At 73.5% G+C, this 41703-nt stretch carries 46 protein-coding genes; 23 read left to right on the top strand and 23 right to left on the bottom strand.

Going from position 1 to position 41703, the window contains the following annotated elements; genetic code table 11:
* Positions 1–27: 27 nt before the first annotated feature.
* From NOD94_RS22735 to NOD94_RS22715, 5 genes are all read right to left on the bottom strand, one after another.
* Positions 28–381 carry a PRC-barrel domain-containing protein gene (locus NOD94_RS22735; RefSeq protein WP_281207894.1) on the bottom strand — a complete coding sequence of 118 codons (354 nt, stop codon included), beginning with the start codon at positions 379–381 and terminating at the stop codon, positions 28–30.
* 257 nt (positions 382–638) lie between these two features.
* Positions 639–800, bottom strand: coding sequence for a hypothetical protein (locus tag NOD94_RS22730; protein ID WP_053676175.1), 162 nt, complete (start codon positions 798–800; stop codon positions 639–641).
* A gap of 111 nt (positions 801–911) precedes the next feature.
* Positions 912–1604 (bottom strand): nucleotidyl transferase AbiEii/AbiGii toxin family protein, encoded by a 693-nt coding sequence (locus NOD94_RS22725; protein WP_281207893.1) that lies wholly within the window; start codon positions 1602–1604, stop codon positions 912–914.
* Positions 1605–1614: 10 nt separating this feature from the next.
* Positions 1615–1986 carry a hypothetical protein gene (locus NOD94_RS22720; RefSeq protein ID WP_281207892.1) on the bottom strand — a complete coding sequence of 124 codons (372 nt, stop codon included), beginning with the start codon at positions 1984–1986 and terminating at the stop codon, positions 1615–1617.
* Between the two features lie 293 nt (positions 1987–2279).
* The gene (locus NOD94_RS22715; RefSeq protein WP_281207891.1) at positions 2280–2519 is read right to left on the bottom strand and encodes a chaplin; all 240 of its coding nucleotides are present in this window, start codon (positions 2517–2519) and stop codon (positions 2280–2282) included.
* A gap of 277 nt (positions 2520–2796) precedes the next feature.
* Between NOD94_RS22715 and NOD94_RS22710 the strand changes: the two genes are divergently transcribed.
* The 4 genes from NOD94_RS22710 to NOD94_RS22695 all read left to right on the top strand — a co-directional run bounded on the left by NOD94_RS22710 (position 2797) and on the right by NOD94_RS22695 (position 6077).
* Complete coding sequence (locus NOD94_RS22710; RefSeq protein WP_281207890.1) at positions 2797–3282, top strand: hypothetical protein; 486 nt, start codon at positions 2797–2799, stop codon at positions 3280–3282.
* Positions 3283–3477: 195 nt separating this feature from the next.
* On the top strand, positions 3478–3753 hold the full coding sequence (locus NOD94_RS22705) for a polyprenyl synthetase (protein WP_281207896.1): 276 nt from the start codon (positions 3478–3480) through the stop codon (positions 3751–3753).
* Positions 3743–4816 carry a polyprenyl synthetase family protein gene (locus tag NOD94_RS22700; RefSeq protein WP_281207889.1) on the top strand — a complete coding sequence of 358 codons (1074 nt, stop codon included), beginning with the start codon at positions 3743–3745 and terminating at the stop codon, positions 4814–4816. The genes NOD94_RS22705 and NOD94_RS22700 overlap by 11 nt, the downstream gene beginning before the upstream one ends.
* 100 nt (positions 4817–4916) lie before the next feature.
* Positions 4917–6077, top strand: a complete 1161-nt coding sequence (locus tag NOD94_RS22695) for an oxygenase MpaB family protein (protein ID WP_281207888.1) — start codon at positions 4917–4919, stop codon at positions 6075–6077.
* A 44-nt stretch (positions 6078–6121) separates the two neighbouring features.
* Here the strand turns inward: NOD94_RS22695 and NOD94_RS22690 are convergent, their stop codons facing one another.
* From NOD94_RS22690 to NOD94_RS22680, 3 genes are all read right to left on the bottom strand, one after another.
* Positions 6122–6862, bottom strand: coding sequence for a class I SAM-dependent methyltransferase (locus tag NOD94_RS22690; RefSeq protein WP_281207887.1), 741 nt, complete (start codon positions 6860–6862; stop codon positions 6122–6124).
* 199 nt (positions 6863–7061) lie between these two features.
* Entirely contained in the window at positions 7062–7334 is a 273-nt protein-coding gene (locus NOD94_RS22685; protein ID WP_281207886.1) for a hypothetical protein, read from the bottom strand.
* Between the two features lie 196 nt (positions 7335–7530).
* Positions 7531–8517, bottom strand: coding sequence for an alpha/beta hydrolase (locus tag NOD94_RS22680; protein ID WP_281207885.1), 987 nt, complete (start codon positions 8515–8517; stop codon positions 7531–7533).
* A 151-nt stretch (positions 8518–8668) separates the two neighbouring features.
* On the opposite strand from NOD94_RS22680, the gene NOD94_RS22675 reads away from it, so the two are divergent.
* A complete protein-coding gene (locus NOD94_RS22675) occupies positions 8669–9244 on the top strand; it encodes a GNAT family N-acetyltransferase (protein WP_281207884.1) in 576 nt (191 codons plus the stop codon).
* A 66-nt stretch (positions 9245–9310) separates the two neighbouring features.
* On the opposite strand, the gene NOD94_RS22670 is transcribed toward NOD94_RS22675, so the two are convergent.
* Positions 9311–10246: a LysR family transcriptional regulator gene (locus tag NOD94_RS22670; protein WP_281207883.1), complete on the bottom strand. Its 936-nt coding sequence runs from the start codon at positions 10244–10246 to the stop codon at positions 9311–9313.
* 124 nt (positions 10247–10370) lie between these two features.
* Between NOD94_RS22670 and NOD94_RS22665 the strand changes: the two genes are divergently transcribed.
* Entirely contained in the window at positions 10371–11648 is a 1278-nt protein-coding gene (locus NOD94_RS22665) for an MFS transporter (protein WP_281207882.1), read from the top strand.
* Here the strand turns inward: NOD94_RS22665 and NOD94_RS22660 are convergent.
* The gene (locus NOD94_RS22660; protein ID WP_281207881.1) at positions 11639–12127 is read right to left on the bottom strand and encodes an isochorismatase family protein; all 489 of its coding nucleotides are present in this window, start codon (positions 12125–12127) and stop codon (positions 11639–11641) included. The genes NOD94_RS22665 and NOD94_RS22660 overlap by 10 nt on opposite strands.
* 75 nt (positions 12128–12202) lie before the next feature.
* Between NOD94_RS22660 and NOD94_RS22655 the strand changes: the two genes are divergently transcribed.
* From NOD94_RS22655 to NOD94_RS22620, 8 genes are all read left to right on the top strand, one after another.
* Positions 12203–13264, top strand: a complete 1062-nt coding sequence (locus NOD94_RS22655) for a hypothetical protein (protein ID WP_281207880.1) — start codon at positions 12203–12205, stop codon at positions 13262–13264.
* A 91-nt stretch (positions 13265–13355) separates the two neighbouring features.
* Positions 13356–13895, top strand: coding sequence for a DoxX family protein (locus NOD94_RS22650; RefSeq protein ID WP_281207879.1), 540 nt, complete (start codon positions 13356–13358; stop codon positions 13893–13895).
* 126 nt (positions 13896–14021) lie between these two features.
* Positions 14022–14381 (top strand): hypothetical protein, encoded by a 360-nt coding sequence (locus NOD94_RS22645; RefSeq protein ID WP_281207878.1) that lies wholly within the window; start codon positions 14022–14024, stop codon positions 14379–14381.
* A 228-nt stretch (positions 14382–14609) separates the two neighbouring features.
* Positions 14610–16100, top strand: a complete 1491-nt coding sequence (gene zwf, locus NOD94_RS22640; protein ID WP_281207877.1) for a glucose-6-phosphate dehydrogenase — start codon at positions 14610–14612, stop codon at positions 16098–16100.
* A 43-nt stretch (positions 16101–16143) separates the two neighbouring features.
* Positions 16144–16431, top strand: coding sequence for a hypothetical protein (locus tag NOD94_RS22635; RefSeq protein ID WP_281207876.1), 288 nt, complete (start codon positions 16144–16146; stop codon positions 16429–16431).
* Positions 16432–16649: 218 nt separating this feature from the next.
* On the top strand, positions 16650–17216 hold the full coding sequence (locus NOD94_RS22630) for a 2Fe-2S iron-sulfur cluster-binding protein (RefSeq protein ID WP_281207895.1): 567 nt from the start codon (positions 16650–16652) through the stop codon (positions 17214–17216).
* Positions 17213–18238, top strand: coding sequence for a xanthine dehydrogenase family protein subunit M (locus NOD94_RS22625; protein ID WP_281207875.1), 1026 nt, complete (start codon positions 17213–17215; stop codon positions 18236–18238). Before NOD94_RS22630 ends, NOD94_RS22625 begins: the two co-directional genes overlap by 4 nt.
* Before the next feature lie 74 nt (positions 18239–18312).
* A complete protein-coding gene (locus NOD94_RS22620) occupies positions 18313–20412 on the top strand; it encodes a xanthine dehydrogenase family protein molybdopterin-binding subunit (protein WP_281207874.1) in 2100 nt (699 codons plus the stop codon).
* 76 nt (positions 20413–20488) lie between these two features.
* On the opposite strand, the gene NOD94_RS22615 is transcribed toward NOD94_RS22620, so the two are convergent.
* Positions 20489–21367, bottom strand: a complete 879-nt coding sequence (locus NOD94_RS22615; RefSeq protein WP_281207873.1) for a DUF4394 domain-containing protein — start codon at positions 21365–21367, stop codon at positions 20489–20491.
* 237 nt (positions 21368–21604) lie between these two features.
* Between NOD94_RS22615 and NOD94_RS22610 the strand changes: the two genes are divergently transcribed.
* A complete protein-coding gene (locus NOD94_RS22610; RefSeq protein ID WP_281207872.1) occupies positions 21605–22249 on the top strand; it encodes a PASTA domain-containing protein in 645 nt (214 codons plus the stop codon).
* Between the two features lie 42 nt (positions 22250–22291).
* On the opposite strand, the gene NOD94_RS22605 is transcribed toward NOD94_RS22610, so the two are convergent.
* Complete coding sequence (locus tag NOD94_RS22605) at positions 22292–24961, bottom strand: YfhO family protein (protein WP_281207871.1); 2670 nt, start codon at positions 24959–24961, stop codon at positions 22292–22294.
* Between the two features lie 158 nt (positions 24962–25119).
* Positions 25120–25551 carry a carboxymuconolactone decarboxylase family protein gene (locus NOD94_RS22600; RefSeq protein ID WP_281207870.1) on the bottom strand — a complete coding sequence of 144 codons (432 nt, stop codon included), beginning with the start codon at positions 25549–25551 and terminating at the stop codon, positions 25120–25122.
* 81 nt (positions 25552–25632) lie between these two features.
* Between NOD94_RS22600 and NOD94_RS22595 the strand changes: the two genes are divergently transcribed.
* Both NOD94_RS22595 and NOD94_RS22590 read left to right on the top strand, forming a co-directional pair.
* A complete protein-coding gene (locus tag NOD94_RS22595) occupies positions 25633–26187 on the top strand; it encodes a MarR family winged helix-turn-helix transcriptional regulator (protein ID WP_281207869.1) in 555 nt (184 codons plus the stop codon).
* A gap of 133 nt (positions 26188–26320) precedes the next feature.
* The gene (locus tag NOD94_RS22590) at positions 26321–26446 is read left to right on the top strand and encodes a DUF5958 family protein (protein ID WP_281207868.1); all 126 of its coding nucleotides are present in this window, start codon (positions 26321–26323) and stop codon (positions 26444–26446) included.
* Between the two features lie 71 nt (positions 26447–26517).
* Here NOD94_RS22590 and NOD94_RS22585 read toward each other — a convergent pair whose 3' ends face one another.
* From NOD94_RS22585 to NOD94_RS22565, 5 genes are all read right to left on the bottom strand, one after another.
* Positions 26518–26796, bottom strand: coding sequence for a DUF3253 domain-containing protein (locus NOD94_RS22585; protein ID WP_281207867.1), 279 nt, complete (start codon positions 26794–26796; stop codon positions 26518–26520).
* A gap of 28 nt (positions 26797–26824) precedes the next feature.
* Positions 26825–27427: a TIGR03086 family metal-binding protein gene (locus NOD94_RS22580; protein WP_281207866.1), complete on the bottom strand. Its 603-nt coding sequence runs from the start codon at positions 27425–27427 to the stop codon at positions 26825–26827.
* A 91-nt stretch (positions 27428–27518) separates the two neighbouring features.
* Complete coding sequence (locus NOD94_RS22575; protein WP_281207865.1) at positions 27519–27917, bottom strand: hypothetical protein; 399 nt, start codon at positions 27915–27917, stop codon at positions 27519–27521.
* The gene (locus tag NOD94_RS22570; protein ID WP_281207864.1) at positions 27910–28773 is read right to left on the bottom strand and encodes a heavy metal-binding domain-containing protein; all 864 of its coding nucleotides are present in this window, start codon (positions 28771–28773) and stop codon (positions 27910–27912) included. The genes NOD94_RS22575 and NOD94_RS22570 overlap by 8 nt, the downstream gene beginning before the upstream one ends.
* A gap of 1 nt (position 28774) precedes the next feature.
* Entirely contained in the window at positions 28775–29647 is an 873-nt protein-coding gene (locus tag NOD94_RS22565) for a heavy metal-binding domain-containing protein (protein WP_281207863.1), read from the bottom strand.
* 349 nt (positions 29648–29996) lie between these two features.
* On the opposite strand from NOD94_RS22565, the gene NOD94_RS22560 reads away from it, so the two are divergent.
* The 3 genes from NOD94_RS22560 to NOD94_RS22550 all read left to right on the top strand — a co-directional run bounded on the left by NOD94_RS22560 (position 29997) and on the right by NOD94_RS22550 (position 32315).
* Positions 29997–30185, top strand: a complete 189-nt coding sequence (locus NOD94_RS22560) for a DUF6381 family protein (protein WP_281207862.1) — start codon at positions 29997–29999, stop codon at positions 30183–30185.
* Positions 30186–30384: 199 nt separating this feature from the next.
* Complete coding sequence (locus NOD94_RS22555) at positions 30385–31629, top strand: 2-isopropylmalate synthase (protein WP_281207861.1); 1245 nt, start codon at positions 30385–30387, stop codon at positions 31627–31629.
* Positions 31626–32315, top strand: a complete 690-nt coding sequence (locus tag NOD94_RS22550; RefSeq protein ID WP_281207860.1) for a hypothetical protein — start codon at positions 31626–31628, stop codon at positions 32313–32315. The genes NOD94_RS22555 and NOD94_RS22550 overlap by 4 nt, the downstream gene beginning before the upstream one ends.
* A gap of 21 nt (positions 32316–32336) precedes the next feature.
* Here NOD94_RS22550 and NOD94_RS22545 read toward each other — a convergent pair whose 3' ends face one another.
* On the bottom strand, positions 32337–33008 hold the full coding sequence (locus tag NOD94_RS22545) for a TetR/AcrR family transcriptional regulator (RefSeq protein ID WP_281207859.1): 672 nt from the start codon (positions 33006–33008) through the stop codon (positions 32337–32339).
* A 75-nt stretch (positions 33009–33083) separates the two neighbouring features.
* On the opposite strand from NOD94_RS22545, the gene NOD94_RS22540 reads away from it, so the two are divergent.
* A complete protein-coding gene (locus tag NOD94_RS22540) occupies positions 33084–33776 on the top strand; it encodes an NAD(P)H-binding protein (RefSeq protein WP_281207858.1) in 693 nt (230 codons plus the stop codon).
* Positions 33773–34213, top strand: a complete 441-nt coding sequence (locus tag NOD94_RS22535) for a pyridoxamine 5'-phosphate oxidase family protein (RefSeq protein WP_281207857.1) — start codon at positions 33773–33775, stop codon at positions 34211–34213. Before NOD94_RS22540 ends, NOD94_RS22535 begins: the two co-directional genes overlap by 4 nt.
* 58 nt (positions 34214–34271) lie before the next feature.
* On the opposite strand, the gene NOD94_RS22530 is transcribed toward NOD94_RS22535, so the two are convergent.
* From NOD94_RS22530 to NOD94_RS22520, 3 genes are all read right to left on the bottom strand, one after another.
* Positions 34272–36185 (bottom strand): HEAT repeat domain-containing protein, encoded by a 1914-nt coding sequence (locus NOD94_RS22530; RefSeq protein WP_281207856.1) that lies wholly within the window; start codon positions 36183–36185, stop codon positions 34272–34274.
* Between the two features lie 205 nt (positions 36186–36390).
* A complete protein-coding gene (locus NOD94_RS22525; protein ID WP_281207855.1) occupies positions 36391–38685 on the bottom strand; it encodes a CehA/McbA family metallohydrolase in 2295 nt (764 codons plus the stop codon).
* A 303-nt stretch (positions 38686–38988) separates the two neighbouring features.
* The gene (locus tag NOD94_RS22520; protein WP_281207854.1) at positions 38989–39780 is read right to left on the bottom strand and encodes an SDR family NAD(P)-dependent oxidoreductase; all 792 of its coding nucleotides are present in this window, start codon (positions 39778–39780) and stop codon (positions 38989–38991) included.
* Positions 39781–39921: 141 nt separating this feature from the next.
* Between NOD94_RS22520 and NOD94_RS22515 the strand changes: the two genes are divergently transcribed.
* Positions 39922–40494 (top strand): TetR/AcrR family transcriptional regulator, encoded by a 573-nt coding sequence (locus NOD94_RS22515; protein WP_281207853.1) that lies wholly within the window; start codon positions 39922–39924, stop codon positions 40492–40494.
* On the opposite strand, the gene ppk2 is transcribed toward NOD94_RS22515, so the two are convergent.
* Positions 40472–41491 carry a polyphosphate kinase 2 gene (ppk2, locus tag NOD94_RS22510; RefSeq protein WP_281207852.1) on the bottom strand — a complete coding sequence of 340 codons (1020 nt, stop codon included), beginning with the start codon at positions 41489–41491 and terminating at the stop codon, positions 40472–40474. The two genes, NOD94_RS22515 and ppk2, sit on opposite strands and share 23 nt — an antisense overlap.
* Between the last annotated feature and the right edge of the window lie 212 nt (positions 41492–41703).

The following is a 41703-nucleotide window of genomic DNA, read 5'->3' as shown; positions in this document are numbered from 1 at the left end:
GGCCCCGGACGCTCGGGTGGTGCCCCGTCAGATGCGGTGGGGGCCGCCGTAGTAGCCGCCCACCTGGCGGTGGTAGTCCTCGTTGCCGAGGTGCTTGTCCTTGTCGAACTCGGGAGCGTCCTTGATCTGCTCCTTGGTCCGGTCGACGTAGATCTTCTGCTCGTCCGGGTCGACACGGCTGACCGTGCCGGCGGGAAGGAGCACTTCCTTGCCGAAGATCCACGGGCCGGTGTCGACGACGAGGTACGCCGACCCGACGTCGTCGGAGTGCTTGTCGACCTTGCCGATGGAGCCGTCCGTGGCCTCGACCTTGTAACCGGTCAGGTCCGTACCGGCCAGGTGGCCGGACGTGTCGCGGTAACCCCATACGTTTTCAGTCATACGAACAACCCCTTCATTGATTTCGGTGGCTGCTTTCCCGGCCCCTTTTGGAGGCCCGGGGTGCAGTACCGTCAGGAATTCGCCTGCCCCGGAAATGTCGTCCGACACTCTCAGGACGGATCGTTCCGAATGTGCGGCGGGGACGGTCGCCGATCTTTGGAGGCAACCGTTCCCGAATGCGTCACGGCAACCGCCCCTCCTGGGCGCGGCTACCCGAAAACCTCGGCCGTACTACCGAGCCGTACTACCGGGCCGTGCTACCAGCGGTACCAGCGGCCACTGCCGCCCTTCGGGCGGGCGACGAACCCGACCAGCCACAGCACCAGTACGGCGATGGCGACCCACCAGAGGATCTTCACCGCGAAACCGGCACCGAAAAGGATCAGGGCGAGCAGAAGAACAAGAAGCAGGGGAACCATAGTTATTACCTCCGAGGCTCCTTCTGTCCGCCGGCCGCCCGAGCATGCGCGGGAAATTTACTTGTTTCTTATCGGTGCAGGCGGGAAGCCGAGAGGCGCGCCCGCACGCGGCTACGCGTAGGGCGAGTCCGAGTCCGAGTCGTCCTGGGCGGTGGACAACCGGGGCTCGATGTCGCCGGCCCAGGAACGGGCCCAGGCGCGGAGCGTGGTAATGGCGTCGTCGTCGAGGCCGTAGGCGGCGAATTCCTCGTCGTCGTACCAGTCGGCGCCGTTGAGGCGGGCGTGGAGGTCCTCGAGGCGGAACTCGTCTCGGCCGTGCCGGGCGCCGAGGCGTTCCAGGCCCGCGAAGGAGTGGTGGCGGCGTGCGGCGTGGACGTCGATGAGGTCGCGTGCGGCTCCGCGGTCGGCCAGGGCTCGGACCTTGGTGCCGATCACGTCGTCGAGGGCGAGGACCGGCCCGTACTCGGTGTCCTGCGGGGCGAACCAGAGGTTCTCCTTGAGGACGTCGACCTCGCAGCGCCCACCGCCACCGCCCCGGAGGTCGGTGACCATCAGGCGGGCGGACAGCGGGTCCACGCCGATGACGTCGACGCCCCAGCCGCGCTTGGTGAGCTCGTGGACCAGGTCGGCGGCGATGTCGTCCATCGGGGCCGGGTTCTCGGTGGCGACGTCGAGGTCCTGGCTGAGACGGTCGACGAGGCCGTGGGCCTGGACGGCGTAGCCGCCGGTGATCACGAGGGGGTAGGGGCTGCCGATTGCGATCACGTCGGCGAGCAGCCGGCGGTGGAGTGCGGTGAGGTTCACGCGGCCGGATTCACGCGGCCGGGGACGACGTCCGGGTGGTGAGGCGCGGGAAGGCGTCCTCCCACACCTGTCGGACGTGGCGGCTGATGAGGGTGCGCAGGACGGGCCACTGCGTGAGCAGCAGGTGCTGGTCGAGGAGGTCCCTCAGGTCGTCGCGCAGGCCTTCGGCGAGGACGGTGCGGTAGAGGCTCATGCGCTGGCGCGGCCGGTCCAGGTCGTACGTGCGCAGCCCCGACCAGGCGATGTGCGGGGGCAGCGTGACGAGGCCGGAGGTGGGGCCGGTCAGCTCGCCGAGGGAGGCGGGCAGCCGGTCGGCGTACCGGGTGCGCAGGACCTCGCCGGCCTTGGCCGGGGGGACGGGAGAGGACAGCTGCTGCGCCATGGGGCCAGTATCGCGCGTCCCACCCGTCCCCGGCACCGCGGACGTGACGTCCCGCCCCGGGACGGCGGGCCGCCGGGGCCCCTCCCGGGGTTGCCCCCGGGAGGGGTGGGTGGGGTGGGTGGGGCCCGTACGCGCCCGGGTGGCCGGCTGCCCCGGCGTCCCGACGGGCACGGGGAGCTGGCGCGCCCGTCCTGGTCGACGCTCCCGTACCGGCCTTCCGGCCCGCCGCCCGCGGTGGGCCGGAAAGGGGGTTCGGCAAGGGTGATCAGGCGAGCTTGATCAGGCGAGCTTGATCAGGCGTTGACGCAGGTGTTGCCGAAGGCCGGGTTCAGCAGGCCGATGACGCTGACCGAGTTGCCGCAGGCGTTGATCGGGATGTGGATGGGGACCTGGATCAGGTTCCCGGACAGCACTCCGGGCGAGCCGATGGCGGCACCCTGCGCGCCGGCGTCCGCGGAGGCCATGGAGGCTCCGCCGAACACGACGGCTCCGGCGGCGAGGACGAGACCGGCGCTCTTCAGAACACGCGACATGAGGGTTCTCCTTCACGAACGTGGGACCGGCCCGCCCCCGGGGGAGCGCGCCGCACCGGCCCGCCCGGGCCGGCAGCTGCGATTCGTCGTCCGCACGGGTCCGGCTTGGTGGTCGCCGGGTTCTTCCCCCGCACGGGTGACGCCCGCGTCCCGCTTCGCCGGCCGGGATCCCGAAAGATCACCAAAGGATCGAGGGTGCTTCAATGCTCGTGTCGCGACCACCACTTGCGGCTTTCCCGGCGACGAGAGAGACGTTCCTTTGGGCCGGATATTGGACGTGTACGAGACCGTGGTCAATCCGAGTTATCGGTTGTTGGGTCTGGTGGATACGGCTGTGGATCCGTGCGCACCGGACGCGAGCGATTCGAATTGGCTGCTGCCCGCCCCCGGCATGGTCTATCTACAGGTACCGTCCCAGGTCGTCCGGATGGCCCTGCGGCTGGAGAGCTGGTCCACCCGCCCTCCGGAACCGGGTGGGGATTGGTTCGGCCGGGAAGAGGTGGAGGTGGAACTTCCAGGGTGTGACCTCGGCCTGGCCACCATCGACTGCGGGCGGACGGACATCCCCCTGATCCTGCCCTCGCCCGGCTCGTACGGAATGCGATGGCAGTGGATGTTCAACAGCGAGGAAGGCCCCTTCGTGTCTCCGCTGTCATGGCAGACGCTGGAGATTCCGCCGGTGCGGGAAGTGGAATTCGACGGCGCCGATCAGTACTGCCTGGTGCAGATCTGGCGGACGGCCACCGCTCCCCGAGCCGGGTGACGAGGCTGTTCGAACCTGTCGGAACGGCTCGACCGCCCTGCCGCTCCGAAGGCGCCGGCTGCCGAGATCCGTACGGTCGAGCGATCGGGTCACCCGATCGCGAGTTCCGCCACGGCCGGGGCCGCCGTGACGCGATGCTCGCAAGGGCGGCGCATGACCGGCGTCGCCGGGGCGCGGGGCGAGCGGGGGAACGTGATGGCGCGGGACGCGGGGCCGGAAGGCCGGGCGGTGCTGCTGGTGGCCGGGCTGGCCGATCTGGCTGTGACGACGGCGGGTTCGGCGTTGGGCGCGGTGATGGGCACGGTGGGCGGACTGCTGCGCCGTTCGGACGCCGCGGAGTTGGCGGCGGAGGCCGAGCACGACCTCATGGCGCGCGGCCGCCTGGTGCTGGACCGGTACGCGGCCGTACCCCCGGCCCACTTGGAACTCCTCGCCCGGCACGTGCTGGCCCGTGGGAACCATGGCGAATGACCGGTGGGCGCCGGCCGCCTTCAAGGCCCGTGTCGACGAGGTACTGACCCGGGTCGTCGCCGAGGAGGCGGACCGGTTCGCGGCGATCGACGCGAGCCTGGCCGCGGTGGCCGAGCGGTTGGAGGCTTCCGTCGCGCACGGCAAACGGTTGCGGGCGGCGTTCTGCTACTGGGGCTGGCGGGCGGTGGGGCAGCCGGACAGCGACGCCCTGGTGCGGGCGGCGGCTTCCATGGAGCTGGTGCACGCCGCCGCGGTCGTGCACGACGACCTCATCGACGACAGCCCGCTGCGGCACGGGCGGCCCACCGCGCACGTCGCCCTGCGTCGCGCCGTGAGCGGTCGACGGGGGACCTCCGACGCCGTGGACGAGGTTGCTGCCGCCAGGTCACTGGCGATGCTGGTCGGGGACCTGCTGATGTCGCTGGCCGGGCAGCTGTTCGCCACCTGCGGCCTGCCCTCCGCGTACGTGGCCCGGGCGCGCCCGCTGTGGTCGGTGATGGCGCGGGAGCTGATCGCCGGCGAGTGCCTGGAGATCCTGCGTACCGGGACCGGTCCGGACACCGCGACGGCGCTGAAGGTGGTCCGGTACAAGACCGCCAAGTACACCGTCGAGCACCCCCTGCTCATCGGCGGGGCCCTGGCCGGTGCCGGGGCGCGGTTGCGCGAGGGCTATTCCGCGTACGGGCTTCCGCTGGGGGAGGCGTTCCAACTGCGGGACGACCTGCTCGGCCTGTTCGGGGACCCGGAGCACACCGGCAAGGCCAACGCCGACGACGTGCACGGCCACCGGCCCACGACCCTGCTGGCCGAGACCTGGCGGCTGGCCGACGACGAGGCGCGGGAACTGCTGCGGACCCTGCTGGGGCGACCCGACCTGAACGGGGAGGACCTGGACGTGGTCCGCTCGACGATGCGCCGGCTCAAGGCCCCCGACCGGATCGAGGACATGATCGCCGCGCGGGTCGAGGAAGCCCTCGCCGCCCTCCACGAGCTGGCCGTACCCGAGCGGGCCGCCGGCGCCCTGACGGCCCTGGCGCATTCGGTGTCGGTCCGGTCGTCCTGACCCACCCGGCCGGGACACGGCCCCCCTGACCCGAGCGCCTTCCCCGCCTTCTCCGCCTTCCCCCTCCTCCTCCGCTTCTCCGCCTTCAAGGAGCACCGCCATGACCCGGACCGAGGCGTCGATGGACGCCCTGCGGCAGACCGGTGACCAACTCGCCGACGCCACCGTCGCCACGCTCTTCGAACGCGGGGAGGTGGGCAAGTTCAACACCCTGATGCGCTACGTCTCCACCGCCGGGTCTCCCCTGCCGGACGGTCTGCCCGACGTCGCCAGGGAGTACCTCGAAGCCACGAGCTTCCCGCCGTCCTGGGTGGACTGGGGCGAGATGGAGAAGGCCAGGCTCTTCTTCATCGACAACAACGTGCACATCTCCACGGCCCTCTCCTTCGCCTCCATGCCCGCCTGCTACCTCGTTCCGCACGTGGCGAAGCTGCTGTCGACCACCCACGGGTTGAAGTACCCCTCGAAGCGGATGGCGGAGACGGGCCAGTTCACCGTCCTCCTGATGCAGCCCGACGCCTTCGAGGCCGGCAGCCGCTTCGTCCCGGCCGTCCAGAAGGTCCGCCTCCTGCACGCGGCCATCCGCCACCACCTCGTGCGCGAGAACCGGTGGGACACCGCGACGCTCGGGACGCCGATCTGTCAGGAGGACATGATCGGCGGGCAGATGTTCTTCTCGCTGCTCGTGCTGGACAGCCTGCACCGGCTGAACATCCACATGTCCACGGAGGGCGCGGAGGCCTACTACTACGCCTGGCGCGTGGTCGGGGCCATGCTCGGCGTCGACCAGGAGGCCGTCCCCGAGTCCCTCGACGACGCACGCCGTTTCCTCGACCTGTACATGATCCGGCACATGGGGCCGTCCGAGGAGGGCGCGCTGCTGACCCGGCAGCTCATCGACCTGTACGAGGAGATCGTGCCCGGGACGTTCTTCGACCCGGTCGTCTCGGCCCTCATCCGCCATCTCGTCGGCGACACCTGCGCCGATTGGCTCCGGGTGCCGCGCACCCCGTGGGACACCGTCGTCAAGGCCGCGCCCCATCTGCTCGGCATCCTGGAGACCATCGAGGACCGCTCCCCGCTCGGCGCCTGGGCCCTGGACCGACTCGGCCATCTCACGACGGTCCTGGAGCTTTCCTCCCTCACCCGGGGGCGCGTCATGCACTACGCCATCCCGGAACAGCTCAAGAAGGACTACGGGATCACCGGCACGGTGCCCCGATCGCACCGCTGGAGTCCCCCGGCCACCTCGGTCCCGTAACGCCCCCGGGGCCGAGGGCCGAGGGGCCGAGGCGGCCGGAGGGGTCAGGCGCGGCAGCGCAGCATGGTCAGCGGGACGTTGCCGTCGAGGTCGTCCCAGAACTCCTTGCCGTACTCGCGCACGCCGGCGGCGGAGATTTCCAGGGGCACCCAGGTGATGTCCTTGAAGCCGGCCGCCTCCAGGCTCTTCTCCCAGACCTCGCGGCTGGGCGGGTTCGCGACGAAGGAGATCGGCGGGTCGAGGAGCGCGGTGATCCGCACGCGCGGCCCGATCTCGGTTTCCTCACCGAGGGATTCGCACAGGAATCCGTACTTGGCCAGGGACGGCCCGTCGAACCGGTAGTCCGGGTTCTGCCCGAAGGCGAAGAAATCGGCCCCCTCCGCGACGCTGCGGTGGATGTTGCGACACATCCGCTCGATGGTGGCGACGTCCTCGGCGTAGTTGAACAGTTGGACCGCGACCGCGATGTCGAAGGGCTGGTCGAAGGAGCGCAGTTCGGCGACGTCTCCCACCTCGTAGTCCACTCCGAGTGGGTCGCGGTCCTCCAGGGCCCGGGCCGCGTCGATCATCGCGGAGGAGATATCCACGCCCAGGACGTGGGAGGCGCCGCGGCGCTTGAACTCCCGGCTGTAGAAGCCGGTCCCCGAGGCAAGGTCGAGGATCGACCTGCCGGTCACGTCCCCGACGAGGGCGAGGAAGCCGGGGACCTCCCCGTAGCGCGCGAGAGGGAGGGTCTTGAAGCCCTCGAACGCCTCGCCGATCTCGTCGTACAGCTGACTGCTCATGGTGCTGATCCCCCTGTTGTCCCCGGCTTCGGCCTTCTTTCGGACCGATGCCCATGACCGGAAGTCTTGCTCTCGTCACCCGGGACGTCGTACTGGCGGATCACACGAATGTGGCATGCCTGTTTGGTGTGCGGATCGCATGAGCGGCACGGGGGTTGATCGGACGTCGCGCGGCGGACGGGAGTTTTGACGACAGGCCCTAGCGGGGTTCGTGGGCTGCCACGCGGCAGGCGCCGTTCGCGGCGCCGCCCGGCACCCCGGCTTCGGTCAGCCCGTTCACGCAGCCCTGGAGGTCGCTGCTGACGCCCCGTTGGCACGCGGTCGTGACGGCCTCGGTGACGGCGACTCCCGTCTGGGCGGCCGTGCGGGTGCAGGCGGGGATGTCCGCCACGGCGGTGGGAGCGGCGAGGGCCGTGCCGCCGAGGGTGAGGCCGGTGAGGACACCGGCTGCGATGCGGGTCGACGTGCGCATGGGACGCACCTGCTTTCCGAGCCGTCACGCGGCCCGCCCGCGGCGGGGGCTCGGGGCGGGCACACGGGAAGGGCCGCTCGACGGTGATCCGTGAGCCGCCCGGCGAGGCGGCTCACCACCGCAGGGTGCTGTGGGGACGCCCCTCGTCGTACTTCCACCGTACGACCGGCCGCGCCCGCACACGAGCGCAGGGGCCTCAGGCGGGCAGGGAGGCGAGCCAGTCCGTCAGGAGGCGGTTGACCTCGGTGGGGTGCTCCTGCTGGATCCAGTGGCCGCAGTCGTCGAGGATCCGGGAGGAGAGCAGGCCGGGGAGGGTGGTGGGGAAGGCGCGGATCGCGTCGGTCAACCACGTGGTGGAGGCGTCCAGGTCGCCGCCGATGAACAGGGACGGCTGGGTGATGGGGGCACCGTCGAAGTCGGCGAGGTCCTTCCAGTCCCGGTCCATGTTCCGGTAGCGGTTGAGCCCCCCGCTCATGCCGGTCCGCTCGAACTCCCCGCTGTAGACGTCCAGGTCGTCCTCGCCGAGCCAGGCGGGCAGCCGGTCGGAGGGGAAGCGGTCGCGCAGCCTTTCGCCCTGCCCCCGGCTGACGAAGTGCGGGGAGGGGGCGTCGGGCGCCGGCTGGGTGCCGGCGGACATGGCGGCGTAGAAGCCCGCGAGCCAGCCGCGCACGTCGGGTTCGATCTCCGCCTCGGCCCGGCCGGGCTCCTGGAAGTAGGAGATGTAGAACTCCTCGTCCCCGCCCATGCCCGCGAAGACCTCGCTGGGCCTCGGACCGCCGCGCGGGGCGTACGGGACGCTGAGCATCCCCACCGCCCGGAATACGTCCGGCCTGGTCAGGGCGGAGTTGGCGGCGATGGCCGACCCCCAGTCGTGGCCGATGATCACCGCGGACCGTTCGCCCAGGGCGTGCACCACCGCGACGTTGTCCTCGACCAGTTCCAGCATCCGGTAGGCCTCGCGGTCGCCGGGCTTGGAGGAACGGCCGTAGCCGCGGACGTCGATCGCGGCCACGCGGTACCCGGCCGCGGCCAGGACCGGCATCTGGTGGCGCCAGGAATACCAGGATTCGGGGAAGCCGTGCACGAGCAGCACCAGCGGCCCGGCGCCCCGCTCCACCACGTGGATCCGGCCCGCGGGCGAGGGGACCAGTCGGTGGGTGACTTCCGTGGCCTGCTGCGACATGAATCCTCCGGGGTGTCCGACCTGCCGTGCGCCAAGATCGCTACCCGATCATGCCTCCGATGGTGCGGGCGTGGCGAGCGTTGTTGCCGGTTCGGCAAAACGCCCTCCGGGACGTCCGGGCGGGCGGGCGCGACGATGGACCATGGACCACATGAACGCCTTGCCCATGCTGACCGCCGTCGAGATCGCCACGGAACGTCTCCGGTTGCGAAGGGCGCGGGACGCCGACATCGGCGGCCTCGTCGAGCTCCGGACCGATCCGCGGGTCCGCGCCCACCTCGGCGGCCCGCGGCCCCGGAGCGTCGTCGAGCGGTACTTCCGCACGCACGGCGTCGGCGCGCTTGCCGACAGGCCCGGAACCTACGTGATCGCCGACAAGGAATCCGACCGTCTCATCGGCACGCTCGTGCTCGACCGCCGCTCCGCAGACCTCCCCGGACACGTCAATGAGGAGGGCGAGGAGTTGGAGCTGTCGTACCTGGTCCGGCGCAGCGGTTGGGGTGCGGGGTTGGCGTTCGAGGCCACCGCGGCCGCGTTGCGCGCGGCGGCCGACGAACTGCCCGACCAGCCGGTCCTGGTGGTGACCCAAACGGCCAACGAGCGTTCGCTCAGGCTCGCCACCCGCCTCGGCTTCCGGCCCGTGGGCACCTTCGAGGCGTACGACGCGGAGCAGGCCCTTTGCGTGGCCGACCTGCACTCGTTCAAGCCCGTGGCCCCCGGCCCCTGAGCGGCGCCGCCCGTGAAGGGGCGGGTCCCGGTGCGGGGCGGCCCGTGCGCGGCGGCCGGCGGGTGTTCAGTGCGGGAGCACCCAGTTCGGTGACCAGGTGCCCGGGGTGTCGTGGCCGGTCGGGGTGGTGGCGAGGTGGGCGCGGAGGGTGGCCAGTGCCGGGTGGGGGTTGTCCCTGTGCCACAGGAGAGAGTGCGGGTAGACGGGCGTCGGGTCGGTCACCGGGATGCGTCGCAGGCCGTGGCCGGCGGGCCAGACGAGGCGGGTCTGCTCGCCCATGAAGGTGGCCAGGGCCGGGGTGTCGGCGACGGTGTCGAGGAGTGCGTCGGAGCCGAAGTTGGGGCCGGTCGCCTCGATGGTGAGGCCGAACTCGGCGACGAGGTCGTCGTAGTAGGCGGCCCACTCGGTGCCGGGGACGATGCCCGGCATCCAGATCCGGTGCCCGACGAGCCGTGCCATGGTCACCGACCGGGCCGCGGCCAGCGCGTGGCCGGGGCCGGTGAGGAGTTGGAGCGGCTCGTCGAGCACCCGGACGGACTCGATGTCCTCGGGCAGGGGCCGGCCGGGCGCGGCGACGGCGCGGAAGGAGGCGTCGATCGCGCCGGAGCGGAGGGCGGCGACGGCCGTCCCGATGTCGAAGAGCATCACCACGTCGAGGTCGATCTCGGGGTGCGCGCTGTGGAATCCGCGCATCAGGCCCGACCCGGCGACGCGCGAGGCGATGACGTCGACGCGCAGCGGCCGGCGGCCGGTGCGCACGGACGCGACGGCGCGGTCGGCCACGCGCAGCAGCTCGCGCGCGTGGGGCAGGAAGGCCTGGCCGTCGATGGTGAGTTCGGCGCCGCGCGGTGTGCGGGTGAACAGCCGCACGCCGAGGGCGCGTTCCAGGGCCGCGATGCGTTTGGAGACGGCCTGCTGGGTGACCCCGAGCTCGGCGGCGGCCTCCTGGAACTGGCCCGCGTCGGCGGCGGCGACGAACGTGCGGACGGTGTCGAGGTCCATCCGGACACCCTAGGGTCACAACCATTGGTTGTGGTGGAAGCCCTCCCGGTTGTTTGATCCCTGGTCGCCCCGCTCGCTTTGATGGTTCCGATCGCGGATCGGTTGTGGGCGAGGAGCTTCGTACGTGAAGAGCGGGCACCGGCTCGGGCGGCGGTTCGGGTGGTTGTGGGCGGCGTACGGGTCGAGCGCGCTCGGCACGTGGCTCGCCTTCGGCGCGTTCCCGCTGATCGCCATCGAGGTGCTGCGCGCCGGACCTGCGGAGGTCGCGCTGCTCGCCTCCGTCGGGGCCGCGGTGGGTGCGGCGGTGGCGGTTCCGCTCGGCCCGTGGGTCGAGTTCCGCCGCAAGCGGCCGGTGCTGATCGCGATGGACCTGGTGCGGTGCGCGGCGCTGCTGACGATCCCCGCCGCGTTCGCGCTCGGCGTGCTCGGCTTCGTTCAGTTGCTGCTGGTCTCGGTCGTCGTCGCGGCGGCCGACATCACGTTCCGCGCCGCCTCGGGCGCGTACCTGAAGACGCTGCTACCGGCCGAGGACCTGCTCGTCGCCAACGCCCGGTTGGAGTCGACCGCCTGGGCGACCACGATCGTCGGACCGCCGCTGGGCGGAGCGGCGATCGGGCTCCTCGGTCCGGTGGCGACGGTGGTGGCCGACGCGGTCAGCTACCTGCTCTCGGCCCTGGGCCTGCGCGCGATGGGCGGGCGCGAGCCCCGCCCCGAGCGTCCCGAGCCTCCCGAGCGCCCCGGGACCGCGGCCGGGCGGGGCGCGGGCATGCGGGCCGGGGACCTGCTCGACGGCTGGCGGTACGTCCTCGCCGATCCGACGCTGCGCCCGCTGTTCTTCAACACCGTCCTGTTCAACGGCCTGGTGATGGCCGCTTCCCCGCTGCTGGCCCTCCTGATGCTCGGTCCGCTCGGGTTCGCGCCGTGGCAGTACGGCCTCGCCTTCGCGGTGCCCTCGATCGGCGGGTTGCTGGGCTCACGGCTGGCCCCGCCGCTCGTCAGTCGGTTCGGGCGGCACCGGGTCCTGGTCGTGGCCGGTGTGCTGCGCGCGATCTGGCCCGTCGGCCTGGCCTTCCTGGGCCCGGGGACGGCGGGGCTGCTGCTGGTGATGGGCATCGAACTCGGGCTCATCCTCTGCTGCGGGGTCTTCAACCCCGTCCAGGCCACCTACCGGCTGGAGCGCACCGCGGCCGACCGGGTGGCCCGGACGCTGTCCGCCTGGGCGGTGACGGCCAAGGCCTCGACCGCGCTCCTGACTGCCGTCTGGGGCGTACTGGGCGTCCTGCTCGGCCCGCGCACGGCCATCGGCCTGGCGGGCGTACTCGTGCTGGCGACCCCGTTCCTGCTGCCCCGCCGCGCGGCGGCTCCTCCTCTCGAGCCGAGTACGGCGCAGGCTCAGGTGTAGGCCGCCGTGTCACGTACCTCGCCGAACCGGGGGAAGGTCCGTGCCACCGTCAAGTGGTGTTCGTCCGCGGCGAAGCCGGACATCGCGTCGGCGACGAACTCCAGCTCGTAGCCGTGGTCGCTCGCGGCGCGCGCGGTGGACTCGACCCCCATCGTGGTCACCAGTCCGGCGAGCACCAGTGTGTCCACGCCCAGGTCGCGCAGCCGCTCGTGCAGGTCGGTGCCGTGGAACGCCCCGACGGTGCGCTTGACGACCAGGGTGTCGCCGGGCCGGACCAGGTCGTCGGCGAAGCCGCTGCCCGGCGGCTGCTCGCCGACGTTCGGCCGCTCCACCCGGACCAGCACCACCGGGCGGCCGTTCGCCCTGAACGCCCGCGCCAACCGGCGGCAGCGTGCCAACACCTCGTCACCGGTGTGCGGGGCGAGGGGCAACGCGATGATGCGGGGCATCAGGTCGATGAGGAGCAGCGCGGAGGTCACGCGGACGATGGTAGGTCGGACCGGGAACCCGATGCCCCCGGAATCGGTCGGTCCGGGGTGCGGCAGGATGGGCGGGTGAACGCACAACGGGGAAGCATCGAAGAACGATCCGTCGCGGATCTCGCGCGGGAACTCGTCGCGGCGGACGCCGGCGGCTGGACGCCGGACGGGGTGAAGGCCCTGGCGGAGCGGCTCGGATGGGCCTGGGGCGGTACGTCGGACCAGCCCGTCCTGGTCACCGGCCTCGCGTCGGGCAACGCCCGTCTGCGGCCGGTCGGCACGTACGAGGAACGCTACGTCGACAACGAGTCGTACGTGGAGCTGGCGGTCCCGCTGGCGACCGTCGCGAGCGACGCCGCGGCGCAGGCCGCCGCGTTCCGCGCCGCCAGGGAGGAACTGGTCGCGGCGCTGGGCAAGCCGTCCGTCATGGGTTCGCACGGCGAGATGGGCCCCTTCTACGACAGCGGGCCGCTCTGGGGCGCGCCCTTCACGCGCTGGCGCGGCAGGCCGAACACGCTGGAACTGCGGGCCGGGAAGTCGGGTCCCGAACTCGTCCTGCGGCCCACCGACCCGGCGGAGAACTGGTTCTGGCGCCAGGGCGTCGGCGAGGAGCACTCCATCAGCGGGTTCTTCGGCAGCACTCGTGACCCCGCCAACGCCGGCCTCGGCTTTCCCGGCGGCTGGACGGCCCGGAGTTGGGAGACCGTCAGCAGTTCGTTGGGCGACTTCCTGGGGGCGCTGCCCGCCGAGGTCCACGCCCTCGGCATCACCATCGGGATGCCGTTCTACGGGCGTACCGGCTCCGGTTCGCCCATCCTGTTCGACGTGGCGTGCGACGGCGACCGGCTGGCCATCGGCTGCTTCGCCCCGGACGGCGTCGATCCGGCGGCGCTCGGCTGGGGCACCGTGGCCGAGCACCCCGACACGGCTTCGATCTGGGGGGACGACGCCCGGGTGTGGCGCGTGGACGCGGGCGGCCCCGGCGAACCGAAGGGCCACGCGCTCGCGAAGATGCTGGTGGAGACGGCCAGGGCGGTGGGGGTGGTGGAGCCGACCGACCTGATCATCGGTGGGGAGGCCGACTACGTGGACGGTTACCACGTCACGTACTACGGCCTGGGCCTGCCGACCGGCTGACCGCACGCGCGGCCCGGCCCCGGCCCGCAGCGCGGCGCGGGTCGGGCCGGTCGGGTCGGATGGACGGGCCGCGGCTGGGCACCAGCGGGACATGGCCGTCCTTCGAAAGCTCGCCCGCCCGCTGCTCGCCGCTCCGTTCATCGCCGGTGGGCTGCGCACCCTGCGCCGCCCCGAGGCCGTCGCGGAAGTCGCCCAACCCGTCGCCCGGGAGATCGGGAAGCACGTCCCGTCCTTGGCCGGGGATCCGGTCCGGTTCGTGCGGGTCGCCGGTGCGGTCCAGACGGCAGCGGGTCTGCTGTTCGCGACGGGCCGCGCCCCGCGCGTGGCCGCGCTCACGCTCGCCGCCTCGCTGGTGCCGACCTCCCTCGCCACGCACGCGTTCTGGAAGGAGCGGGATCCGCACGAGCGGGCACGCCGGCGCGCCCACTTCCTGACCGACCTCGCGACCATGGGTGGGCTCCTGATCGCCGCCGCGGACACCCACGGCAAGCCCTCGCTCGCCTACCGCTCCCTGCACGCGCTCGACCACCGGCACCCGGTGCGGGCCGTACGCCGGCCCGCCGAGGCGGCCGCGGCGAGTACGGTCGACCGTGCCAGGGCGATCGTGGCCTCCCTGCCCGGATCCCGCTGAGCCGGGACGGGCCGGCCGTCTTCCGCCGCAGACCGTACGCACCGCACGCACCGCACGCACCGCACGACATCCGGGTCCCGGCCCCGCCGCCGGTCAGGACCCGGCCGGACCGACAAGGAGCACCCCGTGGCAGACGCCCGTCGCACCGCCCGCAACATGTCCGTCGCCTCGCTGCTCCGGCCGGCCCCGCTCGGACCGGGTCGTCTGACGGAGACCCTGAGCGCCGCCGCCCGGAACGCCCGGCGCCGCCGCGCCGCGGGGACCGCGGCCGTGTGCGCGACGGCGGCCGAGCACCGTCGCGGCTCCGGCGGGGGCGAGGCGCCCGGGCCGGATGCCGGCGGCCTGGAGCGGTGCCTGGAATCCCCCGGGCCCGGGGATCGTCGCGAGCGGGCCCACGAGGCGGTCGAGGCCCGCACCACGGGCCCCGACGACCTGGCCTCGCTCCTCGCCATGCTGGACCTGCGGCGCCGGGCGGAAGGCAGCTGAGGGTTCACTCCCTTGATCGCGCCGCCTCGCCCCCCGGTCGTCCGTCCGGTCCCCTGCTCGGGCCGGTCCGCGTTCCCGTGATCACCGGGGCCGCCACCCGAGTCGACGGCCCCGGGGTGCCGGATCGTCCTGCGGCGCGCACAGTGGGGCCTTGAGGACGTACGGCCGCGCCGGAGCGGTGCACAGGCACGGCGTCGGCCCGTGCCGTCGGACGAGTGAGGATGCCCCATGGTCCAGCCCGCCCCGCCCGCTCCCTCCCCCACCGCCTCCGCCGGGCCCGAGCCGCTCCCGGCGGACCACGTCATCGTCCTGTTCGGCGCGACGGGCGACCTGGCCCGGCGCAAGCTGCTGCCGGGGCTGTTCCACCTGGCCCGGGCGGGGCTGATGCCGGGCCGCTACCGGATCGTCGGCAGCGCGCCGGCGGCCGAGGCCCTCACCGACGAGGAGTTCCGGGAGCACGCGCGGCAGGCCGTGGCGGAATTCGGCCGCTCGCGGCCCGAGGGCCCGGCCTGGGAGGCGTTCGCGGCCGGCCTGTCCTTCGGCGCGGCCGACACCGGAGCGGCGGAACCGCTGGTGACGGCGGTCCGTGAGGCCGAGGCAGCCGTCGGGGGCAGCCCCCGCAGGCTCTTCCACCTGGCCGTGCCGCCCGTCGCCTTCGCCTCGGTCATCGACCTGATCGGCGCCACGGGTCTCGCCCGGGACGCCCGGGTCATCGTCGAGAAGCCCTTCGGTACGGACCTGGCGTCCGCCCGCGCGCTCAACGCGACCATCCACGCCGTCTTCGACGAGTCCCGCGTCTTCCGCATCGACCACTTCCTCGGGAAGGAGGCCGTCGACAACATCCTGGCGCTGCGGTTCGCCAACGGCCTCTTCGAGCCGCTGTGGAACCGCGAGCACATCAGTCACGTACAGATCGACGTGCCGGAGCACATCGACATCCAGGGTCGCGCCCATTTCTTCGAGGGCACCGGAACCTTCCGCGACATGGTCGTCACGCACCTGTTCCAGTTGCTGGGGTTCGTCGCCATGGAGCCCCCGGTCACCATGGAGGGCGACGCGCTCCGCGATGAGCAGGTCAAGGTCTTCCACAGCATGAGGACGCTGGACCCCGCCGGGGTCGTTCGCGGCCAGTACACCGGCTACCGGGGCGAGCCCGGCGTCGATCCGGCGTCGGACACCGAGACGTTCGTGGCGCTGCGCGTCGAGATCGACAACTGGCGGTGGGCGGGGGTGCCGTTCCACCTGCGTTCGGGCAAGGCCCTGGCGGAAGGCCGGCACGTGGTCACGCTCGGGCTGCGCGAGCCGGTGCTGCGGATGTTCCCGATGGACGCGCGTGAGGCGGCGGACGGCCGGGGCAACGAGATCGTCATCGACTTCGCCGATCCCGGCTCCCTCACCGCCCGGTTCCTGGTCAAGGAGCCGGGTCCGTCGATGCGGCTGGCGGAGGGCGACATGGTCTTCGCGTACCGCACCTCCTTCGCCGCCGAGAACTCCCTGGAGGGGTACGAGCACCTCCTCCTGGAGGCTATGCGCGGCAACCAGGCCCTCTTCACCCGGTCCGACGGCGTCGAACGGCTCTGGGAGGTGGCGACCCCGCTGCTCGACGCCCCGCCGCCGGTGGAGCCGTACGCGCCCGGGAGCTGGGGGCCCGACAGCATCGACGCCCTCGTCGCGCCGTACCGGTGGCACCTGCCGGACCGGCGGCCCCGCGAATCGTAGGCGTCCGCGGGTTCCGTCGGCCCGGCCTGGGTAGTCGGTGGCCATGGACCTGCTGACGCCCGCCGCCTTCGCCCCGCGTGCCGTCCGACAGTTGCGCCGCATCCGCGCCGCGTACGCCTGCGGGTTCGTCCTGTGGGCGGCCGGCGCCGGCTGGGAGGGGTGGCACCGTCCCGGAAGTCGCCACATGTGGATGCTCCTGCTGTTCCTCGCCCTGTTCAGCGGCTTGCTGGGGTTGACCGCCCTCTCCCTGTCCCGGCTGCGCAAGGCGGCTCGTGGCGCTCCGGCGGCATCGCCCGCGAGGCGGACCGCCGGTCGGCCGACGGACGCGTGACGGCGCGCCCAGGACGCCGGAGCGCGTGGGATGCCCGAGGCTGGGCAGTCGACAGTCATACCCACCCGTACCGGACATGAAGGACAGCCGTGGCTGCGAGCGGAACCCCTCCCCTGCACCGCACCGACGCCGGACACGACGCCGAGCGCGACACCGGACTCGATCCGGGTGCCCGACCGTCCGGCGCCCCGGAGGGCGGCGGAGGGCGCTCGCGCGTCGTGCTGCGGGTCAACGGCACGGACCGCGTGCTAGATCTGGACCACCGCGTCACCCTCCTCGACGCCCTGCGCGAATCGCTGGATCTGACGGGTACCAAAAAGGGCTGCGACCACGGCCAGTGCGGCGCCTGCACCGTCCTCGTGGACGGCCGGCGCGCGAACAGCTGCCTGCTGTTGGCCGTGGCGCAGGACGGCTCCGAGGTCACCACCGTCGAGGGGCTCGCCGACGCCGACGGAACACCGCACCCGCTCCAGGAGGCGTTCCTCGCGCACGACGCCTACCAGTGCGGCTACTGCACGCCCGGCCAGCTGTGCTCCGCCGTCGGTGTCCTCGCGGAGGCCGCCGCCGGACATCCCTCCCACGTCACGGGCGCGGCGCGGCCGCCGGGCCCCGTCGCGCTGTCCGCCGAGGAGATCCGCGAGCGGCTCAGCGGGAACCTCTGCCGCTGCGGCGCCTACAACGGGATCGTCGAAGCGGTGGCCGCCGTCGCCGCGGCCGAGGAGGGTGCCGACGCCGGCGCCCGGCCCGCTCCGGCGGCCACCGGCGCCCCGGACGTGATCGCGTGAAGCCCTTCGCCTACGTACGGGCCACCAGCCTGCGGGAGGCCGTGGACGCGCACGCCGGTCACCCGGGCGCCCGCTACCTCGGGGGCGGCACCAACCTCGTCGACCTGATGAAACACGGGGTCGAGGCGCCGACCACCCTCATCGACATCACCCGGCTGCCGCTGCGCGGGATCGAGGAGCTGCCGGAGGGGGGCCTGCGCATCGGAGCCGGCGTGCCCAACAGCGACCTGGCCGCGCACCCCCTCGTACGGTCCCGGTACCCGGCGCTGTCCCAGGCCCTGCTCGCGGGTGCGTCCGGGCAGCTGCGCAACGTGGCCACCACCGGCGGGAACCTGCTCCAGCGCACCCGCTGCCCGTACTTCCAGGACGTGTCCAAGCCGTGCAACAAGCGCGAGCCCGGCACCGGCTGCGGCGCCCGCGACGGCGTCCACCGCGACCTCGCCGTGCTCGGCCACTCCGAGCACTGCGTCGCCACGCACCCCTCCGACATGGCCGTGGCCCTCGCCGCGCTGGACGCGGGGATCGAGCTGTACGGGGGCGCGGAGGGTACCCGGAGCGTCGCCGCGACCGCGTTCCACCGGTTGCCCGGGGACCACCCCGAGCAGGACACCGTCATCCGCCCCGGGGAGATCGTCACCGCCGTGGTGCTTCCCCCGGCGGGCCCCGGCGCGGTGTCGCTCTACCGCAAGGCCCGCGACCGGGCTTCGTACGCCTTCGCCCTCGCCTCGGTCGCCGCGGTACTGGACCTCGCCGACGACGGACGCGTGCGGCGGCTCGCCCTCGCGTTCGGCGGGCTCGCCCACCGGCCCTGGCGCGCCACTCGCGCCGAGGAGCTGCTGGCGGGCGCCCGGCCCACCGAGGAGGCCGTACTCCGGGCCGTGGACGCCGAGCTGTCTCAGGCCCGGCCGCTGCGCGACAACGCGTTCAAGGTCGAGCTGGCGCGCGGCCTCGCCCGCGACGCGCTCGCCCGCCTCGTCCGCGCGGCCGGCGGACCGCCGCCCGCGGAGCGGCCCACCGCGTAGGCCACCGCGGGGAGTACCACGAGGCCGACGAGGCCGACATGGCCGTGTCCGCACCGATCAGAGAGGAAGCCGTCATGCGCTCCACCAACGCCCTCGGCAGCCCCACGCCCCGGCGGGAGGGGCGCGAAAAGGTCACCGGAGCCGCCCGCTACGCCGCCGAGCACACCCCGCCCGGCTGCGCCTACGCCTGGCCGGTCCCCGCGACGGTCGCCCGCGGGCACGTCACCGCCGTCGACGCCACGGCGGCCGCCGCGCTGCCCGGCGTCATCGGTGTGCTGACGCCGTTCGACGCACCGCGCCTGGGCCCCTCCGACGATCCCACGCTGCAACTGCTGCAGGACACCCGAGTCCCCCATCGCGGCTGGTACGTGGCCCTCGTCGTCGCGGACAGCCTGGAGGCCGCGCGGGGCGCCGCGTCGCGGGTGCGGGTCGACTACGCGAGCGAGCCGCACGACGTCGTCCTCGGCGTCGACCACCCCGACGCCTACACCCCGCAGGAGGCCAACGGCGGCCATCCCGCCCACCGGGAGCAGGGCGACCCGGACTCGGCGCTGTCCGCCGCCGCCGTACGGGTCGACTGCGCCTACGCGGTGGCGCCGCTGCACAACCACCCCATGGAGCCGCACGCCGCCACCGCCGTGTGGGACTCCGACGGGCACCACCTGACCGTGCACGACTCCAGCCAGGGGGCGGGCGCCGTCCGCGCCGCGCTGGTCTCCCTGTTCGAGCTCGCCGAGGACGAGGTGACCGTCGTCTCCGAGCACGTGGGCGGCGGCTTCGGTTCCAAGGGGACCCCGCGGCCCCACGTGGTCCTGGCCGCGATGGCCGCGCGCCACTACGACCGGCCCGTCAAACTGTCGCTCCCCCGCGCCCACCTGCCCGCGACGGTGGGACACCGCGCGCCCACCCTGCACCGGATCCGGTTGGGCGCCGACGCCGACGGGACCCTCACCGCCCTCACCCACGAGATCACCACGCACACCTCCCGCGTCCGGGAGTTCGTCGAACAGGCCGCCGTGCCCGCCCGCGTCATGTACGCCGTACCGGACGTGCGGACCACGCACCGCGCCGTCGCGCTGGACGTGCCGACACCGTCGTGGATGCGCGCGCCCGGGGAGGCCCCCGGCATGTACGCGCTGGAATCGGCGATGGACGAACTCGCGGACGCCCTCGGCATGGACCCGATCGAGCTGCGGGTGCGCAACGAACCCCCGACCGAACCCGACAGCGGCCGCCCCTTCAGCAGCCGCCACCTCGTGGAGTGCCTGCGCGAGGGTGCCGAACGGTTCGGCTGGGCGGGCCGTCGCACCCCGCTCCGCGAGGGCCCGTACCTCGTCGGTACCGGAGTGGCCGCCGCCACGTATCCCGTGCTGATCGCCCCTTCCACCGCCCGCGCGCACGCCCGCCCCGACGGCGGCTACCTCGTCGAGATCAACGCGACGGACATCGGTACCGGGGCGCGTACCGTCCTGGCACAGGTGGCGGCCGACGCCCTGCGGGTTCCCGTCGACAGCGTGTCCGTCGCCATCGGACACACCGGCCTGCCCGCCGCGTCGCTCGCCGGCGGCTCCTCCGGTACGGGGTCCTGGGGATGGGCCGTCCACGACGCCTGCGTCGCATTGGGCGCGCGCCTGGAACGCCACCACGGGCCGCTGCCGGCCGAGGGTCTGTCCGCGTCGGCGGACACCACGCAATCGGCCAAGCAGAAGTCCCCCTACGCCCGGCACGCCTTCGGCGCGCACTTCGCCGAGGTGCGGGTGGACACGGTGACCGGAGAGGTACGCGTCGGGCGCCTGCTCGGCGTCTTCGCCGCCGGCCACATCCTCAACCCGCGGACCGCGCGCTCACAGTTCAAGGGGGCGATGATCATGGGGATCGGGATGGCGCTCACGGAACACAGCACCGTGGACGCGGCGTTCGGCGACTTCGTCGAGAGCGACCTGGCCGCCTACCACGTGCCCGTACACGCGGACGTGCCGGACATCGAGGCGCACTGGATCGACGAACACGACAAGCACCTCAACCCGATGGGCAGCAAGGGGATCGGCGAGATCGGCATCGTCGGAACGGCCGCCGCCCTCGGCAACGCCTTCGCCCACGCCACGGGACACCGCCTGCGCGAACTGCCCCTGACACCCGACCGCGTACTGACCGCGCTGCACGCCGGCACCTGAGCGGGGGCACGGGCAGGGGGCGGTGGGGCGGTGGGCCGGTGCGTCGGTGCGTCGGGCGGCCCACCGCACGGCTACGTCAGCCCTGGTCCAGCGGCAGGGCGAGGTCGGTGACCTGCTGCTGCTTGGGGAACGCGCCCATGTCGCGGGCGGCACCGGTCAGCACGTCGACCCCGTACAGGCGGAAGGCTCCGCCGGTGTTGAGCGCCGCGAAGCCCTGGTTGGTGCCGTGCTTGGACGAGAAGTAGATGTCGAAGCCGGCGTCCGGTCCGGCGGCGACGCCGAGGTTCCCGGTCGGGGCGAGGGTGCCGGCGTTGGCGGGCGACTGGAGGGAGACCCGGTCGGCCTTGGTGTCGATGTCGAAGAGGGTGGTCGCGGTCGCCGTGTTCAGGTCGTTGTTGGTGTACGCGGCGCCGGTGACGCCCGTCGCCGTGGACGGCGGGGTGGTCGGGTTGGTGAGCGTGCCGTCGACCGTGGTGCCGAGCGGGGCCGCGGCGTCGTCGAGGTTGTGGCGCAGGTTCTGCCCGGTGTCGCTGATGACGCGGAGCCGGTTGGCCGCCGGGTTGAAGTCCACGCCGAACTGCCGGCCGGAGAGCCCGACGGTGAGCTGGGACACCTTCGTGGCCTTGGCGTTGCCGGTGTTCAGGGTGTAGATGCCGCCCCTGTCCCCGACGCCGTAGAGCTTCTCGTTCTGCACCCGGAAGTCGATCCCGACGAGCTTGGTGTCGCCGGCCAGGCCGGTCACCCTGCCGATCGAGGTGCTCCTGCCGGGCCGGTCGACGGTGAACTCGACCAGGCGCTGGTTCGCGGTCAGGCCCACGGCGGTCAGCGCCTTGCGGTCCGTACGGTCCATGTGGTCCATGGCGTGGCCTCCGCCGTCCGCGGACGCCAGGACGGGCGCGGACAGGGCCGCGGCCACGGCGATGGAGAGGGCGGTGATGGTCTTGCGCGTACGCATGGTGCTCCCCGAGGAGTGAGGGTCGGTCGATCCCGCCCGCGGGAATCGCGGGCTCGCCCCGGTTTCGAAGTCCGGGGCGCCTCGGATGGGTCGAAGTCGCGAACACCGCCCCAATGGCCGTACGGATGGTCGGGTGCGGCCGTTCCTCGTCACCCTCCTGCGCGGTGCGCGGCTTCCGTGCGTCACAGAACGGTCACTTGCCCCACGAACCGGCGCATCCGCCGTGATCATGGCGCGATGCGCACACACCACGTCACCTTGCTCGCCGCCGCCGGCCTCCTCGCGCTCACCGCCTGCAACCCCCAGGCCGCGGACGGCAAGCCCGACACGCCCGCCGCCTCCCCGACCACCTCCTCCGCGGCCGGGGCCCCACCGTCCAAGGCGCCCACCGGCGGCGCCAGGACCGCGACGCTCCCCGACTTCGTCGGCAAGGGCCTCCAGACCGCCCAGGACGAGGCCCAGGCCGCCGGGTTCGTCCTCCTGAAGTCCCATGACAGCCTCGGCCAACAGCGGCTCCAGGCCCTCGACCGCAACTGGAAGGTGTGCGGGCAGACCCCGGCCGCCGGTGCGAACGTCGACACCTCGACCACCATCGACTTCGGCGCGGTCAAGCTTGAGGAGACCTGCCCGACCACCGACGCACCCGCCCCGAAGCCGGCCGGCGACACCATGCCCGACTTCGTCGGCAAGGGGATGAAGGCCGCCCGCACCGCGCTGCCGACGAACGCGTCGATCACCGTCAAGGACGCCTCGTCGCAGGACCGCATGGTCCTCCAGGAGTCGAACTGGAAGGTGTGTACCCAGAACCCGGCCGCGGGTGCCGCGCTGACCGGACAGCCGGTGGCCTTCACCGTCGTCAAGACCGGCGAGTCCTGTCCCTGAGACGACCGCTGCCCACCGGCTCCCGGGTGCGGCGGACGGTTCTCAACGGCGACGGGCGTCGACCCGGTCGTCGGGAACCCGCGGCGGCTCGCCCGTGGCCGGCCGCCGGGGACTGCGTGACCGTAGCCGCCGCAGGAGGGGCGCAAGCAGTACGCCGGCCACCACGAGCGCGCCGGCCGCCGAGCCCATGAGGCCGGCCGTCAGGCCGGGGGGCGTGTAGGCGCACGCGACGCGGTCCGCGCCCTCGCCCAACGGGACGCCCAGGAGGCCCTGGTGGGAGACCGGGGGCCGGGCCGGGCCGTCGTCGGCGGAACAGGTCCACCCCGGGGGCGCGGTGGTGGCGACGACGGCGGTACCGGTGGAGCCCTTCGGGAGGTCGGCGCTGATCGAGTGGCCGTCCACCCGGACGGCCGTGGCTCCGGTGTCCCGCAGCCGCCGCACGGCGGCGTCGAGGGCCGGGGCGTCCAGGCAGCCGATCGCGTCGGCGGGGAGCACCTGGCCCTTCTGCCCGGTGCGGACGTCGAAGGTGAGCAGGCCGTCGGCGGACACCCGGCCCACCTCTTCGAGGGGGGTCAGTTTCACGGGGGGATCTCCGTAGAACCCCTGGGACACTCCGTCCCGGACCGCCACGTCGGCGCGCAGGGCGGGGGCGTACAGGAAGGCGCGGTCGCCGGGCGCGCACCGCGCGGTGAACGTGTTGGCCCAACCCGGCCGGCCCTGGGCCTGGGCGTGGGCCCGGCCCGGCTCGTCCGCGGGGGTGAGCGGCCAGCCCGCGGCGGTGCGTACGACTCCCGGGTCGGCGGGCGCGAGGTCCGGCACGGTGTAGACGCGCGCGCCCAGCGCCGCCTGCCTTCGAGCCCACACCGAGTCGGCGGGGGCGCCGTACGGCCGGTCGCTTCCCGGCGGTCGTACGGTGACCAGTGGGGGTGCGGGCATGGTGCGGGGGCGCAGGCCGGTGGGGGCGTCCGTGTCGAGGGTGGCTCCGACGCCGAACAGGGCGTGCAGCACCGGGTCGCGGGCCGGCCACAGGTGTCGGCCGCCCATCGCCTCGCCGAGGCCGAGCCCGGCGAGGCCGCTCGCGGTCTCCCGGCTCACGTAGCTGCTGTAGTAGGAGCCGCCCTGGCCGCCGAGCAGCATCGCGTCGTTGTTGGTGACGAACAGCCCGGGGCCGGCCTCGGCCCGGAAGTCGGGCCACCGGCTCAGGCCGGTCAGCGCCTCGTGGGCGTCGAGGCCCGCGGTGGTCATCGTCTGGGGCCGGGACGGGCCGCGCAGCGACGGGTCCTCCAGGGTGGTGACGGCGTACACGGAGTAGGCGGTCGTGGCGACGACGGATGCGGCGAGGAGGGACACGACGACGGCCCGCGCGCGGCGCCGCAGACCGCGCGCGTACAGCAGGAGCAGTCCGGTGAACACGACGCCGCCGGCGAGGGTGCCCCGCAGGGCCGGATCGCTGACCGGCTGGGCGTCGTGGGTGAGGGCGACGAGCAGCGCGAGGAGCGCCGCGCCGCCGAGCAGGGCGCGGGGGCGGGGCATGCGGGCGAGGCACACCCATGCGGCCATCACGAGGAAGCCGCTGAGGACGAACGCCTCCCGGAAGGGTGCCCCGTGCGGCAGCGCGAAGCCCTGCCACAACTTGGCGGTGGGGGTGACGACGAAGGACACGGCGGTCAGGGCGATGACGAGCGCCCAGGCGACGCGCTCGCGGACGGGGACCCGGGACTGGAACGGCAGGGCGAGCACCAGTAGGAGGACGAGGACGCCGACGAACACGTTCGGCGCGGTGGGGCTGGCCAGGCTGCCCGGCAGGAACATCGCGAGGTAGGTGAGCGGCGCGGTCCCCACTCCGACGACGTACCGATCTGTGGGCTGGGCCTGCGCGTTGGCGAGGGCGCACACCAGGATGACGGGGGCGGCGAGGAGCAGGCCGGTGGCCGTCGTGCCGGCTGCTCGTGCCAGGACGCGGACGCGGGTGCGGCGGTCGACGTCGGCGGTGGTCAGCCTCAGGGCCAGGAGGATCGCGGCGGCCAGGGTGGCCATGGCGGCGGTGTAGAAGTTGGCGCTCCAGCAGAGGGCGATGAGGAAGGTGCCGAGGACCCGGCGACGGCCGGTCAGGCACCAGTCGGTGACGAGTGCGAGCATCGGCAGCGCGACCAGTCCCCACGTCCACATGGGGACGATGGCTCCTTCGGCGACGTTCCAGCCGCAGACGGCGTAGCCGACGGCGAGTTGGGCGCGGAGCCAGGGGGAGCCGGGGCGGAGCCGGCCGAGGAAGACGGTCATCAGGGCGGCGGCGAGCCCGATGGCGAGCAGGCTGACCAGGAAGACGGCGAACTCGACCTCGTCGCGGGGGAAGAGGCCGGTCAGCCAGGAGAAAGGATTCGCCAGATAGGTGGCGAAGTCCGCGAGGAAGCCGACCCCGTAGCCGCTCTGCCAGTTGAACAGCAGGTCGCCCTGGGCGGTGCCGTGTTGGAGGTCCCACAGGTAGGTGTGGAAGGGGACGTACTGGTGGCGCAGGTCGTTGTCCGCGCGCGGAACGATCCCGAAGGGGAAGGTGCCGTGGAGGGCGAGCCCTGCGCAGTACGCGACCATCGCCATCAGCGCCGCGATCGGTGGCGCCGCCCGCGCCGCGCGCCGGTTGGCCGGGGGCGGTGCCGGTATGCGGCGACCGGCCGCGACGTCCGTCGGGGCAGGGGTGAGCGAGGCGTGGCTCATGCGGGGAAGACCCTCGTGTGATCAGGCGTTCGGCCTGTACGAGGGCCGCGGAGGGCACGACCTTATGTGAACGGGCGGATAATTTCGCCCGTCTTCCCACATTCTGGTCCGGACCTGATCCCTCCGCTCCGGACGACGCCGGCTGCGTCGGGGTTGCCCTACGCGGCGCCGGTGAGGCGGTTGGCGAGGGTCGAGACGGTGTACGTACCGATGCCGAGGACGACCTCCAGGGCGTTGCGGCGGTCGTAGCCGTGGGCCCGGAAGGCCGCCAGCTCCTCCTCGCTCACCGCGCCGGAGGAGGCGAGCACCTGGAGGGTGAACAGGCGGATCGCGTCGAGGCGTTCGGGGTCGGGGGCGGGGCCGAGGGCCGCGAGCTTCGCCTCGTGCATGTCGACGCACAGGTGGCACTGGTTGCGCGCGGCGACGGTGAGGATCACGGTCTCGCGGGAGTGCGCGTCCAGGGTCGTGGACTCGAAGATCTCGTTGAGCTTGAGGAATCCGTCCAGGGTCTGCGGGGACTCGCGGAGCAGGGCTACGGCGGCGGCGGTACGGGTGGACAGGTCGGCGGGGGTGGACGGGGCGGCGGTCATGACGGCTCCTGAGGGATCGGCGCGGAAGGGGGGGTGGGTGGGACGGGACAGGCAGGGGTGGGGGCGAGTAGGATCGACAACATGGTTGACGATGTCGATGAAGGAAACGTAAACCAGGTTGTCGATTCGGGCAAGGGGGTGAGGGCTTCGCGGCCGTCCGAGGAGTTCCACGACACCCCCGGCTTCGAGCTGCCCCTGCTCCTCCTCGGCGGCTTCCGCACCCTCATCGACCGCCTGCACGCCCGCCTCGCCGAGGAGGGCCACGCCGGCCTGCGTCCCGCGTACGGCTTCGCGCTCCAGGCCATCGGCGGCCGCGGCGCGACCGCGAGCGACATCGGACGGCGCCTCGGGGTGTCCAAGCAGGCCGCCGGCAAGACGGTCGACCGGCTGGTCGCCCTCGGTTACGCGGAACGCACCGACGACCCCGGGGACGCGCGCCGCAAACTCGTCCGGCTCACCCCCCACGGCCTCGCCGCCCTCGGCCGCTCGGCCGCCGTGTTCGACGAGCTGCGCGCCGAATGGGCCGGGGCACTGGGCGCGGAGCGCGTACGGGACATCGAGGCGGCCCTGCGGACCGTCGTCCCGGCCGAAACCGCGTTCCGCCTCGACGCCACCAGCTGGCTCGGCGGGTCCTGAGGACCGAACGGAAGGGCAAGGGAGGAAACGACATGGACGACGACTCCGGCACCACCGGGCACGGTGCGCAGGAGCGGGCCTTTCGGCACGGGACGGAGCGCCTGGTAAACGAGGTCGCGCAGGGGATCCGGACGTGAAGGCGTTCCGTGTGCTCGTCTCCGTGTTCGCCGTCGCCGATGCCCTCCGCCGGGAGAAGTACTGCCGGGGGACCTGCGGACACTCGTGGCACAACCTGCCGCCGGTCGCCGAGGAGTCGTAGCAGAGGGACGGACGCGGTCGGGAGGGACGGCGTCGCCCCCACCGACGGACCGGCGATGGGGCCGGCGTCGGTCAGTGGGGGCGGCGGATGCGGATGCGGATCGGGCCTCGGGCCTCCGTCGGGTCGACCGGGCGCCCGCCCTGGGTGATCTCCACGTCGCCGGCGGCGACCAGGCGCCCGGCCGCGCGGCGGGCCGGTTCCATCAGTGCGCGCCAGCCGTCGTCGTCGCCCTCGTACACCGCCCGCGCGGCGTCGGAGGGGCAGATACTGGTGGTCGGGCCACGGCGCTCCAGCAGTTCCAGGATGGCTCGTTCCAGACGCCGGTCCGTCCGCCGTTCGCTGTCCGTCACTCCGCAGGTCCGCGGCCGGTCGCCCGTGTCACCGGGCCGTCGGGGGCGTCCAGCCCGGATCACGCCCGCTCAGCCCGACGGCCCGGTCCAGCAGCGGGGCGTCGTCCGGTACGGGCACGACCGGGCCGAAGATCCCCCCGCCGCGGTCCCCTTCCTCGGCGGCCGCCAGCAGGAACGCGTGCGAGGCGCGCAGCGCGGCCCGATCGGGCGCGTACTCCTGGCCGGTGGCCCGGGCCAGGTCCCAGCCGTGCACCACCAGTTCGTCCGCGGCCACCGCCGCCGCGATGTCGCCGGGCAGGTCCACGCCGCCCGCGCGGGTCATACCGGTCCGGGCGGCCGGGTCCTGCCAGGCCTCGGCGAGCTCGTCGAGGACCCGGGGCAGCTCCTCGCGCCAGTCGGCGGGCAGGGTGGGGGCGCCCGACTCCGGGTCGGTGTCCGTCGTGGGGCCCAGGTCCTTGCGGGCGGCGTCGCGGAAGGCGACGCAGAGCCCTGCGAGGTGACCCAGCAGGTCGCCGACCGCGTACGCGGGGCAGGGCGTCGGGTCGGCGAGGCGGGCGTCGGGTACGCCCGCGGCGAGCCGCGCCACGATCCGGGCCTGCGGTCCGAGGTCGAGAGTCGTCGTGTCCGTCATCTGCCGCTCCTCCCACACGATGGGTCCGAAGGGTAGACCGGCGGCGGATCCCGAACTCATCGCGACACGCGCCGGAACCTCGGGGCAGCCGTCAGGACAGGAAGCGTTCGACGGCCTCCCGGGCCCGGGCGTTCGCGGCGGCGGCCTCGGCCAGTGACCGGGCCAGGGCGTCGATCCACCCGTCCAGGCCCACCGGGCGCCGGGACAGCACGATGCCCCGGACCTCGTGGCAGTCCTCCCCGGTCACCCGTCCCTCCGGGTCCAGTCGCAGCAGGAGGCGCCGCTCGCCGAGCGAGACGTCCAGTTCGGCGACGGAACCCTCGCGCCCGGCCAGCCGTTCCATGACGGAACGCCTGCGCTTGACCCGCACGGCGCCGGCCGGGAGCGAGTCCGTCAGGTTGGCCGCCAGCACGGCGACGTAGAGGTTCAGGTCCGCGCTGTCCCGGCGCAGCGCGGCGGCCAGCATGTCCACGTCCGGCGGCTCAGTCATCGAGGCTCAGCACCAGGCTCGGCCGGTCGATGGTGTGGTCGTCGCGGAGCGGGCGGACCGCCGTCCCGACCGCGAAGAACTCGGTGGTGTGCGGCCCCCAGGAATGCGAGTGCTGCCGCAGCCGGACCGCCACGATCCCCTCCGCGTCGAGGGCTTCCGCCTCCGCCCGCATGCGGCCCATCGCCAGTTCGCGTGCGCCGTAGAGCGCCTGGGTGAACGGTTCGATCTCGACGTTGCGGCCCGCGCTGCTCAGCACCTGGGCGAAGCGCTGGTGCGCGACGTGGTAGACGCACGAGCCCATGACCATGTCCAGCGGCGCGTAGCCGGCGCGGACCAGCGTCCAGAAGTCCTGGCCCGACAGGTCCGAGGTGAACGGTTTGCCCTTGTTGTTGAGCCAGGTCCCGGCCGGTCCCGGGTCCGCTCCGGCCGCCTTGACCGCCGTACCGACGGCGATGAACTCGGCGACGTCCGAGCCGAACTCCTTGAACTCGATGTCCAGCCGCACCGCCACGATCCCGTCCGCGCCCAGGGCGCTCGCCTCCGCCTCCATGCGGCTCATCGCCAGTTCGCGTGCGTGGTACATGGCCTGCGACAGCTTGGTCAGCTCCTGGTTCTTCGACCACCGGCCGAACTGGATGCCGACGTGGTAGACGGACGAGCCGAGGACGAGTCCGAGCGGGCGGAAACCTGCCTCGCGGACCAGCAGGAACTCGTTCACCGAAAGGTTCGACGTGAACGGCGCCGCCCCCTCTCCCGAGGGGGGTCGCGCGAGCCGCCGCATGGCGTCCTCGGGCACGCCCTCCGCGGTCGGCCACGCGGCTCCACCAGCCGCTTCCTGCCCCGTTCGCTCGGTCATCTCAGCGCTCGCGCTCCAGTCTCATCATGGTCAGTGGTGCGGGTCCGGCGGACCGTCCGGAGCGGCCGAACCGGGCGATGGAGGTGCCGACGAAGACCGCCTCGGCGATGAAGTCGCGCGCGTACCCGTACGAGGAGCACTCGCTCTCGCTCACCGTCAGCTCCACGTCGTCCACCACCAGGCCGTCGCCGCCGTGCTTCGCCGCGTCGAGGGTCAGGTGCCTTCGGGCTTCCCGGCGGACGTGGCCGAGGAGCTGGGTGTGGCCGTCGACCTCCTGGTTGTCGGCGGTCCAGGCGGTCCGGCGGGAGGTCCGCCAGTCGTCGTGCCGGATTTCGAGGGCGATGCCGAAGGCGAGTCCGGTGGGAACCCATCCGGCGTACAGGAGCTTGGCGAAGTCCTGGCCGGTCAGGTGCGACGTGAACGGCCGGTGCGGGCGGACGCGCGAGCGGGCCCGGACCGCGGTGCCCCGCACGGAGTACTCCACGAACCCTTCGGGGAACCGGCGGACGTCCAGCTCCACCCCGACGATCCCGTCGCCGCCGAGCGCGCCGCACTCGGCCGCCGCACGGGACAGCGCCAGCGTGCGCGCCGCGTGGATCGACCTGGCCGTCCCCGACAACGACTGCACCCACCGGGAGAAGGGCACCCGTTTGCCGTTCTGGACCGTCCACGCGCCGGGGCAGCCCCCGACACCGCCGTACCCGATGGCGACGACGGTCGTGCCGAGCACCTGACCGACCGGCTCGAACCCGGCGCCCTTGACGGCGGCGTACTCCTCGGACGACAGCGCCGAGTCCCAGATGCCGCCGGCCCGGGGGTTCGTCGCCCCGCCGGGAGCGGCGCCCGACGGGCCGGTGTCTCGTCGTTGTGTCATCGCCCTGTGCCATCGGCCCTTCGGCTCACCGCGGATCGGATCGCCGTTCGGCAGCCTATGTCATCGAACGGAGCAGCGAAGAGGCCGGTCGCCGGGGCCAACGGAGCTCCCCGTCAGGGCTCTTGGGTACGAGCGGCCCGGCGGCCGGGACGGCCCGCCGGTCGCGCGCTCGTGCGCACATGGTGATCCCCTCGTGGGGTAGGCGCGGCGGTAACCGGAGCGGACCGGAGCGGCCTCGTCCGGCACGGTGAAGTTCGGGTGGGTCGCCGCGTCGGTGCGGTGGCCGCGTACGGCTCCGCTGCTTGGATGGAAGCGTCCGCACTCACTCCCCCGAGGGAAGGAACTGGCAATGAGCAACGACAGTCAGCCGAGCAAGCGGACGCGAGAGATGCGCGAGAAGGCCGAGGAACTCGAACAGGCGGCCCAGCGTGCCGGCGACCCGGCGGAGAAGCGGCGGCTGACGGAGAAGGCCCTGCACATTCGCCAGTTGAGCGAAGAGGTGAACGGCAGGGGCAGCGGGACCATGGACCCGATGTAGCTTCACGGGCCCGATACGGGCCCGACGCGGGGCCGCCGGCACCGCCGCTGTCCCCGCCCCGCCCGGTCCGCGCCTCCGGGATGTGACTCGTACGGGTGAATCGGTTCGCCACGCCTGCGGAAGGGTCCCGTCCCGGTTGATCGTTCTCCGGAGCGTGACGGCTTCGGCCGTCCTGGGCGGGTCAGTGGAGGGTGTGGCGGTGGGGGTCGATGTGGTGCGCGCGTCCGCGCGGGCGGGGCGGGTCGTGCTGTGGGAGGAATCGCCGCGTGACGGGGCCCAGGCCAAGACGCTGATGACCCCGGACTTCCGGGTTCGTCTGGCCCGCGCCCAGGGCCGGATCTTCGGCGGGGACGGGCCGCGGCACGTGGTGTTCGCCGCCGGGTTCCCCGCGGTGTGTCCGGAGGAGTTCGAAGCGGTCCGGCGGGTGGCGGTGGAGGCCGAGGGCGCGGTGAGCGTGTCCGCGGTCTGTCGGGGCACCGCCACCGACGTGCGGCAGGCGCTGGCCTCGGTCCGGGGCACCGCGCACGCCCGGATCATGGTGATCGTGCCCGCCTCGGAGGCCATGGCGGGGGTGATGACCCACGGCACGGCCGAACAGGCCCTGCTCGGCGGCGCCGCGCTGGTCGCGGAGGCCCTGGCCGCCGATGACACCGTGGCCGTCGACGTGTGCCTGGCCGACGCGTCCCGCGCCGACCACGCGCTGGTCGGTGAGCACGCGGCGCGGCTGACGGAGGCCGGTGCCGGGGTGGTGGTGTTGGCGGACACGGTCGGCGACCAGTTGCCCGAGGACGCCGCGGCCATGTTCGCCACCTTGCGCCGCCGCGCGGGTGACGACGTGGTGCTGGCTTCGCACCTCCACAACGACCTCGGTCTCGCCCTGGCCAACTCCCTCCAGGCCTTGCGCGCGGGCGTTCGCGTGCACTCGTCGTCCTGGCTGGGCATCGCCGAACGCAGCGGCATGGTCGCCACCGAGCAGTTGCTGTTCCTGCTCGCCTACCGGCCCGACCGCACCCGCGCGCTCCTCGGCGACGACCGCGACGCGTGGTGGACCGCCCCCGACCTGACACTGCTGCCGGGCATCGCCCGCATGGTGGCCGCGGAGACCGGCGCACCGCTCGGCGTGACCACCCCGATCGTCGGGGACGGGGTCGGCACCATTTCCACGGGCACCCCGTTCGTCCATCCCCGCCTGTTCGAGCCGTACGATCCGCTCGGACTGCTCGGCATCGAGCCGCGGGTGGTCCTCACGCACCTGGCCAGCGCCCGCGTGGTCCGTGCCGTCGCCGCACGACTCGGACACGACCTCGACGCCGACCGGACGCGCACGGCGGTGACGTGGGTGAAGTCGCGGGCCTACGACCAGGGGCACGCCGTGGTCGACGACGACGATTTCGCCGACTACCTCTCCGCCCTGGCCGTCCCCGCGGCCCGTACCCCGCGATGAGCGCTCCATCGGCCGACGGCGTCGACGTCGACGTCGCGCGGGCACACCTGGCGGAGGGCCGGGCCGTCGTGCTGCCCAATCCCGCGCCCCTGACGTACGTCGTCGCCGCCATCACCCCGTACGCGGTCAACCGGGCCAAGGGCCGTCCCGACGGGCAACCGGTCGCACTGTGGACCCACCACCCGCGGACCACCGACCTCGTCCTGCGGTCACTCGACCTGTCCCCGCCGGCCGTCGGAACGGCCCGTCGGCTGCTGACGGACGAACGCGTGACGTTGCTGGCCCCGCTGAGCCGTGACCACACGCCGCCGGCCTGGCTGGCCCCGGCCTGCCACGAGGGCTGGACGCTGCTCTTCGGGGCCCGTTGGGGCCCCCTCCGGGCCGTTCTGGACGCGCACCCCGTCCTGTACGTCAGCAGCGCCAACCGGACGGGCCATCCCCCGGCCGCCACCGCGGCCCGGGCGCGGGCCGTGTTCCCCGGCGACGTTCCCGTCCTCGATCCGGCCGCGCTCCCCGGAACGGCCCCGGACGCCGCGGACGCACCGCCCCGCGCGGCGACGACCACGATCCGCCTGCACCCCGACGGGCACATGGAACCGCATCGCTCCGGCGCGCAGGACCGTCCGTACGCCGACGCCGCCGCCTACGTGGACCACCTGCGGGCCGCGTACGGGCCTGCGCGGTAGCCGCCGGCGGGGGGTGCCGGGTCAGGGCCGGACGGTGATCCCACCGGCGGTCGCCGGGCCCCGCCGGGCCGTCGCGCCGGACGCCGTCGTACGCGGCCTCGGGGCCAGGGCCGCGCGCAGCGCCGGGGTGAGGGCGTGGCGGGCCTCGGCGGGGGTGAGGGCGGCGGGGGTCGGGAGGGGGTTGACGTAGCGGGTGTGGATGAGACCGGCGAGGATCGTCACGACGGCCGTGGCGCGGGCGGTCGCGTCCCGGCCGCCGAGAAATTCAACGAGGCGGGCCAGCAGCTCGTGTTCCAGGTATTCGCGGATCGCTTCGGCGGCCTCTTCGCCCCGGCCGGCGAGTCGCCGGAAGTCGGCGTCCTCCCACAGGTCCGTGACCGCGTCGATCAGCCGGCCGGGGAGGGTGGCCGGGTCGCCGCCGAGGACGTCGTCCACCGTCAGCGCGGTGGCGCACTGGAACTGCATCACGTCGGCGAAGAGGCCCTTCTTCGAGCCGAAGTGGTAGGAGATCAGGGCCGGGTCCACGCCCGCCGCCGCGGCCACGGCGCGCAGGGTGGTGCGCCGGTATCCGTGCTCCAGGAACAACGCGCGGGCCGGCTGGACGATCGACTCCCGGGTCGGCGGATTGCCGCGGGGGCGGCCCCGGGTGCGGGTGCGGTCGGGGGCTGTGGAGGCGGGCGCGGCGTTATTCATCGGCATTGAGCCTGCGTTTGGTGATCGGCACAGTCAAGGGCGTTCCGACCACGACACGAAGGACGTACCGACACCATGCGCATCGCAGTCCTCGGCGCCAACGGACCCACCGGCCGCCGGATCACCGACCAGGCACTCGCCGCGGGCCACGAGGTCGTCGCCGTGACCCGCCGCCCGGGCTCCCTGGCCGCACGTCCCGGGCTCTCCGTGGCCGTCGCCGACGCCACCGACCCGGCGGCCGTCGACGCCGCGATCGGCGGGACGGACGCCGTCCTCTCCTCGCTGGGCGCGCGCTTCGGCCCGGAGGCGGTCACCACGTATTCGGCGAGCGCCGCCGCCATCACCGGGGCCATGGTCCGCCACGGTGTCGGACGGCTCCTCGTCGTCAGCTCCAGCATCGCCGACCCGCACTGGCGGCCCACCGGCGCGCACTTCTTCAACCACGTGCTCGACCCGTTGGTGAACCGGCGTCTGGGCCGCACGCTCCACGCGGACATGCGTCGTATGGAGGACGTGGTCCGGGGGACGGACCTCGACTGGACCCTCGTCCGGCCGTCGGGCCTCTTCGAGCATCCGGTGGTCACCGACTACCGCACGGCCGAGACCAGCGCGGACGGCGTATTCACCGCCCGTGCCGACCTCGCCGCCGCCATGCTGCGGGAGTTGGGCGAGCGGCGGTACGTCCGCAAGGCGATGGGCGTGATCACCACGGCCGTGAAGCCGAACATCGCCAAGCTGATCTGGAACGAGGGCGTGAAGAAGAAGTGAGCCGTGCGACCGTCGAAGTCCCTTCCTCCACACGGGCGTTCCTGGCCCTTCCCGGCACGGCCACCCTCACCACCCTCCGCCCCGACGGCACCGCGCACGTCACCCCCGTCCGTTTCACCTTCGACGCGACCGCCGGTCTGGTCCGGGTGACGACCCGGGCGGGTGCCCGCAAGGCCCGGAACGTGGCGGCGGGCGGGCCGGCGGGTGGCCCGGCGGGGCGTGCGGCCCTGTGCCGGGCGGACGGCTTCCGCTGGGTCACCCTCGAAGGTCGGGCGGCCGTCACCGACGACCCCGTGCGCGTGGCCGAGGCGGTGCGCCGCTACACCGCCCGTTACCGCGTGGCGCCACCCGACCCGCCGGACCTGGTCGTCATCGAGATCGCCGTCGACCGCGTACTGAACCTCGATCCCCGACCGTCCGTACAGAAGGCGAAGTGACACCGCGATGCCCACCGTTCCCGTCCTCGGTTCCCGTGCGGGACCGCGCCCTCCCCCGCTATCCCCCGGCGGCCGTCAGCAGGGTCCGCGCGGCTTCGCACAGGGCGTCATCCTCGGGAACGCTGCCCCACTGTCCCGGACCTACCGGCCGGACGTCGGCGGTGAGCACGGGGTGCAGTACGGGCACCAGCGGCCGGGCGAGCGGTCCCAGGGCCGCCAGGTGCTCCAGCGCCCGGATTCCGTGGGCGCCGATGACGCGTTCCTCGCGGAGGGTCCGTCCCGCGACCGCGACGGCCTCCCGGGCGTCGGCGGGATCGGCGGTGATCCGCCACAACGCGTACCGCGACCAGACGCTGCCCCAACCCGGCCACGCGAGCTTCGGCTCGCTCCGGATCACGGCGGCCAGGGAAGCGGCCGCCGGGCCCAGTTCGGCCAGCAGCTCCGGGCGCGGACGCGCCGCCCCGGGCGCCAGCAGGGCCGTCGGATCCCCGGTGAGCCGCCAGTGGCGTTCGGGTGCCCGAGTGTCCGGTCCGCCCAGGGAGGCCTCGACGACCGGCAGGGCCGCCGACCGGGCCTCCGGCGTGCCGATGGCCACCAGGGCGTCGAGCGCCCACGGCTCCGCGTCCGTACCGAGCAGGGCCACGAGGTCGCCGGTGGCGGGCGCCGCCGAGGCCCCCCAGTCCGTCAGCACCCCGAGCAGGCCGCGCCGTTCGTCGGACGTCGGCGCCGTGCGCAGCCGGTCCCGCAGGGCGGGCAGCAGGTCGGCGGCGAACGGGCGCAGCGGGTTCAGTACGTCGCCGAGCGAGGGCATGTGCGTACCGCCGTGGCAGGTGGCGGGCCGCAGGCCGTGGAAGGGGCGGCGCAGCCGCTCGGCCGCCAGCGGGACGGCGCGCGGATCCCCGATCCGCACCAGTGCGTGCAGGGCGGACGGAGCGACGTGGCGCTCCTCGTCCGCGCAGGCGGCGACGAGTTCGTCGGCCCAGGGCTCGGCGCGCCGGCCGGCGGCGGCGAGTAGGGCGACGGCCCGGCGGCGGTGCGGTGGGGCCGGGTCGGACAGTCGGGCCGCGACCAGGGGCAGGAGGGTGCGCACGGGCGAGCGCCAGCGGCTCATCACGGCGTCGGCCACGGGCAGGGCGTTGCCGTCGCCCCGCTCAAGCAGCGTGGCCGCGAGGCGGGTCCGCCCTTCGCGGTCGTCGCCGAGCAGCCCGTCGATCCGGGTGGGCAGCCACTCGGGCCGGCCCGGACCGGCCCAGGAACGCTGCCACGCCTCGGTGCGGGCGGCGCCGATGTAGGCGGCGGCCTCGTCGAGGTGTCGGGGGTCCCGGCCGCCGAGCCCGCTGCGGCGCAGTGCGAGGACGCCGGCGAACCGCTGGTCCGGGTCGGGGTGCGCGGGGAGGGCCGTGAGCCAGTCGATCACCTCGGGCGGCCACCGTGCCGGGGTGTGCCGCAGCAGTTGGCCGGCGGCGAAGACGAGTCCGACGGCCGCGCTCGTGTCGGGCTCCGCCTTCCAGCGCGCGTGCAGCGCCGGGAGGACCTCGGCGGCGCCGGCGACGGCTTGGGCGAGCGGGAAGGGGACCAGGCGCCGCACTTCGGGGTCCGGGTCGGCCAGGAGTTCCAGCAGCCGGGGCGTGGCGCGTTCCCATGCCGGGAACCAGGCCGCGGCGACGAACGACGGCTGCGAGGTACGCCCGTCCCTGGCCAGTTCGCCGATGAGGCCGAGCGCGGGGAGCCGTAGGCCGGAAGTGGGGTCGTGCGCCCAGTCGAGCAGGACGGGCAATACAGGCGGGGCGGCGGAGACCAGCGTGCCGCCCTGGTGCTGGAGGCAGTCCCACAGCTCGGCGAGGGCGCGCTTCGACCGCGCCGGGTCGGTGCAGGCGGACAGCACTTCGGGAATGTTCTCGGCGGAGCCGCGGAAATGGTCGAGCTCCGCCCACGGGACCGGGTCCGGCGTGGTGGTGGGTTCCTGGGACATCCAGGCGACTTCTTCTCGAATCGGGCCGTACGAAAGGCCGATGGTGTGATGAGGGGGATCCTACGCGTCCGGCCCCACCGCTCGGGCGACGTGGTGGGGCCGGGTTCCAGGTCGTGCGGGCCCTGGTGCCGGGGACGGGCGGGGCGTGCGACCAGGAGCGGGAGGCGGTCGGGGACGAGCGACGACCGACGGTGCGCGCCGGCCCTCAGCCGGCGCTGATGGCCGTCACGTGGGTGGTGCCGTCGGGCAGGGTGGTGACGCGGCACTGCCCCGCGGGGAAGGGGTCGCGCCCGTTCGGGCCGGGGACCTGCGCGAACGGTGTCCAGGAGCCGTCCGGCCTTCGGACGTTGTGCCAGAGGCGGCCGTCGAGGCCGACCGCCACGACCTGGGCGGAGCCGTCGGGCGTCCCCGTGATGCCGATGGCGCTGGCCCCCATGGTGGGGGTCGTGACGCCCCTCGGCGGCCGGAATCCGGTCCAGGAACCGTCGGCGCGCCGCACCTGGTGGTAGACCATCCCGTCGAGGCCGATCGCGAGTACCTGGGCGGATCCGTCGGGCATGCCGGTGATCGCCAGGGACGGGCCGGAGAACGTCGGGGCTCCGCCGTGGCCGGCCGGGCGCCCCCAGGGCGTCCAGGTACCGTCGCGCCCCTGGACACGGTGGTACATGGCACCGTCCGTGCCGTAGGAGAGCAGTTGGGCGCTCCCGTCGGGCATGGCGGCGATGGCGACCCGTGTCGCGCCCCAGTGGCTGTTCGCGGTGGGGCCGGGGACGGGCCGGAAGCCGGTCAGCCCGCCGTCGGCGCGGCGCTGCTGGTGGTGGGTCGTGCCGTCCATGGCCGTCGCCACGATCCGGCAGGTGCCGTCGGGCATGGCGGCGATGTCCGCGTCCCGGACGGTGAAGCCGGTGGCGCCGTCCGGTCCGGCGACGCGCCGCCACGGCCCGAGGGCGGCCGTACCCCGTACGGTCGTCAGCCACAGGCCGTTGTCGGGTGCGATGCCCAGCACCACGACGGAGCCGTCCGCCGTCCCGGCCGCGGCGCTCTGCACCCCCGCGAACGAGGCGGCACCGGCGGCGCCGGGCAGCGGACGCATGCTGCTCCACGACCCGTCGGGGCGGCGCTCGGTGAGGAAGAGCGCGCGCCGCTCGACGTCGTACGGGGGCAGTCGCGCGGAGTGGAACCACACCGGGTTGGTGATGGCCACCAGTTGGTCCAGGGTGGTGGAGGCGGGTTTGGGCCGGCGCACCTCGGCGCGGGCGAACATCGAGGCCTTGCCCCAGCCGCGCCAGCGCAGTCGGCCGCTGCCGGTGGCGTCGATGCGGGTCGCGGCCATGCTGCCCCACTCGGTGTACAGCGTGGCGATGCTGTCGGGGGCGCCCGTCACGTCGAGGGTGACGTCGACGGTGTCGAAGAACGACAGGGGCAGTTCCTCGCCGGGTCCCGCGACGGCCGCGCCGGAACGGGCGGTGAAGTCCAGGGTCACGGCGGCGGACTCGACGGCGTAGGACCGGCCCAGGCGCAGGGCTTCGAGCACGGCGGGCGTCGACAGGCCGGTGGCGTGCACCACGTTGTGCGGGCGGCCGACGGCGTCGGCGGGGCTGTGGGCGTCGCTGTTGCCGACGGCGGCGATCCGTTTGCCGAGGCAGAGCATGACGTGCCAGGCGGCGATGTTCGCCGCGTCGTCCAGGGTCCACGGTCCGTTCCACACCTCCAGCGCGTCCACGCGGTCGAGGCCGAACTCCCAGAACGATCCCGGTGCCGGGGTCAGCGGGTGGGCGGCGATCGTGAGCCCGCCCAGGCTGTGCACGCGCCGGGCGTGGCCGTCGAACGCCCCTTGGTCCGCGGGGCCGTAGCGCCAGTCCACCCACTCGCCCTGGGGCAGGCCGACCGCGAGCCAGTGGCCGTGGCGCGTGGTGACCTCCTCCGCGTTGATGACCAGCAGGTCGGTCGGGATGTTGCCGCGCCAGGTCACCCCGGTGGAGCTGGTGTTGTGGTCGGACGTGGCGAGGAAGTGCAGGCCCTCCTGGCGGGCGGCCGCGACGATCTCGTCGACGGTGCGTTGGCCGTCGGAGTGGACGCTGTGCAGGTGCAGGTCGCCGCGGTACCAGCCGGGGCCCCGTCCGGGCACGGCGGCGGGGAGGATGTCGTACGGGGTCCGGGGCAGCGGGTCGCCGTGGTGCAGGGTGACGTCGACCTGCCAGTCCATGCCGCCGGTGGCGCCGACCATCGGCCCCAGGATGACGGACCAGTTGCCGGGCTCGACGGGGCCGGGGGCGTAGCCCGGTGTGGCGTCCGCCGCGGAGAGGGTGAACCCGGACCGGGCGCCGCCCGACCAGCCGCGGAAGCCGGACGGGCCGAAGATGCCGAGGTCCAGGATGCCGGCGGCGGCGTCGTGGGTGGTGGAGACGGATATCCGCCGGACCCCGGTGGGGACGTCGAAGGCGACGTACGCCCATTGGTCGTTGCCGTACGGGGCGCGGCCCTTGTAGGTGGTCGTCACCGTGTCGGTGCCCCGGCCGCGCGTCGCGGCGTGCGCGATCGGGGCGGGGACGAGGGCCGCGACCCCACCGGCGGCCAGCAGGGCCCCTAATCGGAGCAGGGACCGGCGCTCGACGCCGGGGGTGGGGGGTGGGCCGGGCACGGTGTTCGGGAGGGGGTGGCTACTCGGCACAGTCGTGCTCTCCGTTCACGTGGAGTGGGGGTGGAGGGCGTCGCGCGGGAGGGAGTAGTACGGGGCGGGGGGTACGGGGCTGGGGGGGTACGGCCGGACGCGCGGGGAGATGGCCCGGGGACGGTCCAGGGTCTAGCGGTGTGAGCGCTGGGCCTCGACCATGCGGCGTACCGAGCCGTCGATGTCCGTCCGGGCCTGGACGCGTTCGGCGAAGCCGGGGAACTGCCCGGCGATGGCGCTGAGCAGGCGCAGTTCCAGCGGCGCCACGTTGACCTCGCAGCGGTCGCGGCGGACGGCTCGTACGACGCCGTCGGTGACCTGTCGGGGTGTCACCGTCCTGATGCCGCTCGGCGGGGTGGCGCCCGTGTCCGCGAACATGCCCGCGTCGCGGACGAAGCCGGGCTGGACGAGGGACACGCCGACCCCGGTGCCCCTGAGTTCCTGGCGCAGGGCGAGGGCGAAGCCGCGCAGCCCGAACTTCGTGGCGTTGTAGAGGGAGGTCGATCGGGTCGCCGCCTTGCCGGAAATGGAGCCGACCAGCACGATGTGCCCCCGTCCGCGGGCCACCATGTGCTCCGCGAGCAGTCGGGAGAGCAATACGGGCGCGCGCAGGTTGACGTCGAGGGCGCGGTCGAGTTGTTCCTCGGTGTAGTCGAGGAGGTCGCCGCTGGCGGGCAGGGCGGCGTTCGCGACGAGGATGTCCGTCCCGGCGCAGGTTCCGGCGAGCCGGACGACGTCGGACCGGAGGGCCAGGTCGGCGACCACGGTCCGGGCGCCGCAGGCGTCCGCGGTGGCCTTGAGGGCCTCCTCCCGACGCCCGGTGAGCGTGAGGCGGGCCCCTTGGGTCGCCAGCCGCACCGCCAGGTCGGAGCCGATGCCTCCGGTGGCACCGGTGAGCAGCACGTTCGATCCGGATATGTCCACGATGACTCCCGTTCGGCCGCCCTCTACTGTTCGTTCGAACGAACAGTAGGGATCGTCCCGCCGGCTGTCCACACCGCGCGGCACCCCAACTCCCCTCGCCCCCAAGGGTGGTCGCGGTGGCCGATGGGGCAGGATGTCGACATGCCCCATGCTTCCGAGACCCGCCAGAGCATCATCGACGCCGTGCTGCGGATCATCGGGCAGGACGGCATCGCCGCGGTCACCAACCGGCGGATCGCCAAGGAGGCCGGGGTCTCACTCGGTTCCGTCACCTACCACTTCGCCACCCAGCACGAGCTGTTGCGCGAAAGCCTGTTGCACTTCGTGGCCGAGGAGACCCGGCACTTCACGGCGCTCGCCGACGCGTGCTCCGACGAGCGTTTCGACATCGGGCAGGCGGCCGAGGTGGTGGCGGGGGTCGCGGGCGGCAACGTCTTCGACAGCCGCCACATCGCGCCCTTCGAGCTGTACGTCCAGGCAGGTCGCGACGAGCGGCTGCGTGCCGCCGCGGCCGAGTGCTTCGCCGCCTACGACCTGCTGGCCACCCGGATCCTGACGCACCTCGGCGTGCCGGACCCCGAACGTCTGGCGGGTGTCGCCGTGGCCCTGGTCTTCGGCCAGCAACTGCGCCGCCTGGCGACCGGGGCGCCCGCGGAGGAACTCGTCGACACCCTGCTGGTCCTCACGAGGTTCACCCCGACGCAGGCCCCGTAGGCTCCTCGGGCGGGACGGGCGCGGGGTGGTGGCCCGGCCCCCCGGTCGGCCGGCCGGTCAGGGGCGTGGGGGACAGCGCGGTGGGCTCCTCACCCTGTTCGAGGAGCGTGTCGGCCGCCCCGACGATCAGCGGGTCGGGCCGGCCGATGGCGTCCGGGTCCTTGTTGTCGTATTCGACGCGCCACAGCAGGCTGCGCATCGCCTCCAGCCGTCCGCGCCGCTTGTCGTTGCTCTTGACGACCGCCCAGGGCGCCGCCTCGGTGTCGGTGGCACGGAACATCGCTACCTTGGCCCGCGTGTACGCGTCCCACAGGTCGAGGGAGGCCAGGTCGGTGGGTGACAGTTTCCACTGCCGGACCGGGTCCACCTGCCGGATCGCGAACCGGGTGCGCTGTTCGGCCCTGGACACCGAAAACCAGAACTTGACCAGCAGGACCCCGTCGTCCACCAGCATCGTCTCGAAGGCGGGGCACTGCCGCAGGAAGAGGTCGTACTCGCCGTCCGTGCAGAACCCCATCACCTTCTCGACGCCGGCGCGGTTGTACCAGGACCGGTCGAAGAAGACGATCTCCCCCGGGCCCGGCAGGTGCGCGACGTAGCGTTGGAAGTACCACTGTCCGGCTTCCCACTCGGTCGGCTTCTCCAGGGCGACGATGCGGGCCCCGCGGGGGTTGAGGCGTTCGGTGAAGCGTTGGATGGTGCCGCCCTTGCCCGCGGCGTCCCGCCCCTCGCAGAGCACCAACACCCGGGCGCCGGTCTCGCGCACCCAGCGTTGCAGCTTCAGCAGTTCGATCTGCAGGATGCGCTTGTCCCGCTCGTACTCGGCGCGCCCCACCTTCCGCTGGTAGGGGTAGTTCTCCTGCCATGTCCGGATGGGAGCCCCTCCGGCGTCCAGCAGGACGGGTTGCTCCGGCCTGCTCGCGTCGACGCTCAACCCCGAAAGCAGGTTCTCGCCCGGTTCCACCGCTTCGTCTCGCGCTCCTGCTTCGTCTTCCACCTCGTGCGCCTACCCGACGATGCCGGGTGGAAGCGTGGAGGGCGCGGCGGCCACCGTGTGGAGCGTGGGGCAACCGTGTGGAGCGTGGGGGCGGCAACACGGAGGGCGGGGCGGCAACCGTGTGGTTGCCGCCCCGGCCCCGGACGCTCGGGTGGTGCCCCGTCAGATGCGGTGGGGGCCGCCGTAGTAGCCGCCCACCTGGCGGTGGTAGT

Origin of the sequence: Streptomyces sp. Isolate_45, assembly GCF_024721315.2 — a bacterium.
GTDB lineage: Bacteria > Actinomycetota > Actinomycetes > Streptomycetales > Streptomycetaceae > Streptomyces.
This window is presented reverse-complemented; position numbering and strand designations above follow the sequence as displayed.

What these genes read in the sequence shown, in the direction of transcription:
- NOD94_RS22635 (WP_281207876.1), top strand. Translation starts at nt 16,144, where the DNA reads ATGGACCTGCTGACGCCCGCCGCCTTCGCCCCGCGTGCCGTCCGACAG.
- NOD94_RS22550 (WP_281207860.1), top strand. Translation starts at nt 31,626, where the DNA reads ATGAGCGCTCCATCGGCCGACGGCGTCGACGTCGACGTCGCGCGGGCA.
- NOD94_RS22615 (WP_281207873.1), bottom strand. Translation starts at nt 21,367, where the DNA reads ATGCGTACGCGCAAGACCATCACCGCCCTCTCCATCGCCGTGGCCGCG.
- NOD94_RS22690 (WP_281207887.1), bottom strand. Translation starts at nt 6,862, where the DNA reads ATGAGCAGTCAGCTGTACGACGAGATCGGCGAGGCGTTCGAGGGCTTC.
- NOD94_RS22580 (WP_281207866.1), bottom strand. Translation starts at nt 27,427, where the DNA reads ATGACGGACACGACGACTCTCGACCTCGGACCGCAGGCCCGGATCGTG.
- NOD94_RS22730 (WP_053676175.1), bottom strand. Translation starts at nt 800, where the DNA reads ATGGTTCCCCTGCTTCTTGTTCTTCTGCTCGCCCTGATCCTTTTCGGT.
- zwf (WP_281207877.1), top strand. Translation starts at nt 14,610, where the DNA reads ATGGTCCAGCCCGCCCCGCCCGCTCCCTCCCCCACCGCCTCCGCCGGG.
- NOD94_RS22680 (WP_281207885.1), bottom strand. Translation starts at nt 8,517, where the DNA reads ATGTCGCAGCAGGCCACGGAAGTCACCCACCGACTGGTCCCCTCGCCC.
- NOD94_RS22675 (WP_281207884.1), top strand. Translation starts at nt 8,669, where the DNA reads ATGAACGCCTTGCCCATGCTGACCGCCGTCGAGATCGCCACGGAACGT.
- NOD94_RS22540 (WP_281207858.1), top strand. Translation starts at nt 33,084, where the DNA reads ATGCGCATCGCAGTCCTCGGCGCCAACGGACCCACCGGCCGCCGGATC.
- NOD94_RS22570 (WP_281207864.1), bottom strand. Translation starts at nt 28,773, where the DNA reads ATGACCGAGCGAACGGGGCAGGAAGCGGCTGGTGGAGCCGCGTGGCCG.
- NOD94_RS22610 (WP_281207872.1), top strand. Translation starts at nt 21,605, where the DNA reads ATGCGCACACACCACGTCACCTTGCTCGCCGCCGCCGGCCTCCTCGCG.
- NOD94_RS22720 (WP_281207892.1), bottom strand. Translation starts at nt 1,986, where the DNA reads ATGGCGCAGCAGCTGTCCTCTCCCGTCCCCCCGGCCAAGGCCGGCGAG.
- NOD94_RS22715 (WP_281207891.1), bottom strand. Translation starts at nt 2,519, where the DNA reads ATGTCGCGTGTTCTGAAGAGCGCCGGTCTCGTCCTCGCCGCCGGAGCC.
- NOD94_RS22600 (WP_281207870.1), bottom strand. Translation starts at nt 25,551, where the DNA reads ATGACCGCCGCCCCGTCCACCCCCGCCGACCTGTCCACCCGTACCGCC.
- NOD94_RS22575 (WP_281207865.1), bottom strand. Translation starts at nt 27,917, where the DNA reads ATGACTGAGCCGCCGGACGTGGACATGCTGGCCGCCGCGCTGCGCCGG.
- NOD94_RS22515 (WP_281207853.1), top strand. Translation starts at nt 39,922, where the DNA reads ATGCCCCATGCTTCCGAGACCCGCCAGAGCATCATCGACGCCGTGCTG.
- NOD94_RS22530 (WP_281207856.1), bottom strand. Translation starts at nt 36,185, where the DNA reads ATGTCCCAGGAACCCACCACCACGCCGGACCCGGTCCCGTGGGCGGAG.
- NOD94_RS22650 (WP_281207879.1), top strand. Translation starts at nt 13,356, where the DNA reads ATGGCCGTCCTTCGAAAGCTCGCCCGCCCGCTGCTCGCCGCTCCGTTC.
- NOD94_RS22685 (WP_281207886.1), bottom strand. Translation starts at nt 7,334, where the DNA reads ATGCGCACGTCGACCCGCATCGCAGCCGGTGTCCTCACCGGCCTCACC.
- NOD94_RS22565 (WP_281207863.1), bottom strand. Translation starts at nt 29,647, where the DNA reads ATGACACAACGACGAGACACCGGCCCGTCGGGCGCCGCTCCCGGCGGG.
- NOD94_RS22735 (WP_281207894.1), bottom strand. Translation starts at nt 381, where the DNA reads ATGACTGAAAACGTATGGGGTTACCGCGACACGTCCGGCCACCTGGCC.
- NOD94_RS22620 (WP_281207874.1), top strand. Translation starts at nt 18,313, where the DNA reads ATGCGCTCCACCAACGCCCTCGGCAGCCCCACGCCCCGGCGGGAGGGG.
- NOD94_RS22605 (WP_281207871.1), bottom strand. Translation starts at nt 24,961, where the DNA reads ATGAGCCACGCCTCGCTCACCCCTGCCCCGACGGACGTCGCGGCCGGT.
- NOD94_RS22695 (WP_281207888.1), top strand. Translation starts at nt 4,917, where the DNA reads ATGACCCGGACCGAGGCGTCGATGGACGCCCTGCGGCAGACCGGTGAC.
- NOD94_RS22545 (WP_281207859.1), bottom strand. Translation starts at nt 33,008, where the DNA reads ATGAATAACGCCGCGCCCGCCTCCACAGCCCCCGACCGCACCCGCACC.
- NOD94_RS22705 (WP_281207896.1), top strand. Translation starts at nt 3,478, where the DNA reads ATGGCGCGGGACGCGGGGCCGGAAGGCCGGGCGGTGCTGCTGGTGGCC.
- NOD94_RS22560 (WP_281207862.1), top strand. Translation starts at nt 29,997, where the DNA reads ATGAGCAACGACAGTCAGCCGAGCAAGCGGACGCGAGAGATGCGCGAG.
- NOD94_RS22700 (WP_281207889.1), top strand. Translation starts at nt 3,743, where the DNA reads ATGGCGAATGACCGGTGGGCGCCGGCCGCCTTCAAGGCCCGTGTCGAC.
- NOD94_RS22595 (WP_281207869.1), top strand. Translation starts at nt 25,633, where the DNA reads ATGGTTGACGATGTCGATGAAGGAAACGTAAACCAGGTTGTCGATTCG.
- NOD94_RS22670 (WP_281207883.1), bottom strand. Translation starts at nt 10,246, where the DNA reads ATGGACCTCGACACCGTCCGCACGTTCGTCGCCGCCGCCGACGCGGGC.